50 protein-coding genes and 2 pseudogenes (1 of these 52 running past the window's edge) are annotated in these 57671 nt (G+C 62.3%); 29 read left to right on the top strand and 23 right to left on the bottom strand.

Annotated elements, in window-relative coordinates; genetic code table 11:
- The 5 genes in view from GHK62_RS25555 to GHK62_RS25535 are tightly spaced (at most 41 nt apart) and all read left to right on the top strand, a layout consistent with a single transcriptional unit that may run on beyond the window.
- Positions 1-157: the 3' portion of an amino acid ABC transporter permease gene (locus tag GHK62_RS25555; RefSeq protein WP_153441826.1), read on the top strand. It extends 494 nt beyond the left edge of the window; the window shows 157 of its 651 coding nt (coding positions 495-651); the start codon falls outside the window, past its left edge; the stop codon is at positions 155-157.
- Positions 150-872, top strand: a complete 723-nt coding sequence (locus tag GHK62_RS25550) for an amino acid ABC transporter ATP-binding protein (RefSeq protein WP_153441825.1) — start codon at positions 150-152, stop codon at positions 870-872. The genes GHK62_RS25555 and GHK62_RS25550 overlap by 8 nt, the downstream gene beginning before the upstream one ends.
- A 7-nt stretch (positions 873-879) precedes the next feature.
- Entirely contained in the window at positions 880-2130 is a 1251-nt protein-coding gene (locus GHK62_RS25545; protein WP_153441824.1) for an NAD(P)/FAD-dependent oxidoreductase, read from the top strand.
- Positions 2131-2171: 41 nt separating this feature from the next.
- Positions 2172-3863, top strand: coding sequence for a cis-3-hydroxy-L-proline dehydratase (lhpI, locus tag GHK62_RS25540; protein ID WP_153441823.1), 1692 nt, complete (start codon positions 2172-2174; stop codon positions 3861-3863).
- Between the two features lie 19 nt (positions 3864-3882).
- Positions 3883-4911, top strand: a complete 1029-nt coding sequence (locus GHK62_RS25535) for a trans-3-hydroxy-L-proline dehydratase (RefSeq protein WP_153441822.1) — start codon at positions 3883-3885, stop codon at positions 4909-4911.
- Between the two features lie 21 nt (positions 4912-4932).
- Here the strand turns inward: GHK62_RS25535 and GHK62_RS25530 are convergent, their stop codons facing one another.
- On the bottom strand, positions 4933-7209 hold the full coding sequence (locus GHK62_RS25530) for a CDC48 family AAA ATPase (RefSeq protein ID WP_153441821.1): 2277 nt from the start codon (positions 7207-7209) through the stop codon (positions 4933-4935).
- 306 nt (positions 7210-7515) lie between these two features.
- Here GHK62_RS25530 and GHK62_RS25525 point away from each other — a divergent pair, with 306 nt between their 5' ends.
- From GHK62_RS25525 to GHK62_RS25500, 6 genes are all read left to right on the top strand, one after another.
- Positions 7516-8157 (top strand): response regulator transcription factor, encoded by a 642-nt coding sequence (locus tag GHK62_RS25525; RefSeq protein ID WP_153441820.1) that lies wholly within the window; start codon positions 7516-7518, stop codon positions 8155-8157.
- Positions 8158-8521: 364 nt separating this feature from the next.
- A complete protein-coding gene (locus tag GHK62_RS25520) occupies positions 8522-9712 on the top strand; it encodes an aminotransferase class V-fold PLP-dependent enzyme (RefSeq protein ID WP_153441819.1) in 1191 nt (396 codons plus the stop codon).
- An 18-nt stretch (positions 9713-9730) separates the two neighbouring features.
- Positions 9731-10672 carry an HpcH/HpaI aldolase/citrate lyase family protein gene (locus GHK62_RS25515; protein WP_153441818.1) on the top strand — a complete coding sequence of 314 codons (942 nt, stop codon included), beginning with the start codon at positions 9731-9733 and terminating at the stop codon, positions 10670-10672.
- A gap of 11 nt (positions 10673-10683) precedes the next feature.
- The gene (locus GHK62_RS25510; RefSeq protein WP_153441817.1) at positions 10684-11868 is read left to right on the top strand and encodes a malate--CoA ligase subunit beta; all 1185 of its coding nucleotides are present in this window, start codon (positions 10684-10686) and stop codon (positions 11866-11868) included.
- A gap of 13 nt (positions 11869-11881) precedes the next feature.
- A complete protein-coding gene (sucD, locus tag GHK62_RS25505; RefSeq protein ID WP_153441816.1) occupies positions 11882-12781 on the top strand; it encodes a succinate--CoA ligase subunit alpha in 900 nt (299 codons plus the stop codon).
- Positions 12782-13100: 319 nt separating this feature from the next.
- Entirely contained in the window at positions 13101-14693 is a 1593-nt protein-coding gene (locus GHK62_RS25500) for a BCCT family transporter (protein WP_153441815.1), read from the top strand.
- A gap of 142 nt (positions 14694-14835) precedes the next feature.
- On the opposite strand, the gene GHK62_RS25495 is transcribed toward GHK62_RS25500, so the two are convergent.
- A complete protein-coding gene (locus GHK62_RS25495; protein ID WP_153441814.1) occupies positions 14836-15861 on the bottom strand; it encodes a GlxA family transcriptional regulator in 1026 nt (341 codons plus the stop codon).
- A gap of 148 nt (positions 15862-16009) precedes the next feature.
- Between GHK62_RS25495 and GHK62_RS25490 the strand changes: the two genes are divergently transcribed.
- Together GHK62_RS25490 and GHK62_RS25485 are read left to right on the top strand one after the other, a co-directional pair.
- Positions 16010-17017, top strand: a complete 1008-nt coding sequence (locus GHK62_RS25490) for a GlxA family transcriptional regulator (protein WP_167528358.1) — start codon at positions 16010-16012, stop codon at positions 17015-17017.
- Positions 17018-17237: 220 nt separating this feature from the next.
- Positions 17238-20213, top strand: coding sequence for an NAD(P)-dependent oxidoreductase (locus tag GHK62_RS25485; protein ID WP_153441813.1), 2976 nt, complete (start codon positions 17238-17240; stop codon positions 20211-20213).
- A 93-nt stretch (positions 20214-20306) separates the two neighbouring features.
- Here GHK62_RS25485 and GHK62_RS25480 read toward each other — a convergent pair whose 3' ends face one another.
- The 4 genes from GHK62_RS25480 to GHK62_RS25465 all read right to left on the bottom strand — a co-directional run bounded on the left by GHK62_RS25480 (position 20307) and on the right by GHK62_RS25465 (position 24076).
- Positions 20307-20783 carry a hypothetical protein gene (locus GHK62_RS25480; RefSeq protein ID WP_153441812.1) on the bottom strand — a complete coding sequence of 159 codons (477 nt, stop codon included), beginning with the start codon at positions 20781-20783 and terminating at the stop codon, positions 20307-20309.
- A gap of 343 nt (positions 20784-21126) precedes the next feature.
- Entirely contained in the window at positions 21127-21798 is a 672-nt protein-coding gene (locus GHK62_RS25475; protein ID WP_153441811.1) for a response regulator transcription factor, read from the bottom strand.
- Positions 21759-23504 (bottom strand): sensor histidine kinase, encoded by a 1746-nt coding sequence (locus tag GHK62_RS25470; protein WP_153441810.1) that lies wholly within the window; start codon positions 23502-23504, stop codon positions 21759-21761. The genes GHK62_RS25475 and GHK62_RS25470 overlap by 40 nt, the downstream gene beginning before the upstream one ends.
- Positions 23505-23857: 353 nt before the next feature.
- Entirely contained in the window at positions 23858-24076 is a 219-nt protein-coding gene (locus GHK62_RS25465) for a hypothetical protein (RefSeq protein ID WP_153441809.1), read from the bottom strand.
- A 114-nt stretch (positions 24077-24190) separates the two neighbouring features.
- On the opposite strand from GHK62_RS25465, the gene GHK62_RS25460 reads away from it, so the two are divergent.
- From GHK62_RS25460 to GHK62_RS25450, 3 genes are read left to right on the top strand one after another with little or no spacing between them, the layout of a single operon-like run.
- Positions 24191-24622 (top strand): SxtJ family membrane protein, encoded by a 432-nt coding sequence (locus GHK62_RS25460; protein ID WP_153441808.1) that lies wholly within the window; start codon positions 24191-24193, stop codon positions 24620-24622.
- Between the two features lie 20 nt (positions 24623-24642).
- Positions 24643-24792: a DUF5989 family protein gene (locus tag GHK62_RS25455; protein WP_153441807.1), complete on the top strand. Its 150-nt coding sequence runs from the start codon at positions 24643-24645 to the stop codon at positions 24790-24792.
- A gap of 13 nt (positions 24793-24805) precedes the next feature.
- A complete protein-coding gene (locus GHK62_RS25450) occupies positions 24806-26638 on the top strand; it encodes a carbamoyltransferase family protein (protein ID WP_184108984.1) in 1833 nt (610 codons plus the stop codon).
- A gap of 55 nt (positions 26639-26693) precedes the next feature.
- Here GHK62_RS25450 and GHK62_RS25445 read toward each other — a convergent pair whose 3' ends face one another.
- Positions 26694-27713 carry a LacI family DNA-binding transcriptional regulator gene (locus tag GHK62_RS25445; RefSeq protein WP_184108986.1) on the bottom strand — a complete coding sequence of 340 codons (1020 nt, stop codon included), beginning with the start codon at positions 27711-27713 and terminating at the stop codon, positions 26694-26696.
- Between the two features lie 326 nt (positions 27714-28039).
- Between GHK62_RS25445 and GHK62_RS25440 the strand changes: the two genes are divergently transcribed.
- The 5 genes from GHK62_RS25440 to GHK62_RS25420 all read left to right on the top strand — a co-directional run bounded on the left by GHK62_RS25440 (position 28040) and on the right by GHK62_RS25420 (position 33903).
- Complete coding sequence (locus GHK62_RS25440; protein ID WP_153441805.1) at positions 28040-29086, top strand: ABC transporter substrate-binding protein; 1047 nt, start codon at positions 28040-28042, stop codon at positions 29084-29086.
- Positions 29087-29366: 280 nt separating this feature from the next.
- Complete coding sequence (locus tag GHK62_RS25435; RefSeq protein ID WP_153441804.1) at positions 29367-30188, top strand: ATP-binding cassette domain-containing protein; 822 nt, start codon at positions 29367-29369, stop codon at positions 30186-30188.
- On the top strand, positions 30185-31447 hold the full coding sequence (locus GHK62_RS25430) for a sugar ABC transporter permease (protein ID WP_153441803.1): 1263 nt from the start codon (positions 30185-30187) through the stop codon (positions 31445-31447). The genes GHK62_RS25435 and GHK62_RS25430 overlap by 4 nt, the downstream gene beginning before the upstream one ends.
- A 28-nt stretch (positions 31448-31475) precedes the next feature.
- Complete coding sequence (locus GHK62_RS25425; protein ID WP_153441802.1) at positions 31476-32204, top strand: SDR family oxidoreductase; 729 nt, start codon at positions 31476-31478, stop codon at positions 32202-32204.
- A gap of 67 nt (positions 32205-32271) precedes the next feature.
- Positions 32272-33903 carry an FGGY-family carbohydrate kinase gene (locus GHK62_RS25420; RefSeq protein WP_153441801.1) on the top strand — a complete coding sequence of 544 codons (1632 nt, stop codon included), beginning with the start codon at positions 32272-32274 and terminating at the stop codon, positions 33901-33903.
- Positions 33904-33969: 66 nt separating this feature from the next.
- Here the strand turns inward: GHK62_RS25420 and GHK62_RS25415 are convergent, their stop codons facing one another.
- Both GHK62_RS25415 and GHK62_RS25410 read right to left on the bottom strand, forming a co-directional pair.
- Complete coding sequence (locus GHK62_RS25415; protein ID WP_153441800.1) at positions 33970-34992, bottom strand: LLM class flavin-dependent oxidoreductase; 1023 nt, start codon at positions 34990-34992, stop codon at positions 33970-33972.
- 119 nt (positions 34993-35111) lie between these two features.
- Positions 35112-36170, bottom strand: a complete 1059-nt coding sequence (locus GHK62_RS25410; RefSeq protein ID WP_153441799.1) for an adenylate/guanylate cyclase domain-containing protein — start codon at positions 36168-36170, stop codon at positions 35112-35114.
- 250 nt (positions 36171-36420) lie between these two features.
- Here GHK62_RS25410 and GHK62_RS25405 point away from each other — a divergent pair, with 250 nt between their 5' ends.
- From GHK62_RS25405 to GHK62_RS25395, 3 genes and pseudogenes are all read left to right on the top strand, one after another.
- Complete coding sequence (locus tag GHK62_RS25405) at positions 36421-36870, top strand: SRPBCC family protein (protein ID WP_153441798.1); 450 nt, start codon at positions 36421-36423, stop codon at positions 36868-36870.
- Between the two features lie 241 nt (positions 36871-37111).
- A complete protein-coding gene (gene gshB, locus GHK62_RS25400) occupies positions 37112-38056 on the top strand; it encodes a glutathione synthase (RefSeq protein ID WP_153441797.1) in 945 nt (314 codons plus the stop codon).
- A 343-nt stretch (positions 38057-38399) separates the two neighbouring features.
- Positions 38400-39406: pseudogene (locus GHK62_RS25395) on the top strand (serine hydrolase domain-containing protein).
- Positions 39407-39446: 40 nt separating this feature from the next.
- On the opposite strand, the gene GHK62_RS25390 reads toward GHK62_RS25395, so the two are convergent.
- The 12 genes from GHK62_RS25390 to GHK62_RS25335 form a co-directional block, all read right to left on the bottom strand.
- On the bottom strand, positions 39447-39791 hold the full coding sequence (locus GHK62_RS25390) for a cytochrome C oxidase subunit IV family protein (RefSeq protein WP_153441796.1): 345 nt from the start codon (positions 39789-39791) through the stop codon (positions 39447-39449).
- A gap of 10 nt (positions 39792-39801) precedes the next feature.
- Positions 39802-40524 (bottom strand): heme-copper oxidase subunit III family protein, encoded by a 723-nt coding sequence (locus GHK62_RS25385; RefSeq protein WP_153441795.1) that lies wholly within the window; start codon positions 40522-40524, stop codon positions 39802-39804.
- Positions 40525-40534: 10 nt separating this feature from the next.
- Complete coding sequence (locus tag GHK62_RS25380) at positions 40535-41233, bottom strand: cytochrome c oxidase subunit 3 (RefSeq protein ID WP_153441794.1); 699 nt, start codon at positions 41231-41233, stop codon at positions 40535-40537.
- Positions 41230-43011, bottom strand: a complete 1782-nt coding sequence (gene ctaD / locus GHK62_RS25375) for a cytochrome c oxidase subunit I (RefSeq protein WP_153441793.1) — start codon at positions 43009-43011, stop codon at positions 41230-41232. Before ctaD ends, GHK62_RS25380 begins: the two co-directional genes overlap by 4 nt.
- Before the next feature lie 34 nt (positions 43012-43045).
- Positions 43046-43888 carry a cytochrome c oxidase subunit II gene (locus GHK62_RS25370; protein ID WP_153441792.1) on the bottom strand — a complete coding sequence of 281 codons (843 nt, stop codon included), beginning with the start codon at positions 43886-43888 and terminating at the stop codon, positions 43046-43048.
- 143 nt (positions 43889-44031) lie between these two features.
- The gene (locus GHK62_RS25365; RefSeq protein WP_153441791.1) at positions 44032-44418 is read right to left on the bottom strand and encodes a c-type cytochrome; all 387 of its coding nucleotides are present in this window, start codon (positions 44416-44418) and stop codon (positions 44032-44034) included.
- A 231-nt stretch (positions 44419-44649) separates the two neighbouring features.
- Positions 44650-45717 carry an ABC transporter ATP-binding protein gene (locus tag GHK62_RS25360; RefSeq protein WP_153441790.1) on the bottom strand — a complete coding sequence of 356 codons (1068 nt, stop codon included), beginning with the start codon at positions 45715-45717 and terminating at the stop codon, positions 44650-44652.
- Positions 45718-45723: 6 nt separating this feature from the next.
- The gene (locus tag GHK62_RS25355) at positions 45724-46557 is read right to left on the bottom strand and encodes a carbohydrate ABC transporter permease (protein WP_153441789.1); all 834 of its coding nucleotides are present in this window, start codon (positions 46555-46557) and stop codon (positions 45724-45726) included.
- A 5-nt stretch (positions 46558-46562) separates the two neighbouring features.
- On the bottom strand, positions 46563-47498 hold the full coding sequence (locus GHK62_RS25350) for a carbohydrate ABC transporter permease (protein WP_153441788.1): 936 nt from the start codon (positions 47496-47498) through the stop codon (positions 46563-46565).
- Between the two features lie 105 nt (positions 47499-47603).
- Positions 47604-48866: an ABC transporter substrate-binding protein gene (locus GHK62_RS25345; protein WP_153441787.1), complete on the bottom strand. Its 1263-nt coding sequence runs from the start codon at positions 48864-48866 to the stop codon at positions 47604-47606.
- A 50-nt stretch (positions 48867-48916) separates the two neighbouring features.
- Positions 48917-50083 (bottom strand): PLP-dependent transferase, encoded by a 1167-nt coding sequence (locus GHK62_RS25340; protein ID WP_153441786.1) that lies wholly within the window; start codon positions 50081-50083, stop codon positions 48917-48919.
- Positions 50080-50796 carry a FadR/GntR family transcriptional regulator gene (locus GHK62_RS25335; protein ID WP_153441785.1) on the bottom strand — a complete coding sequence of 239 codons (717 nt, stop codon included), beginning with the start codon at positions 50794-50796 and terminating at the stop codon, positions 50080-50082. The genes GHK62_RS25340 and GHK62_RS25335 overlap by 4 nt, the downstream gene beginning before the upstream one ends.
- Before the next feature lie 188 nt (positions 50797-50984).
- Here GHK62_RS25335 and GHK62_RS25330 point away from each other — a divergent pair, with 188 nt between their 5' ends.
- Entirely contained in the window at positions 50985-51227 is a 243-nt protein-coding gene (locus tag GHK62_RS25330; RefSeq protein WP_153441784.1) for a hypothetical protein, read from the top strand.
- A gap of 72 nt (positions 51228-51299) precedes the next feature.
- Here GHK62_RS25330 and GHK62_RS25325 read toward each other — a convergent pair whose 3' ends face one another.
- Positions 51300-52274, bottom strand: coding sequence for a GlxA family transcriptional regulator (locus GHK62_RS25325; RefSeq protein WP_153441783.1), 975 nt, complete (start codon positions 52272-52274; stop codon positions 51300-51302).
- A 210-nt stretch (positions 52275-52484) separates the two neighbouring features.
- Between GHK62_RS25325 and GHK62_RS25320 the strand changes: the two genes are divergently transcribed.
- A complete protein-coding gene (locus GHK62_RS25320; protein ID WP_153441782.1) occupies positions 52485-53126 on the top strand; it encodes an HD domain-containing protein in 642 nt (213 codons plus the stop codon).
- A gap of 104 nt (positions 53127-53230) precedes the next feature.
- Positions 53231-53879 (top strand): annotated as a pseudogene (locus GHK62_RS25315) (HD domain-containing protein).
- A 128-nt stretch (positions 53880-54007) separates the two neighbouring features.
- On the opposite strand, the gene GHK62_RS25310 reads toward GHK62_RS25315, so the two are convergent.
- On the bottom strand, positions 54008-54700 hold the full coding sequence (locus GHK62_RS25310) for a GntR family transcriptional regulator (RefSeq protein WP_153441781.1): 693 nt from the start codon (positions 54698-54700) through the stop codon (positions 54008-54010).
- Between the two features lie 118 nt (positions 54701-54818).
- Here GHK62_RS25310 and GHK62_RS25305 point away from each other — a divergent pair, with 118 nt between their 5' ends.
- Positions 54819-56186 carry a glutamine synthetase family protein gene (locus GHK62_RS25305; RefSeq protein ID WP_153441780.1) on the top strand — a complete coding sequence of 456 codons (1368 nt, stop codon included), beginning with the start codon at positions 54819-54821 and terminating at the stop codon, positions 56184-56186.
- Positions 56183-57496 (top strand): NAD(P)/FAD-dependent oxidoreductase, encoded by a 1314-nt coding sequence (locus GHK62_RS25300; RefSeq protein ID WP_153441779.1) that lies wholly within the window; start codon positions 56183-56185, stop codon positions 57494-57496. The genes GHK62_RS25305 and GHK62_RS25300 overlap by 4 nt, the downstream gene beginning before the upstream one ends.
- The last annotated feature ends 175 nt before the right edge of the window (positions 57497-57671 follow it).

Genomic DNA, 57671 nt, shown 5'->3' with positions numbered 1-57671 from the left:
CGGTCTGATCGAGCTACTGCGCGCCTCGCAGGTGCTCGTCACCCGCCTGCAGGAACCGCTTCTCATCCTCATGATCTGCGGTGCGATCTACTTCCTCATCAGCTTCCCAATCGCCCGGCTCGGCGGTTATCTTGAAAAACGGTGGTCCAATGATTGAGATCCAAAACGTCCGCAAATCCTTCGGCTCGCTGGAGGTTCTCAAAGGCATCGACCTCACCGTCAAGAAGGGTGAAGTCGTGACGGTCATCGGCGGCTCCGGCTCCGGCAAATCGACGCTGCTCACCTGCATCAACGGCCTCGAGCCGATCGATGCGGGCCGCATCCTGGTCGATGGTACCGAGGTCCACGCCAAGACGACCGACCTCAACAAACTGCGCCGCAAGATTGGCATCGTCTTTCAGCAGTGGAACGCCTTCCCGCACCTGACCGTTCTCGAGAACGTCATGCTGGCGCCGCGCAAGGTGCTCGGCATTTCCAAGGAGAAGGCCGAGGAGATTGCCGTCAAGCAGCTCACCCATGTCGGCCTGGGCGAGAAGCTCTCGGTCTACCCGACCCGCATGTCGGGCGGCCAGCAGCAGCGCATGGCAATCGCCCGTGCGCTCGCCATGTCGCCGGAATACATGCTGTTCGACGAAGTGACCTCGGCGCTCGATCCCCAGCTCGTCGGCGAAGTGCTCGATACGCTGCGCATGCTCGCCTCCGAGGGCATGACGATGATCTGCGTCACGCACGAGATGAAGTTCGCCCGCGAGGTTTCCGACCGGGTGGCCTTCTTCCACAAGGGCGTCATGGCGGAAATCGCGCCGCCGGAAGCGCTCTTCGGTGCGCCGAAGGATCCCGAACTGCAGAAGTTCCTCGCGGCGACGCACTGAGGCGATCATGAAAGATGCTGCTCAGCCTGACGTCATCGTGATCGGCGCCGGCGTTGTCGGCCTTTCCGCTGCAATCGCGGGCCAGACACGGGGGCTTTCCGTCGCCGTGCTCGACCGGGAGGGCCCCGCCGCCGGAGCGTCGGCGGGCAACGCCGGGGCTTTTGCCTTCACCGACATCCTGCCGCTTGCCTCGCCCGGCATCCTCAAGAAGGCGCCGAAGTGGCTGCTCGACCCGCTCGGGCCGCTGACCGTTCCGCCCGCCTACGCCGCACAGATCGCGCCGTGGATGTTCCGCTTCTGGCGCGCCTGCGCGCCGAAGCGGGTGGCGCATTCCACTGCAGCACAAACGGCGATGATGGACTTGTCGAAGGCGGAGCTGGAGCCCTTCCTTGCGGCGACCGGAACCTTGCCGATGCTGCGCAAGGAAGGCAATCTTCAGGTCTATGAGAGCGAGGCTGAACTGAAGGCTTCGCTGCCCGGCTGGAAGGCGCGGGCGGAGCACGGCATCGAGTTCCGTCACCTTGACGCCTCCGCCATGCGCCAGATCCAGCCCGGTCTTGCGCCGCGCTTCACCCACGGCACCTTCACGCCCGGCTGGTACTCGATCGCCGATCCGAAGCTTTATACGCTGGCGCTTGCCGACCATTTCGGCGCCCAGGGCGGGACGATCGAGCGCACTGAGATTGTGGCATTGAGACCGGTCGAGGGCGGGGTCGAGCTGACGGCGGCGGACGGCAAGACGCGGCGCGCCCGCCACGTGGTGCTTGCGGCCGGCGCCTTCTCGCACCGCATCGCCCGTACCCTTGGCGAGCGCATTCCGCTCGAGACCGAGCGCGGCTACAACACCACGCTTCCCTCAAACGCCTTCGACCTGCGCACCCAGATCACCTTCGGCGGCCACGGCTTCGTCGTCACGCGGCTTTCAACCGGCGTCAGGGTCGGTGGTGCCGTGGAACTCGGTGGCTTGAAGCTGCCGCCGAACTATCGTCGCGCGGAAGCCATGCTGAAGAAGGCGCAGACCTTCCTGCCAGGGCTGAAAGGCGAAGGCGGTGTGCAGTGGATGGGCTTCCGTCCGTCGCTGCCAGACAGCCTGCCGGCGATCGGCCGCGCCCGCGCCACGCCGCAGGTGATCTACGCCTTCGGCCACGGTCACCTCGGCCTGACGCAGTCGGCGGGGACGGCCCGGCTTGTCGCCGATCTCTTGACCGGCCAGAGGCCGGCCATCGACATCCAATCCTTCTCGCCTCAACGATTCTGACAGGGCGCCGATCACCCCTTTGCTCATGGATTTGTCGTAAAATGACCCAGCCGATCTCCGCTCGCACCATTCTGGGCGGCACCGCCCGTGGCCCCATCGTCGCCACCGGGGAGGCGCTGAGCTTCTGGGGCGGGGTCGACCCGGCGACTGGCCGCGTAATTGATGTGCACCATCCGCTGCATGGCCGCTGTCTGACCGGCAGCATCCTGCTGATGCCGTCGAGCCGCGGCTCCTGCACCGGCTCCGGCGTGCTGCTCGATCTCGCGCTGACGGGGCGCGCCCCGGCCGCGGTGGTGTTCTGCGAGGCTGAGGACGTCCTGACCCTCGGCGCGCTGATCGCCGCTGAAATGTTTGGCAAGCCGCTGCCGGTATTGCGGGTTTCGCGCGAGGCCTTTGAAGCGCTTTCGCAAGCAAAGACAGCGCAGATCAGCGACACAGCAATCAGGGCCGATGGTCTGACGATCACGGTCGAACCACCGGCCACGGCCGCGCTCGATCTCTCCGAGACTGATCGCGCCATGCTGGATGGCCGCGACGGCGTCGCGGTCCAGCAGGCCATGCGCATCATCTGCGCCATGGCAGCGCAGCAGGGGGCAGAGACGCTCGTGGACGTGGTGCAGGGCCATATCGACGGCTGCATCTATGCGAGCCCCGCGAACCTGACCTTCGCCGAGAAGATGGCGGAGATGGGTGCTGAGGTCCGGGTGCCGACGACCATGAACGCCATTTCGGTCGACCGGGCCAATTGGCAGGTGCAGGGCGTGCCGGCTGCCTTCGGCGACCCGGCGGCGCGACTGGCCGACGCCTATGTCCGCATGGGCTGCCGTCCGACCTTCACCTGTTCGCCCTATCTGCTCGACAGCGCACCGCGCGCCGGCGAATCCATCGCCTGGGCGGAATCCAATGCCGTGATCTTCGCCAACAGCGTGCTCGGCGCACGGACGGCGAAGCATCCCGATTTTCTCGACCTTTGCATCGCGCTCACCGGCCGCGCGCCGCGCTCCGGCGTTTATCTGAACGAACACAGGAAGGCCCGACGCGTGATCGACGTGGAGCTGCCTGAAGACGTAGACGACGCGTTCTGGCCGCTGATCGGTTATCTCGCCGGTCGCGTCGCGCCGGATCGCATACCGCTCCTGCGCGGGCTCGCCTCCGCGCAGCCGACGGGCGACGACCTCAAGGCGCTCTGTGCCGCGTTCGGCACCACCTCCGCTGCACCGATGCTGCATGTGGAGGGCGTCACGCCCGAGGCGGATGGCGCGGCGGCCGAAGACGCCGACTTCGCGACCATCACCCGTGCCGACATGGTGGCCGCCTGGTCGAGCTTGAACGAGGGACCGGACGAGGTGGAACTCGTCGCCATCGGCAGCCCGCATGCCTCGCTCGGCGAATGTCGCGCGCTCGCCGATGCGCTCGGTGGACGCAAGCGGCATGCCGAGGTCGCGGTGATCGTCACGGCTGCGCATCAGGTCATCGCCGAGGCGCGCAGCGAAGGTACGCTCGCCCGGCTCGAGTCAAGCGGTGTGCAGGTCCTTCCGGATCTCTGCTGGTGCTCGATTTCCGAGCCGGTGTTCCCGACCAAGACCCGCGCGCTGATGACCAATTCGGGTAAATACGCCCATTATGGTCCCGGTCTCTCCGGCCGCATTGTGCGCTTCGGCAGCCTCGCCGACTGCGTCAACGCGGCTCTGACCGGGCGCGTCCCGGCACGGCTGCCGGACTGGTTATCCTGAAACCTGAAAGGAGTTCGCGATGCGCAGCACGAAAACCATTCATGTCATCTCAGCCCACGCCGAGGGCGAGGTGGGCGATGTGATCGTCGGCGGCGTCGCGCCTCCGCCGGGTGAGACGATCTGGGAGCAGAGCCGCTGGATCGCCCGCGACCAGACCTTGCGCAACTTCGTCCTCAACGAACCGCGCGGCGGCGTCTTTCGCCACGTCAACCTGCTGGTTCCGCCAAAGCACCCGGAGGCCGATGCCGCCTTCATCATCATGGAACCGGAAGACACGCCGCCCATGTCCGGTTCGAATTCGATCTGCGTCTCCACAGTGCTCCTCGACAGCGGCATCGTCCCGATGCGGGAGCCGGTGACGGAGATGACGCTCGAAGCACCGGGCGGCCTCGTGCGCGTCCGTGCCGAATGCCGCAACGGCAAGGCCGAACGCATCTTCGTGCAGAACCTGCCGAGCTTTGCGGAGCGGCTGGACTCGAAGCTTGAGGTCGAGGGCCTTGGCACGCTCACGGTCGACACCGCCTATGGCGGCGACAGCTTCGTTATCGTCGACGCCGCTGCGATGGGCTTCAGCCTCAAGCCGGACGAGGCCCATGATATAGCGCGCCTCGGCGTGAGGATCACCAATGCCGCCAATGCGCAGCTCGGCTTTCACCACCCCGAAAATCCCGATTGGCGGCATTTCTCCTTCTGCCTCTTCGCGGGCCCCGTGGTGCGTACGGCAGAGGGCCTGCGCGCCGGAGCGGCCGTCGCCATCCAGCCGGGCAAGGTCGATCGCTCGCCCACCGGCACGGCGCTTTCGGCACGCATGGCCGTTTTGCACGCCCGCGGCGAGATGGGCCCCGAGGACAGGCTGACGGCAGTATCGCTGATCGGTTCGACCTTCACAGGCCGTATCGTCGGCACCGCCGAGGTCGGCGGTCGGCCGGCGATCCTGCCGGAAATCTCGGGCCGCGCCTGGATCACAGGCGTTCACCAGCACATGCTCGACCCTTCCGATCCCTGGCCCGAGGGTTACCGGCTGACCGACACCTGGGGCGCTCGCTGAGCCGGTTCGACCGCGGCAGGTTCAGCCGCCTTTTCTGGGCAAGAATCCGATCTGTTGCCGCTGCGGGTCTTCCTGTTTCAGCGTGCGGAGCATCGACTCGTATTCCCGCTCGACTTCGGGCGTCACGGACGGGCGGATTTCATCGAACGCCTTGTTGAAATGCTCAGGCGTGACGTCCTCAGCGTCGAGATTTTCTCTGAGCGCGATAAGGCCCGCGCGCCTTGTGAGGTCTTCAAGGTCGGCACCCGTGAACCGCTCGGTCCTTTGCGCGAGATCGTCGAGGTCGACGTCCTTGGCGAGCGGCATCTTGCGCGTGTGAATGCCGAGAATCTTGCGCCGCCCTTTTTGGTCCGGAACCGGGACATAGACAAGCTCGTCAAAACGGCCCGGTCGAAGCAGGGCGGGGTCGAGGAGGTTCGGCCGATTGGTCGCCGCCATGACGACGACGCCTTGCATGTCTTCCAACCCGTCCATTTCCGCCAGCAGGGTGTTTACCACGCGTTCGGTCACGGCGGGCTCGCCGATGCCGCCACCCCGCGCCGGCGCAAGGGAATCGATCTCGTCAATAAAGATCACCGTCGGCGCGACCTGCCTCGCCCGTTCGAAGAGTTGCGATACCTGCTGCTCCGACTCGCCGTACCATTTCGAAAGCAGGTCTGACGACTTGGTCGCAACGAAATTCGCCTCCGCTTCCCGCGCGACGGCCTTTGCCAGCAAGGTTTTCCCGGTCCCCGGCGGGCCGAACAGAAGGAACCCCTTGGCCGGGCGAATGCCCATTCGCTTGAATGATTGCGGAGATCGCAACGGCAATTCGACGCCTTCGCGAAGGCGCATCTGCGCTTCGTCCAGCCCACCGATGTCATCCCAGCGAACGTCGGGGGCCTGGATCATGATTTCGCGGAGTGCCGAAGGCTGTATCCGCTTCAGGGCGCTCAGGAAGTCGGCCTGGTTGACGCTCAGGTTTTCGAGGACCTCGGTCGGGATGCCCTCTCTGAGATTGATGTCGGGCAAGATTCTGCGAAGCGCATCCATCGCCGCCTCGCGCGCGAGCGCGCCGACATCCGCGCCGACAAATCCGTAGGTGGTTCTTGCGATTTCGTCGAGGTCGACGTCTTCCGCCAGAGGCATGCCGCGCGTGTGGATGGCAAGGACCTCGCGCCGGCCTTTCTGATCCGGCACTCCGATGACGATCTCGCGATCGAAGCGGCCTGGACGTCTCAGCGCTTCGTCAATGGAATCACGGCGATTGGTGGCACCGATGACCACGATGTTCTGCCTGGGCTCGAGACCGTCCATCAAAGTCAAAAGCTGCGCGACGATCCGGCGTTCCACTTCGCCGGTCACTTTCTCCCGTTTCGGCGCGATCGAGTCGATCTCGTCGAGAAAGATGATGGAAGGAGCGTTCTTGGCCGCCTCCTCGAATACCTGCCGCAGCCGTTGTTCGGATTCGCCATATTGGCTCCCCATGATTTCCGGCCCGGCGATATGAAAGAAATGGGCTTCGGTTTCGTTTGCAACCGCCCGCGCCAGAAGTGTCTTGCCGGTTCCCGGAGGGCCGTGAAGCAGCACGCCTTTCGGCGGATCGATGCCAAGACGCTGGAACAGCTCGGGATGGCGAAGCGGCAGCTCCACCATTTCCCGTACCTGATCGACCGCGTTTCCGAGGCCGCCGATGTCATCATAGGTGACGTCGGCCCGTCTGGCCTCCTTAGGCTCTTCGTATTCCGGCCGCAGTTCGACGACGGTATTTTCTCCCATCATGACGATGCCGCGCGGCTGGGTCGACACGACGACCAGACGGATCTCCTGAAGCCCATAGGCCGGAAGCTCGACCAGGCCGCGCATGATGTCATGCTCCGTGCGCACGTTGCGACTAATGCGCTGCTGCACAGATGTCGAGATCACATCCCCGGCAGCCATCGGGCGGCGAAAGAACGTACGCTGAAGCGCTTCGCCGGATCCCTGCAGGCGCAGGTTTTTCTGGGCTGGAGCGAGAACGACCCGCTGGGCGGGTTTCGCCTCCACCTTGTGAACCTCCACATAGTCGCCGCTGGTTGCGCCGGCGTTCACGCGCTGCAGGCCGTCCAATCTGATGATGTTGAGGCCCTCGTCTTCGCCATAGCCGCGGAAAGCGATCGCACCCGTATGACGTTTCCCGACAATCTCGATTATGTCGCCTTCTTCGACTCCGAGCGCCGACATGATCCTCGGCGTAATTCTCGCGAATGGTCCTCCTGAGTCTTCGGGACGGGTGTTGGCGACCTGAAGCTTGACGGTGTTGTCTTGGGATTGTGCCATTGAACTCTCCGGGGTCGGACATGGTCTGAAGGAGGGACGAGTGCAGTGCAGATCAGTTATACGACCAAACATATGGTTGAGGACAGGCATTTCCAGCTCGCCCGTCAGCGTTTCGGCATGGCCTCGAACAAGCTGATTTCACGTTGGGCACTGCAAATTGGTCAAGAGAGCCTGAAGTATACTGAGCGGTCTTCCCGGGGCGAATAAGCCAAGTTTCGTCGCTGGTCGAAAAAACCAAAACAGATGGGAGTGATAGGTTTCGGCCGCTGAAATCGGGGCTGTCAGCGTCAAATGAGGATATGGCGCATGGTGATACTGACACCGCAGGAAGCCGGAGGACGCGTGCTGATTGCAGAACGCAATCCACTTGTCATTGCGGCACTGCGCGGGCTCTTTTCGGAGAACACCAAGTTCTCGATCGTCGGCACCGCCAGCTCCTCTGCGGAATTATGTGAGAAGCTTGGGTCGGTCGAAGCGGATTGCGTGTTGCTTAGCTGGCAACTCATCGACGCGGAGGCGCCAGATGTGCTCGCCGACCTGGAACGGCTCGGTTTCGACCCGAGGATCGTGCTCTTCGCTGAAAGCCACAACCCGGCTGTCGTAAGCGAAACAATCCGGCTGGGCGTGAATGGGCTTTGTTATCAGTTCGAAGATCCGGAAATCCTTTTCGCCACGCTCACGGCCGTGATGAAAGGGCGCATTTGTATCCCTTATACCGTTCTCGCGAAGGTGCCGCATTCACCGTTTTCGCAACTCACGTCCCGTGAGAACGAGCTTTTGTCCATGCTGGCCGACGGCTGGAGCAATACGCAGATCGCAGCGCGGACCGGCATATCCGAAAACACCGTGAAATATCACCTCAAGAATCTCTACGACAAGCTCCAGGTCCGGAACCGGGCGATGGCGGTCGCGATCTACGCCAAGGAACGGCGTCGCATTCAAACATAAGCGCCCAATTTCCATCCCGGTCGTTTGGAGTCGACCTGGAGATCCGTGCGCTGTCAGGTGTCGATACACCCGGCGACGGGTGCCGACATTTCCTATGCGCTGCGCATACTCATGCGTCGTCGGCGAGAGCTTCGCCCGAACTGGTGGCGGGTCAGCCTCGTGTCGAGAGTAGGGCCATCATTCGCCAGGATTGGCTTTCCGGGTAGGGATTACCTACCCACCCTCCGAAACTGCCACCCGCCTGGGCCGACATTGCGCTGCCCGTCCGGCAATCCTTTCTGCCTGAGCGAGTGTTGTGCGGTGACCGCCCGAAAGGCAGCCTAAGCGCGGCAATCAAATCCCGTCCGCAGTCACTGGAGGATCCATGTCAGGCTACAATCATCTCTTCATTCCCGGCCCCACCAACATTCCCGAGCAGGTTCGCCAGGCCATGAACCTGCCGATGGAAGACATGCGCTCTCCGCGATTTCCCGAGCTGACGCTGCCGCTCTTCGCCGACTTGAAAAAGGTCTTCAAGAACCAAAATGGTCGCGTCTTCATCTTTCCTTCGTCGGGCACCGGCGCGTGGGAAGCAGCGATGACCAACGTGCTCTCCCCGGGCGACCGGGTACTGATGAGCCGCTTCGGTCAGTTCTCTCATCTCTGGGTCGACATGGCCGAGCGCCTCGGCTTCGAGGTCGATTGCCTCGACAGGGAATGGGGAACGGGCGTGCCAATCGAGCTCTATGCCGAGCGGCTCGCCGCCGACAAGGCGCACAGGATCAAGGCCGTCTTCGTCACGCATAACGAAACCGCGACCGGCGTGACCTCGGACGTCGCGGCCGTTCGCACGGCGCTCGACGCTTGCGGCCACCCGGCGCTGCTTTTTGTCGATGGCGTCTCCTCGATCGGCTCCATCGATTTTCGCCAGGACGAATGGGGCGTCGACTGCGCCGTTTCCGGCTCGCAGAAGGGCTTCATGCTGCCCGCCGGCCTCGGCTTCCTCTCGGTCAGCCAGAAGGCGCTGGAAGCGGCGAAGACGGCTCGTCACATGCGCTGCTACTTCTCCTTCGAGGACATGATCAAGACCAACGACACCGGCTACTTTCCCTATACGCCGCCGACACAACTCCTGCGGGGCTTGCGCGCCGCGCTCGACGTGATCTTCGAGGAAGGCCTCGAGAATATCTTCGCGCGTCACCACCATCTCGCCAATGGCGTGCGGGCCGCAGTCTCCGCCTGGGGGCTCAGGCTCTGCGCGACGGAGCCGAAGTGGCATTCCGACACGGTATCGGCGATCCGGCTGCCGGAAGGGATCGATGGCGCCGAGGTCATCCGCCACGCCTATCAAACCTACAGTACCTCGCTCGGTAGCGGGCTCAGCAAGGTGGCGGGCAAGGTCTTCCGGATCGGCCATCTGGGATCGCTGAACGAGGTGATGGTGCTCGGTGCGCTCTCGGCCGCCGAACTCACGCTGCTCGATTGCGGCGTGGCGATCGAGCCCGGTTCCGGCGTCGGTGCCGCGATCAAGCAGTTTCGTTCCGCTGCCACGACGGCAACCGCCAAGGCGGCCTGAACAGGAGAGGGAGCATTCATGAGTCATACGATAAACCACCTCCGCCGGCTCCGCCTGCAGCGCAGCGAACTCGCGGTTCCGGGCTCGAATCCGGAGATGATCGAGAAGGCGGCCAATTCGGAGGCCGATTATATTTTCCTCGACATCGAGGATGCCGTGGCGCCGCCGGACAAGGAGCGAGCCCGCGCCAACATCGTCGCCGCGCTCAATCAGATCGACTGGCGCGGCCGCGGCAAGACCATCTCCGTCCGCATCAACGGCCTCGATACGCACTACATGTACCGCGACGTCGTTGACCTCATGGAACAGGCGGGTGACCGGATCGACACGTTGCTTGTGCCGAAGGTCGGCGTGCCGGCCGATCTCTACATGGTCGAAGCCATGGTCAACCAGATCGAGATTGCCAAGGGCTACAAGACCCGCGTCGGTCTCGAAGCGCTGATCGAGACCGCGCTCGGCATGGCCAATGTCGAAGCCATCGCCTCCTTCGGCGGACGCCTCGAAGCGCTGCATTTCGGCGTCGCGGACTATGCCGCGAGCCTCAAGGCGCGCACGGTCAATATCGGCGGGCTCAACCCGGATTACCCCGGCGACCAGTGGCATTTCGGCCTGTCGCGCATGACGGTCGCATGCCGCGCCTATGGCCTGCGGGCGATCGACGGACCCTTCGGCGACTTCTCCGATCCCGAAGGCTACAGGGCTGCTGCGCGTCGTGCCGCCGCTCTTGGGATCGAGGGCAAATGGGCGATCCATCCGAGCCAGATCGCGCTCGCCAACGACATCTTCTCCCCGCCGGAGAAGGAAGTCGATCGCGCTCGCCGCATCATCGACGCGCTGAAGCTTGCCGAGAGCCAGGGCAAGGGTGCGGCATCGCTCGACGGCAAGATGATCGACGCCGCATCCGAGCGCATGGCACGCAACGTGCTCGCCACCCATGAAGCAATCATCGCCAGCCGCTGAGGGAGGCAGACATGGACATTCACGAATATCAGGCCAAGGAACTTCTGTCCCGCTACCAGATCCACATTCCACGCGGCGGGCTGGCCTACAGCCCGGAACAGGCGGCCTATCGCGCGAGCGAGATCGGCGGCGACCGCTGGGTCGTGAAAGCGCAGATCCATTCCGGCGCGCGCGGCAAGGCGGGCGGCATCAAGCTCTGCGCGTCCGACCACGAGATCGTCGCGGCTGCCGACGCCATGCTCGGTGCCAAGCTGGTGACGCACCAGACCGGCCCGCAGGGCAAGCTGGTGAGCCGTCTCTACGTCGAGGAGGCGATGGACATCGAGCGTGAGATCTATCTCGGCTTCGTGCTCGACCGCAAATCCGAGCGTATCATGATCGTCGCGTCGTCTTCGGGCGGTATGGAGATCGAAGAGATCGCCGAGGCCGAACCGGACTCAATCATCCGCGCCACGGTTGATCCCGGCGTCGGCATGCGGGATTTCCAGGCGCGCGAGATCGCATTCGGTCTGGGTATCGACAATGCCCTCGTCGGTCGCGCCACTCAGACGCTCATGGGCTGCTACCGCGCCTTCGTCGACTATGATGCGTCGATGCTGGAGATCAATCCGCTGGTCGTGACCCGCCGGGGCGACCTCGTGGCCCTCGACGCCAAGATGAGCTTCGACGAGAACGCACTCTTTCGCCGGCCTCAAATCGCGGAGATGCGCGACAAGAGCCAGGAGGACCCGCGCGAGACATACGCATCCGATCGCGGCCTCTCCTATGTCGGCCTCGACGGCAATATCGGCTGCATCATCAACGGTGCGGGCCTGGCGATGGCGACCATGGACATGATCAAGATCGCCGGCGGCGAGCCCGCGAACTTCCTCGACATCGGAGGTGGCGCTTCGCCCGAGCGCGTGGCGAAATCGTTCCGTGCAGTGCTCAGGGACAACAACGTCGAGACGATCCTCGTCAACATCTTTGCCGGCATCAACCGCTGCGACTGGGTGGCAGAGGGCGTGATCAAGGCATTGCGCGAGGTCGGCGTGCCGGTGCCGCTCGTTGTCCGCCTCTCCGGTACCAACATGGAAGAGGGCCGGCGCATCCTCGCCGAGTCAGGCGAGAACATCATCATCGCGGAGACGCTGGCGGAAGCCGCCGAAAAGGCGGTCGGCGCATGGCGTTCCTATACTGCCACCAAGGCTGCTTGAGGGAGTCCGATACATGTCCATTCTTCTCGACAGGAACACCCCCGTCATCGTGCAGGGCTTCACCGGCAAGATCGGCAGCTTCCACGCCGAAGACATGAAGCGCTACGGCACCAATGTCGTCGGCGGCGTGACCCCCGGAAAGGGGGGCCATACCCATCTCGGCTTGCCGGTCTTCAATACAGTGAAGGGCGCAGTGCAGGAGACCGGCGCGGAGGCTTCGATCGTGTTCGTGCCGCCGCCCTTTGCTGCCGACTCCATCATGGAGGCGGCGGACGCCGGTATTCGGCTCTGCGTCTGCATCACCGATGGCATTCCCTCCCAGGACATGACCAGGGTCAAACGATATATGAGGCGTTATCGCTTTGAGGATCGCATGACGCTGATCGGCCCGAACTGCGCCGGCATGATCACGCCCGGCGAGGCGCTCATGGGCATCATGCCGGGTTCGATCTACCTGCCGGGCCGCATCGGCATCGTCGGCCGATCCGGCACGCTCGGCTATGAGGCGGCAAGCCAGATGAAGGCGCTGGGCATCGGCGTGTCGACATCGGTCGGCATCGGCGGCGACCCGGTCAACGGATCCTCCTTCAAGGACATGCTGGAACTCTTCGAGAAAGATCCCGACACCGATGCGGTCCTGATGATCGGCGAGATCGGTGGCCCTCAGGAAGCGGAGGCAGCGCTTTGGGCGCGGGACCACATGAAGAAGCCGCTGATCGCCTATATCGCCGGCCTTTCAGCACCGAAGGGCCGCCGCATGGGCCATGCCGGCGCGATCATCTCCGCCTTCGGGGAATCGGCCCAGGAAAAGGTCGAGATCCTCAAGGGTGCGGGCGTCACGATCGTGCCGACGCCATCGTCGTTCGGCGAAACGGTGGCGGACGTATTGGCCGCCATGACCAAGGCTGCGTGATTGCAGAGACCCGGCATGCCGGTGACTCGTCCCTGACCGGGAGAGGTGGAGCGCGCGCTTGCCGTGCGCTTCGGGCAGGGACGCTCACCGGCTGCGGGTCCCCAGATGGATGTCAAAAACGTCGCGGTTCTGCCGCATATCGAGCCGCAATCCACGGGACGGGACCTTATGAATGGCGAATTCGCCATCGGTAGCCTGGAGGTTAACGACCGCATGTTTCGCTGAATCCTAACCGGTTCAGGAAAAACATGCAGCAATTCAAAGTGTTACGGCGCCCTGCGAACCTGACAGAACGTGCGGCGCTGTGGGAGGAGTAAAAATGGAGCGATCACGACCGAGTGGGATCGACCCGGCCGTATTCTGGCCGGCCATGTTCATCATCCTGGGATTTGTCGGCTGGGGGACGGTATTCCCTGAAAGCCTGTCCGCCGTCTCGAAGACGGTTCTCGATGCAATCATCGCCGACTTTGGCTGGAGCTTCGTCTTTTCTTCTGCCGGCTTCGTGGTTTTCGCCCTGTTTCTGGCGATGAGCCGCTTCGGCAAGATCCGGCTTGGACAGGACGACGAGCGCCCGGAATTCCGCACGGCCTCGTGGATCTGCATGATGTTCAGCGTCGGAATGGGCATCGGCCTGATGTTCTGGGGCGTCGCAGAACCAATCTACCATTTTGCAGATCCGCCCCACGGACAGGCCGAGCCAAGGACCCTCGAGGCGGCCCTTGTTGCGATGAAATATTCCTATTTCCATTGGGCGCTGCATCCCTGGGCCATTTACGCTGTCGTCGGCCTGGCGATCGCCTATTTCACCTTCCGCAAGGGAAAATCGAACCTGATTTCCGCTGCCTTCACGCCGATTCTCGGCGAGGCGGCGAGCGGGCCGATCGGCAAGGCGATCGACGTGCTTGCGCTGATTGCAACGCTGTTCGGGACCGCCACCTCGCTCGGTCTCGGCGCACAGCAGATCAACAGCGGCATGAACTTTCTCTGGGGCACGGGCGTTTCCAATGCCATCGCGCTTGCGATCATCGGTGTCATGACGGTGCTGTTCATACTCTCGGCCGTGTCTGGCGTCGGCAAGGGGATCCAGTTCCTCTCCAACATGAACATGATCATCGCGATGCTGCTGCTGGTATTCCTGGTGTGCATCGGGCCAACGATCTTCATGTTCAATACGTTCACTGAATCATTGGGCTTCTATCTGAGCGACCTCGTGTCCATGTCGTTGCGCACGGCCGCCTTCAGCGACGGCAAGTGGCTCGGCAACTGGACGATCTTCTATTGGGCCTGGTGGATATCCTGGGCGCCCTTCGTCGGCGTATTCATCGCGCGGATCTCGCGCGGCCGAACGATCAAGGAGTTCGTGATCGGCGTGATCCTGATCCCGAGCGGCGTGACCTTCATCTGGTTCACGATCATGGGCGGCACGGCATTCCATTCCGAACTCTTCGGCGCCGGCGGGATTGTCGAGGCCGTTACCAAGGAGGGCGCTGCAGTTTCGCTCTTTACCCTTCTGGCGCAGTATCCATTTGCATGGCTGACGTCGTTGACCGCAATTTTCCTGGTTGCGATCTTCTTCATCTCGGGCGCGGATGCAGGCGCGGTCGTAATGGGGATGCTCTCATCGCGCGGCACGCTGGAGCCAAAGCCTGGCGTTGTCGTCCTTTGGGGTGTCCTTGCCGGCGCCTCGGCCGCGGTGCTTCTCGTCATGGGCGGGCTTCAAGGCCTCCAGACCGCATCGATTATCGCTGCCGCACCTTTCCTGCTGGTGATGATCGGGCTCTGCTTTTCGCTATGGCACGCCCTTCTCGATGAGCCCGAGGAGGGAAGGGCGGGGCGCCCCGTGCCGACATCCGCGATGCCTGGCACGGGAGATGTCGAAGCGTCCGAGCTTGTACCTGAAGCAGCGTCGTGAATGAGATCGTCCAGTTGCACCGTCGGTCCGGAGGGGCCGACGGTAGAGAGGCGGACACTGCCCAAAACGGCGAAAGGGCCGTGGGGACTGTCAGGCCCGTCGCAATACTTGCCGTGAGGTGATCTGCGAGGTCAGGGATGCGTCACGCGGCCGACGCACATTCGTCTGGGCGCCCAGCAGGCATTCTCATGATGCGGCCCCGCGCTTCCTGCGGCGAACACCCAAACGTTTCGCGGTAGCACTTGGAGAAATGCGAAGCGGACACGAAGCCGCAGGCGATAGCGACTTCCACGACAGGCATCGTCGACTGTACCAGCAGCAATTGGGCGCGCTCGAGGCGGAGTTTCAAATAATACCGTGCCGGCGAACAGTGCAGCTCGTTGCGAAACAGCCGCTCGACCTGGCGCCGTGAAAGTCCAATTGAAGAGGTAAGCTCTTCCACTTGCATCGGTTCGGTCAGGCTCTTCTCCATCTTCTCGACCAGCTTCAGCACAATGGGATCTCGAACCCCAACGCGTTGGGCGAAGGGAAGGCGCTGCCGCTCCCCCGGGTCCCGCACGCGGTCGACAAGCGCGAGTTCGCATATGCCGCTCACAACGCTCTCGTCGAAATCGCGGCCGATGATGTGGAGCATCATGTCGAAGGAAGCAGCTCCGCCAGCGCAGGTATAGATGTTACCGTCGACCTCGTAGATTCCACTGCTGGCGTTTGCCGCGCCAAAGCGCTCGACAAATCCGGGTTGATTCTCCCAGTGGATCGCACATTTCCTCTCGTCGAGCAGTCCGGCTCTCGCCAGGATATGGGCGCCCGTGCACAGGCCCGCGACAGCGACGCCACGATTGCGACATTCGCGCAGCCACGCATCGGCCGCACGGTCGACGTGGCGCTCCACATGCTTTCCCCCGCAAATGACGGACACCGAGGGACGCAGGCGGCTGGTGAGATGCTGGCGTTCAACCGCGACCGAGTTGTCGGCTTCAAGCGTGAGCCCGCAGCTCGCGCGCACCTTGGCGCCGTCGGACGAGACCACGCGCCAGGAGTAGGCTTCGTAACCGACGACGGCGTTTGCCAGCCGCAAGGCCTCGACCGCGGAGGAGAACGCCAGCATCGTGAATTCCGGCACAAGGTAGAAGGCAAACAGACGCTGTTCAGCGCTCACTATTCTCATCCAAAATCCTCCCCCTCCGACGGCCGAATGGCTTGGGTATCCCCCAGCGTCGCACTGTGGCCAATCCGCGACCTATCCTGAAATATTGACTTGCGTCGGGGATCTGAAAAGAATGATTGCGTCATATCGGCAGTAGAAATGAGACAGTATGGCTGTAAACGACGTTTCACAGCGGAGTGTGCGGCGCGATCAGGATGCGCGCCTGACGGTGGGGTTTGTCCTGGTGCAGCGATTTACGCTCTGTGCCTTCGCCAACTTCGTGGACGTGTTGCGCCTCGCGGCGGATGAAGGCGACCGTAGTCGGCCAATTCAATGCCGATGGAAAGTCGTCGCCCCGGACATGAGGCCGATCACAGCTAGCTGCGGTGTCTCCGTTCAGCCTCACGAGGTTTTCGGCAATCCCAAACTCTTCGACTATATCGTGGTGGTCGGCGGCCTTATCGATGAAATGGACCGGCCCGACGAGCGGGTAGAGCGTTACCTGCGGCAGGCCGCGGCGGCCGGGGTGCCACTGGTCGGCCTCTGCACCGGCACGTTCATCCTCCATCGTGCCGGTTTAATGGAGGGCTATCGAGGCTGTGTGAGCTGGTTTCACCATCAGGATTTTCTCTCGCAGTTCGACGGGTTCAGGCCGATATCCGACCAGATCTTCGTGGTCGACCGCGATCGCCTCACTTGCTCGGGCGGAACGAGCACGGCCCACCTTGCGGCATTCCTGGTCGACAGGCACATCGGCAAGGCTCAATCCACGAAGAGCTTGAATATCATGATGATCAGCGAGGCGGAGGACGGGGGAACGCCGCAGCCCGGCCTGACGCTCAGCTTCCGGACCAAGGATCCAATTGTCAGGAAGGCGCTTTTGCTGATGCAGCAAAGCCTGGACACGCCTCTCTCCGTCTCCGAGATAGCAAGGAACCTGAAAGTCGGTAAGCGGTGTCTTGAACGGCATTTCAGGGAAGCGCTTGGAACTTCACCCCTGACTGCGTTCATCGAGATGAGGCTCTTGCTCGCGCGCCATATGCTTGAAAATACCGACAAGTCGATTGCGATGGTCGCGGCGGAAAGCGGCTTTTGTGATTCATCCCATCTCAGCCGGATGTTTCGCAGGCGGTTTTCCAACACACCGCAAAATTTCCGCGCATCCCTGGGGTCTTAGATGACCAGCGAGACTGAAGGCACGTGCTGATCCGGCGATAGGACGCAGCCGCCGCGGCGTCCGTCGATACGCTGTCAGCGCCAGCGCGGCAATAGTCCCTCGCCACCGGCGAAACCATGACGCATTCCGCGTGCTGTTCGACGCATATGAGGTCTTCTTTCTGACGTGTTCGATCCACTATCAGCGCCACCTCCCGGCCTCGAACACAGATAGGCAGATCATGATGAACATCGCGCAGATGCAGGAACAGCGACTGAAGGCACTTGAACTGACGAAGGGTGGCGCGCCGAAGCTGCCGTCCAATCCGTTCTTCGGCGTCGGCCCGATCACCGATGCGACCACCGACGAAGTGGACAGCCGCCTGCGACGCCTCGCCTTCGATGCCTGGATCGAGAAGACGTATCGCAAGTTCGACGACAGGGGCAACGACATCGGCGGCTTCACCACCGCCGAGATCTCGCGCAGCATGCATCGCGGCTATCCGGCAGACAAGATCCTGACCGACATGATGCGGGCGATCCATCGCTATTTCGGCTTTCCGAAGACGAACCGCATGGCGGTCGGGCTCGGTGGTGGCCACAGCGGCTTCACGGTCTGCGTCCAGCACCTGATGAACGCCAACGACGCCTCCCAACGCATCTATGTCGATACGCCGCGGCCGGAGAGCGATCCGTCGAAGGCCGCGGGCTTCTTCCGCCAGTCCTGGGCCACCCAACTGATCGAGATGCAGCGCTTCGCCGAAAAGGGCTGCGAGAGCCGCATCCACTTCGCCGCCTCCGAAGGCGTGATCCCGTCGGCAGAAGAGCTCTCGGCCCTCGGCGTCTCGATCTTCGTCGGTGTCGGCCACGAGACGACCGGGGCCAATGCCTATACCAGCCGCGAGATCCGCGAACTCTTGAGCTGGATCGACGGTGATCCGGCAAACCGCCATGCGGTGTTCGATGCCACCTCGATGCTCGGCGCCATGCCGTGGGAGCCCGAACTGGTCGCCGCCGTGATGGCGAAGTGCTGCCTTTTCATGCCGTTCCAGAAGGCGATCGGCGGGGTTTCGGGCTATTTTGTCGCCTCCTTCACGCCGTATGCCCTGGCATTGATCGAGAAGAACCAGCAGGACCCGGCCTGGGCGATCCCGCGTCAGCTGAAGATCGCGCCGCCGATCGATCCCAGACAGCCGTTTTCGGCCAAGCGCTCCGTCGATGCCGGCCCGTTCTACGATGCCGGCGAAGACCGCATGCTTGGCGGCGTCATCAACACCTACAGCGCGCTCGCCTTTGCCGAGACCACCTTCGGCCTTTTGCAGTCGGAGGCGCGTGTCGGCTCCGTCGTCGAGCTCAACCGCCGCTCTGCCGCCAACCGCAAGGTCATCGACGAATGGGTCGCATCGCATCCGCTGCTGTCGCTGACGGTCACCGATGCCGAACGGCGCGGCGCGGCGGTGACGCTGCTCAAGGTCGAAGACGACGGTATCACCGATCCCGCCATCCACGCCCGCATCATCGCCCGTTCGAAGCAACTGCTCGGCTATGAGGGAATTACCCATCCGAATGGCGAATACGAGCGCGGCCTCGATGCGGCCCGCTACGTCAATGCCTTCCCGGGCACGCCCGGCGACTACCGCGCCTGGGTCGGCGGGATCCGCGAGCCGGAAGATGTCGTCGCGTTGCTGGAAAACCTGCAATACGCCTATCTGCGCGCCAAGATCGTCGTTCTCGAAGAGGAACTGGCGAAGAACGGCGTCAGTTTCGAGGCCCCGGCCAAAGCCGACGGCGCCGTCCGCAAGGACGATCCTGCGCGCGCCTACACCGTGCTGATCGCCGATCTGGTCGGCCTGCGCTTCGGCGCCGACGGCCAGCCGGACCACAGCGAGATCAAGGCCTATATCGAGGAAAAGGGCGGCGTCTTCCATCTGGGTCCGCTCGGCGACCGCTCGGCGCTCGAGAAGGGCCGCATCCATTTCTTCTACCAGCCGAACCTCAGCACCGAGGCGGAGATCCTGCCCCAGACCGACAAGGGCCAATACGACGCACTGATCGCGGCCGCGACCTTCATTCCGAAGGCCTCGGTCTTCCCGCTCGGCGGCGTGCGCATCGGTGCCGGCACCGGCAACATGGGCTCGGCCTCCTGGGGCGGCGGCAACGGAGAGGGCGGTGAGGCGCCGCTCATGAACACGCCGGGCATCAACAGCCGCGCGACCGCGCAAATGGCGATGAAGGCGGTCCTGAAGGTCTTGCCCGATCTGCCGGTCGACAGGCTGCACCGGATGGTCGCCGAAGGCGACTTCGACACCGGCCGCCAGCTCAAGGATTTTCCGACCGCCAAGCTCGAGGGCCGCAAGATCGCCATTCTCGGCTACGGCAATATCGGCCGTGAAGTCGCCAAGCTCGCCAAGGCCTTCGGCATGAAGGTGGCGATCTATGCCCGCGAGCATCACAAGCACTGGATCGAGGCAGAAGGCTTCGACTACGCCGCAAGTCCGGTCGCAGCAGCGACCGGCGCCGACGTGCTTTCCGTCCATATCGGTCTCGGCCGCCTGGACGCGGCGACCGGCGTCTATTCCAACGCCGGAACCGTCAACGGCAAGGTACTCGGCGCGATGAAGGACGGCGCGGTGCTGGTCAACTACGATCGGGGCGAGGTTGTCGATGCCGCGGCGCTCGACGAGGCACTCTCGTCCGGCAAGATCGCGCATGCGGCCATTGATGCCGACCTTTTCAAGAACGCCGCGACCGGCAAGCTCAGCGGGCCGATGCTGCCCTATCTGCCGCTCGAAGAGCGCCACAAGGGCAAGCTCGAGCTGCTACCGCACGCGGCTGCCGACACCGACCATCCGTCGCGGGTGACCGGTGCGAAGCAGGCGGTCGACCAGATCTTCGACGTCATCCGCTTCAAAACGGTCACCAATCTCAAGGGCGACCTTCCGGAGGGTTACGTTTCAGCAGGAAGCCGCACGCCAGGCGGCATCGGTCGGGTGACCAAGCGGGCGGTCTCCGAGGTCGCCGGCAATGCGGAACTGCTGGAGGAACTGCGGCAGGCCTCGGAAAAGATCGCGGCGATCGTCGGCGCGCTCTCCGCCGTTTCCGATCCGGACCATCGCAGCCGGATCATCGATCGCTACACCGGCCTGCTGGTCGAAAATGCCGGCCGGCAGAAGGCGTTGCTCGACCGGCTCGGCCTCTACGGACCAGCGGAGGAGTGAGGCTTCTGCCGCTTCTCAGCAGCGTCCCCGCGCGTCTGATAAGACGCGCGGGATCTAGACAGAGCGGCCATCGTGAAAATGTTGCTCGGTGCGTCACGCGCGCGCGATTTCGCCGTCGCGTAGTCGCGTTCGACAGGCTCGATAAAGAACGGCTCTCGTTGGTGCCGGTCTCATGGGTGGGAGTCCGCGCGCTTCGCCAGAACTGGTGAGCCGCACCCGCTTCCTCGGCCAAAGTTCGGAAGTCAGGACGGAACGAATATTGCCGGGCGGGGCCCCGTAGCCGACTGCCAAATTGCGGAAAGCTTCCGTCGCGGCATAAACAGTTTCCGCGGAAGTCACGGCCTGGCAGACCCGGGCCTCGTCGGACATGTGCACATAGAGGACGCCGGGGATAGACAAGGGCATGGTACTGACGACCGGGTCCAGAATCACGTCAATTGCCGCCGGCGCCACGTCGTTCAGAACGAAGACCACAAGCCCGTACCGGCTCGCCCGATAAGCAGTAATGATCACAGCCGCTGGCAGCAGGCCGTCGGTCTGCGTAATCTCTATAACATTTTGTACATGCATAGTCGCTCCCCGAAAAAGAAGAACGCTTCACGTTTGGAACGCCTTGGGCATGGATCAAAAAAGCGGCGGCGTCGATTACCTAATCCAAATTTGTATCGTTCCGGGACCCGGATATTAAACCGAGGAACTCTAACCTATTGCCGGTTGTTCGAATATATTCCCATGGATATACACATCGCGTCTTTTTTCATTTTTCATGGGGCAAAATCGCGTTGGTGACACCCGGGCCGAGATGCCGAGAATGCGAAGCCCATTCCAGTTTATTCTCCGCCGCCTGGAGAGCATTCGTCCACGTCGAAGATCAATTCTCCGAAATCAGCGGTTTTGCTCAATGCGCTTCGGATCATTCAATATTGAGCTGCAGTCTCTTTGACAGATTGGCAAGTTCCACGCGCGTCGAAATGCCGAGCTTGCTGTAGATGCTGTGAAGGTGGAGCTTCACTGTGCCGGTTGAAATGCCGAGTTGCGTACCAATTTCCCTGCTGCGCATGCCCATCGCAGCAAGGCGAGACACCTCGATTTCGCGCTGCGTCAACGCTTCAAGAATTCGGGAGCGCTCGGTCTCTTGTTCACGGATTCGATCGAGTGCGTCTTTCAGCGCTGGATCGTGAAAATAAGTGCCTCCGGCCACGACCTTTCTGATGCAATCCAACAGCGCGACAGGCGCTTGTTCCTTCAGCACGATGCCGCTGACGCCTAGCTGCATTGCTTCCTCGAGTTGGCCGTCGCCGATATCCGCGGTGAGGATCACGATAGTCACGCCACGCCGCACGCGCCGCACGAACTCCAGGCCGCTCATCTCGGGCATTCGCAAGTCGAGAACGACGACGTCGACAGAACCGGAATTCAGGACATCAAGCGCCTGCACGGCGTTTTGACATGTCGCCACGACCTGCCACCCCGGCACGGTCTCGATCAAACGCCGTAATCCGTCAAGAACGATCAAATGATCGTCAACGACAATCACGCGGAGATTTATCGCGGCATCGGAAGCATGATCATCACTCTTGTCCATTCCGCAATCCTATCAATTGAAAGTCTTCCACCACGGGCGGCCGTTCGCTCGCGCAAGCTTCTTGGGCCCATTTTCTTGTGTTCAAGCTCGGCATGCTCGACACGGCCGCCGAAGCCAAAGCCGACCCCGTCGTCGTCCACAGTCAGTGTGATTGCTTCCCTGTCCGTCCGCAGTTTGATCCTGACCTTTTGCGCGTGCCCGTGCCGCACAGCGTTGGCTGTCGCCTCCGATGTCATGCGGGCCAATTCGTAAGTCAAACCCATCGGAAGCCTGACCTTGGCCGGATCGAGCGCGACATCAACATCGATCTGCCATTGCAGCATGAGCCGATCGGCCAATACTGCGAATTGATGCTCCAATTGTACTTCCGCAGCGTTTCCATGCTCGCGCCCGGGTTCAAGCGCCCGGATGAAGGTGCGAAGCTCGCGCTGCTCGTCGACAAGCATCGACTGGATTGCGGTCAAGCGCTCCTCCAAGTCGTCCGGCGGTTGCTGTCCCATCGGCCGCAGAGACTGAAGCTGCAAGGCGGTACCTGCCAGTGTTTGAAGAACACCATCATGAAGATCGCGGCCGATGCGAATGCGTTCCTCGACGGCCGCCTCGTCGCTGAGCCGACGAACCAGCATTGCTTGTTCGAAAAGCGCCTTGATGCGATCGGCTATGATTTCGGTGATTGCGACGTCGTCAAGCGTCAGCGCCGGCGGCTCGAGCAGAAAAAGGCGAGCCTGCAGGTCGCCGACCTCGAAATGTACGGAGACGGCGGAAGTCAACGAAAACGTATCGACAAGTGCAGGGGAGAGCGGCGGCCGCTCGCCGGTCCACCAGTCGAATCGACCGTCACCTTTGTGAACCAGAAGGCGGCCCCGTGCGGCGTCGGAAATCAACAGGCTGCGTTGCTGCAGAGTTTTGTCGGTCCAGAATTCAAAAGCGTCTGGAGGCATCTGCGTGACCTTGCAGACCCCGTTTTTCCATAATGCCACATATGTCCACGGCTCTTCGCCGTCGCTCCAGATCAGCAGAGCGCGCTTAACCAACATCACATGTGCGGCATACTCCAGCGCAGCGGCAGCGGGCCACTCACGGCCCTGAGGGAGGGCAGGGGTTCTTTGAACCAATCTCAACAGTTCGGCGCGCACCGCCTCCTGGTGAGCCCCAAGCCAGATGAGCAGTACCGCCGCGACGAAGATGAACAGAAGCCTCGAAACATTCGTCGTCGTATCAGCGTCCGGATCGAACAGATCACGTGTATCGAAGTATCCGAGATACAGCAGGATCAGCAGGCAGACGAGCCCGCTCCAGAACGCACCCCGCCATCTCCAATGCAAGGTCGCAGACAACAGCGTGAAAGGGATGAGCACGAAAAAGGGGCTCGACGCGCCGTCAGTCATCGACATGAACGCGGCGAATGCCAGGATATCGATCACGTGGCGTATGAAAGTCCCGCGTACTGTCGCAATCTCCGTTCGCCAGGCCAGAATGGCAACGATGACGGCGTAGCAGAAATATGCGACGAGCAGTGCGTACATGGGCTCGGGCGGCAACGGCGCCTGCATCGAGTCCAGCCATGCGATGCAGATGCTGCCGGCCGCCAGCATGATCCGGCCGATTGCGATCACCTTGTCCGATCGGGCACGAAAGGTGTTCGTCCAAACCATGCGACCCGGCGGGACATCCCGCTCGTTCGCGTGGCGATCGCGCTGCGACATGCTCGGGATCCGTTCGTCTGAGCGGCCATAGCCGATACGCAGCCGATCTGACAGATTGAACGTCCTGAGGATGGCCGTTGTACACCCCCTTAGAGCCGCTTCGATTGAAGCGCTTATGTTGGCCGAACTGTTCCGCATCAAAGCGGCCACCCAAGAATGAACTAATCCAGATATTTCCTGTCAAAAGAGGTATCTGCCGGCTGCGGCAGCAAAACTAGTCTTTTAAAATCGCCCCGTCTCTTGATGGCGCGAGCATGCATTAGGGCTGGGATAAGCTAAATTGGATGACTGCCAATATACCGCTGGTCATATGGATCCGTCGATCCGGTTTCCTTCTGGTGCGATTGAATTTTTCATTGGTCAGCAACCGGCCATGCAGGCTCAATGATGTTCAGCAATATCAGCGGCAAGAATTCTGTTGCGAATACCAAAAGTCTGGGGCGAACGTAACGCTGGCTGATATGTGAAAATCCAATTCTTTCTATGCTTTCATCGGTTGCAGATGTGCCGCCAAGGAGCATCGAATGATGCCCATCTTGCTGCTCGCAAGCCGCTTCTATATCCAACGGCATATTGACCGGCCCCAACTGCTGTTGCTGTAGTCGGCCATGAATTTAAAGCGATTGTGAGGGGTTATCGCCCTCGAATTCAGTTTGATGCCCGGCGCTTGATTGGGGTGAGTAGCAATGAGCGCGTCGCATGAACCGATCATAGAAAACATTCCGGAGGGACCGTCCAACCGTAGCTTCGGCTATACCGTCGGCGGAATTCTTTCCTGCCTTGCACTTTTAAGGTGGTGGCTGGCGGAGCAGGCCACCCTACTGACCATTGGGCTTGGCTCGGTGGGAATTGCGCTCGTCGTCCTGGCATACCTGGCTCCCGACACTTTGACCACCGCGAACCGGCTCTGGACCAAACTCGGCCTGCTCCTGTTCAAGGTGGTCAATCCGGTCGTGATGCTGCTCATCTACGTAACCACATTCATTCCGATCGGGATTCTGATGCGATTACGGGGCCACGACCCCTTGGCGCCGGCATTCGACCGCAGCGCGAGCACATACTGGAAACCGAGGTCCCCAAACGAGCCGGCGCCGGCGACGATGCGCAACCAATATTAATTTTCGAGAGGAAGGAAGAGATGGAATTCGTCCAGGAGCTTTTCGCCTATATGGGCAACCGAAAGAAGTTCTGGTTGCTTCCGATCCTGATCATGGTGACCGTTTTTGGAACGCTGGTGGTCCTCACGCAGGGCACCGCTGTTGCCCCGTTCATCTATACTCTGTTCTGATGCGGGGTCCCTCGTGCGCGTTCTGGGTATTTCCGCCTTTTATCACGACAGCGCGGCGGCTCTGGTTGAAGATGGCCGCGTTGTCGCGGCCGCGCAGGAGGAACGCTTCACTCGAAAGAAGCACGACCCGAGTTTTCCTGCGCGGGCGATAGAATACTGCCTGGCGGAAGCAGGCTGCGGCATGAACGATATCGATCATGTCGTGTTTTACGATAAGCCGTTCCTGAAATTCGAGCGGCTTCTCGAGACCTACCTTGCGACCAGCCCCAGAGGGTTTCGTTCATTCAAGCTTGCGATGCCGATATGGATCAAGGAGAAGCTGTTTCAAAAGAAGCTCCTTCGCAAGGATCTGGGCAGGCTTGCGGGTGTGAAGGAATGGGCGGGTTCGCTGCTCTTTACCGAGCATCACCTGGCGCACGCTGCGAGCGCGTACTTTCCTGCTCCTTTCCCAAGGGCCGCGGTATTGACCATGGATGGCGTCGGCGAGTGGTGCACGACATCCCTCGGTCATGGCTGCGACAATCACCTTGAAATATTGAAGGAAATCCATTTCCCCCATTCGCTCGGCCTGCTCTATTCCGCCTTCACCTATTACACCGGCTTCAAGGTGAACTCCGGCGAGTACAAGCTCATGGGGCTCGCGCCTTATGGCCGGCCACGCTTCACCCAGACCATCCTCGACCATCTCATCGACCTCAAGGAGGATGGCTCGTTCCGGCTCGATCAGCGCTACTTCGACTATTGCACCGGTCTCACGATGACGTCGCCGGCCTTCCATCGCCTGTTCGGCGGTGAACCGCGCAAGCCGGAATCCCCGCTTACACAGCGCGAAATGGACCTGGCGGCATCGATCCAGAGCGTCACGGAAGAGGTCGTCCTGCGGCTCGCGCGGTTCGCGAAGCGGGAGACCAATGAAAAGAACCTTTGCCTGGCGGGCGGTGTCGCGCTCAACTGCGTTGCCAATGGCAAGCTCCTCAAGGAAGGTCTTTTCGACGACATCTGGATACAGCCGGCCGCCGGCGACGCAGGCGGCGCCCTGGGTGCGGCGCTCGCCGTATGGCATGACTATCTCAGCAAGCCCCGCGCCACAAACGGCGGGGACAGCATGGCCGGGGCCTATCTCGGTCCGAGCTACGGACAGGGTGAGATCGAACAGCGCCTGACTGCCGCCGGCGCGGCCTACAGGGTCCTGTCCGACGACGAAATCACGGCAGACACGGTCGAGGCCCTCGTGGAGGAAAAGGCTGTCGGCTGGATGCAGGGGCGCATGGAGTTCGGTCCCCGCGCGCTCGGAGGGCGCTCGATCCTCGGTGATCCGCGCTCGCCGACGATGCAGAAGACGCTCAATCTGAAGGTCAAATACCGGGAGAGTTTTCGCCCCTTTGCTCCCTCGGTTCGCCGCGAGGACGTGGCGGACTGGTTCGATCTCGATGCCGACAGCCCCTATATGCTGCTCGTCGCCGACGTATTGGAGAGCCGCAGGCTGCATGCCAATCGTCCGCAGGAGCAGTTGTTCGGCATCGACTTGCTGAATGTGCCGAGATCAGAGATCCCTGCTGTCACCCACGTCGACTACTCGGCGCGCATCCAGACGGTGCATCGCGAAACCAACCCTCGCTACTGGGATCTGCTGACAGCCTTCAAGGCTCGCACCGGGTGCCCAGTCCTCGTCAACACCAGCTTCAACGTGCGCGGAGAGCCGATCGTCTGCACGCCGGAAGATGCGTTCCGATGCTTCATGGGCACGGAGATCGAACGGCTCGTCGTCGGGAACTGCATGCTGAAGAAGGAAGACCAGCCCGAGCGTCTGCGCAAGGACTACAAGGAACAGTTCGAGCTCGACTAGCGGGATCGAAACTGCAGGTCCTTCCAAAGGATTGGGGCGTCGAAAACTCCCGTGTTTACCCCGTCTGCTCGACGATCGGCGGAACCTGAATCACCTTCAGCTCCGATGCGCCGGAGTCGATGATCTCGAAGACCGCGTCGAGCATTTTCGGAACGTCCTGGCGAACCATTTCGATGTGGTCGCCGAGCATGGCCACGAAGGGATCCCAGTCGAAGCAGCCAAGGTGCGGCATCCGGTCGGCATAGTGGCCGGAGCGACGGATCCAGCGCATCACGCCTTCAAGTGAAATGGTGGAATTAACGAACATGCCGCGCGGCAGTGTTCCGACCTTTTCCGCGATCGCCTTCATGGCGTTCTCGGCCTTTTCAGGCGCGTAGCCGCAGGTGAGCACCAGCGCCTCGTCAACCGCCACGCCCGCTTCGGCATGGGCGACGCGAAATCCTCTTACGCGTTCCGATGTGTTGTGGTCGGTGCCGCGCCCGCCGACGAAGAGCAGCGGCGCCTTTTCACCGAACTCTCGCTCGCAGTTCTGAAGTACACGCCGCGTCAGTTCGAGCGCGCCGGCGAAATTGTCCGAGATGACCGACGGAACACGCGAACCCGGCAGGTCAAGGTTTACGGCGCGCACGCCGGCGGCCGAACAGATGTCGGCGATGCGATCCGGATCGGTCGCGCCGGTCGCGATCAGGCAGTCCACCTGATAGGAGAGCATGGCGCGCGCGGCTTCGATTTCCAGTGCGGGATCGCGCCGCGTGCAGGTGATGATTGGGAAAAGACCTCTCTCGCGGGCCATGGCCTCGAACTGTTCGACGATCGAGCCGAAGTAGCGGTTGTCGTACTTCGGGACGATCATGCCGATTATTTTCGATCGCTCGCGCCTGAGCACGCTCGCCTGCATGTTTAGCGCATACCCCTGTTCCTCGGCGAGCCGGGTGATCTTCTCGGCCAGTTGGCTGCTGATACGGCGCTTCTTCCAGTTCCCGTTCAGCACTGCACTCACCGCGCTCGCCGAGGTCCCGGCCAATTCGGCCAGGTCGTAGATCGTCGTCCTTTTCGTCGGAATGCTACGCTTCACGAATTTTGATCTCCCATTTTCGGAGGCCACCTTGACATCAAAGGCGTTAAGTGGCAATTGTGCTTCATCGATTGAGCAAGCGAGCGCAATCGATGAAGCCGCCAGTTTCAATAAAAGCTGGGCAGGGAGGAGTCAGACAGAAAATCAAAAAATCAAACGCCGCGGTGTTCGCTGCGGCGAGCGACCGGCTGCGCCCTGACGGGCCCACAAAAGCCGTCCGAATTTTATCGCCGGACGACTTCGCGATATCTTGGGCGCGATATCTTGGGGGTGTCGCCCTTCAAAAGCTTCAGGACGCCGGCGAAAATCAACCTTGGAGGAAACTTATGAAGACGATCTATTACTTGCTTGCCTCGACCGGCCTTGCCGTGTCGCTCAGCAGCGCCGCCGTTGCGCAGGAATCGGCCACTGTTGCCTTCCTGATGCCGGACCAGGCTTCGACCCGCTACGAGGAGCATGACTATCCAGGCTTCAAGGCGGAGATGGAGAAGCTCTGCCCCGACTGCACCGTCATCTACCAGAACGCCAATGCGGACGTGGCGCTTCAGCAGCAGCAGTTCAACTCCGCGATCGCTCAGGGCGCCAAGGTTGTCGTGCTCGATCCGGTCGATTCCGCCGCGGCTGCCGCGCTCGTCGAAATCGCCCATTCCCAGGATGTCAAGGTGATCGCCTACGACCGTCCAATCCCGGACAAGCCGGCGGACTATTACGTTTCGTTCGACAATGAAGGCATCGGCCGCTCGATCGCGCAGTCGCTCGTCGACCACCTGAAGGCATCCGGCGTTCCGGAAGGTTCCGGCGTGCTGCAGATCAACGGTTCGCCGACCGACGCGGCCGCCGGCCTCATTCGCGACGGCATCGATTCCGCCCTCGACGCATCCGGCTACAAGACGCTCGCCGAGTACGATACGCCGGATTGGGCGCCGCCGAAGGCGCAGGAATGGACCGCCGGTCAGATCACCCGCTTCGGCGACCAGATCAAGGGCATCGTCGCCGCTAACGACGGAACCGGCGGTGGTGCGATCGCCGCTCTCAAGGCGGCAGGCGTCAAGCCGGTCCCCCCGGTCACTGGCAACGATGCGACGATTGCGGCCCTGCAACTGGTCATTTCCGGCGATCAGTACAACACGATCTCGAAGCCTTCAGAGATCGTAGCGGCGGCTGCCGCCAATGTCGCCGTGAAGCTGATCAAGGGCGAAACCCCGGAAGCGACCCACAAGCTGTATGAAACGCCCTCGCAGCTCTTCACTCCAGCGGTGGTCACGGCCGAAAACATCAAGGCCGAGATCTTCGACAAGAAGATCAACACGCCGGAAGAGATCTGCACTGGCGAATATGTTGAAGGTTGCCGCAAACTCGGCATCATGAACTGAGACTCTGACTGCTGTCGTGTTCGGTCGCGACGCGCGGCCGAACACATCTCCGAGATCACGATGATTTTGGTCGACCCAAGATCATGGCCGTGATGGATTCTAGCAACTTGGAGCGGGATGCGTGGCGGATCGCTCGTCGTTTCCTTGATCCCGCCCCACTGCATGTTTCCTTAGATCGCGTTCGATTTAAGGGTGGATACATGCAGCAATTCAGAGAGTTACAGCGTCATTTGCGCCTCTGACAAAACGCGCGGCGCTGTAGTCGAAAGGTCGAAAGGCGATGACACGCGATATCAAGAGTGCTCCCGTGAAAGGTGAGCCTGTGCTGCGTCTTCGCGGCATATCCAAGAATTTTGGCGCCGTATCCGCACTCACCGACATTGAACTTGACGTCAACGCCGGCGAAGTCGTCGCGCTGGTGGGAGACAACGGCGCCGGCAAGTCGACGCTCGTCAAGATCCTCGCCGGCGTGCATCAACCGTCCGCGGGCACGATCGAGTTCTGCGGCGAAGGCGTGACGCTCGACAATCCTGCAAAGGCGCTTGGCCTCGGGATAGCGACCGTCTTCCAGGACCTGGCGCTGTGCGAAAATCTCGATGTCGTCGCAAACCTGTTTCTCGGCCACGAACTGGCCCCCTGGCAACTCGACGAAGTCGCGATGGAAGTGCGCGCCTGGACGCTTCTGCGGGAGCTGGCCGCGCGTATCCCGTCCGTCCGCCAGCCGATCGCGTCGCTCTCCGGCGGTCAGCGCCAGACGGTGGCGATCGCGCGCTCGCTGCTCCTGGATCCAAAGCTCATCATGCTCGATGAGCCGACGGCGGCACTCGGCGTCGCCCAGACCGCCGAAGTCCTCAACCTGATCGAACGCGTCCGTGACCGCGGGCTCGGCGTGATCATCATCAGCCACAACATGGAAGACGTGCGCGCGGTGGCGGATCGCATCGTCGTGCTGCGGCTTGGACGCAACAACGGCGTCTTCCTGCCGGATGCGTCCAACCATGACCTCGTCACCGCGATCACCGGTGCCACGGAGAACGCCGTTTCGCGCCGGCTCGACCGCAAGACCGGCCTCGTCAATGAGCAGAGCGGAGGACCCGCATGAGCCAGAATCCTTCGAACGCCGCCGTCCAGACCCAGCCGAGGCTCGACCGCAGCGATGAACGTGTGCGCCATGACGAGGGGATCCTCGACATGGTGTGGGGGTTCATTGATCGCGTGCGGTCCGGCGATCTCGGCATGCTGCCGGTCGCGGTAGGCCTCATTGTGATCTCGGTCATCTTTTCGGCCCTCAATCCGGTCTTTCTTGCCCCCAACAACCTCGTGAACCTGCTCTTCGATTGCGCCACCGTAGGCGTGATTTCGCTCGGCATCATTTGCGTGCTGGTGTTGGGCGAAATCGATCTTTCGGTCGGCTCCATGAGCGGACTGGCCTCGGCGATGGTCGGGGTGTTGTGGGTGAACTCCGGCTGGCCGATCGCCGCGGCGATATTCGCGGCGCTTCTGGTCGGTGTCGTGGTCGGACTGATCTACGCAACCCTCTACAACCGGCTCGGGATGCCGAGCTTCATTGCGACGCTCGCTGGTCTTCTCGCGCTGCTCGGCATGCAGCTCTATATCCTGGGGCCGACCGGTTCGATCAACCTGCCATACGCTTCCCCGCTCGTCCGCTTCGGACAAATATTGATCATGCCGGACTGGCTTTCCCACGCGCTGGCGCTGGTGCCGGGTCTCGTGATGATCGGCAAGGGCATGCGCACGATGCGCCAACGGCAGGCGGCGAACCTCTCCTCCCAGCCGCTCGGCGCGCTCATCATCAAGGCGGTCGTACTCACGGTCGCGCTTGAAGTGGCAGTCTTCTACCTCAATCTCGGCCGCGGGGTACCGTGGATGTTCGGCCTGTTCGTCGCCCTTGCGGTGATCCTGAACTACGCGCTGACGCGTACGAAGTGGGGCCGGTCGATGTTCGCGGTCGGTGGGAACCGGGAGGCCGCGCGGCGGTCGGGCATCAACGTGCGCCGCATCTACATGAGCGCCTTCGTGCTCTGCTCCACACTTGCCACGCTCGGCGGCATCCTGTCGGCATCGCGCCTTGCCTCCTCGAGCCAGCAGGCCGGCACGGGCGACGTCAATCTCAACGCGATCGCGGCTGCGGTCATCGGCGGCACCAGCCTCTTCGGCGGGCGTGGCAGCGCCTATTCGGCTCTGCTTGGCATCATCGTCATCCAGGCAATCTCGAATGGTCTGACGCTGCTCAATCTGAGCTCGTCGCTCCGCTACATGATCACCGGCGGCGTTCTGGCAATCGCTGTCATCGTCGACTCGTTGGCCCGTCGTTCCCGTGTCAGCCACGGACGCGCGTGATCCAATCTATTGGAATGGAGTTTCAAAAATGGCTGACCTCATGAAAGGCAAAGTCGCCGCCATCACAGGCGCGGCATCGGGCATCGGTCTGGAATGCGCCCGCACGTTGCTTGCGGAAGGGGCGAAGGTCGTTCTCGTCGATCGTGCGCAGGACAAACTGGAACAGCTCTGCGCCGAACTCGGTGAAAACGCCCTGCCGCTGGTCGTCGATCTTCTCAAGCCCGCCGAAGTCTCCGGCATGCTGCCGCGAATCCTCGATATCGCCGGGAAGCTCGACGTCTTCCACGCGAATGCCGGCGCCTATATCGGTGGTCCGGTGGCTGAGGGGGATCCGGACGCTTGGGACCGGATGCTTAATCTCAACATCAATGCGGCGTTCCGCTCCGTGCATGCGGTGCTGCCCTACATGATCCAACAGAAATCGGGCGATATTCTCTTCACGAGCTCGATTGCGGGCGTCGTCCCCGTCGTCTGGGAGCCGATCTACACGGCATCGAAATTTGCCGTGCAGGCGTTCGTGCACAGCACGCGGCGACAGGTGGCGCCGCATGGCGTGCGCGTCGGGGCGGTGTTGCCCGGGCCGGTGGTAACTGCGCTGCTCGACGACTGGCCGAAGGCGAAGATGGAAGAAGCGCTTGCCAACGGCAGCCTCATGCAGCCGAAGGAAGTGGCGGATGCGGTGCTCTTCATGCTGACGCGTCCGCGCAACGTGACGATCCGCGATCTGGTGATCCTGCCCAACAGCGTTGATCTCTGATTACCTTCGACGGCGCGAGGCCCAGCCCTCCCGCCGATCCACGTTCCTGATTTGCAGGCGGTAGACCATGACCAACACTTCTCACGCACGCCCTGCGGGCGGCGAACGATATCTCATCGGCGTTGATGTCGGCACCGGAAGCGCCAGAGCCGGCCTTTTCGACCTCGCCGGCCGGCTGCTGGCATCGGGCAAGCGCGATATCACGCTCTTTCGTGAGGCCGGTTCCATCGTCGAGCAGTCGAGCACGGAAATCTGGTCCGCGGTCTGCGCGGCAGTGCGCGAGGCGGTCTCCGCAGCAGGCGTTGATCCTGCAAAAGTCGCGAGCATAGGCTTCGACGCGACCTGCTCGCTTGTCGTCCTTGGCGAGGACGGGCGGTCGCTTCCGGTGGGACCGTCGGAGGATCCTCAGCGAGATATCATCGTCTGGATGGACCACCGCGCCGTCGACCAGGCGGAGCGCATCAATGCCAAGGGCCACGATGTGCTGCGCTATGTCGGCGGACGCATATCGCCGGAGATGGAGACGCCGAAGCTCCTCTGGCTGCGCGAAAATCGTCCGCAGGTCTTCGACGCCGCCTGGCAATTCTTCGACCTTGCGGACTTCCTGACCTGGCGGGCAACGGGCGATCTTGCCCGTTCCACCTGCACCGTGACCTGCAAATGGACTTATCTCGCACACGAGAAGCGCTGGGATCCGGACTATTTCCGCGCGATCGGACTCGGTCAGCTCGCGGATGAAGACTTCGTGCGCATAGGCCAGCGTGTCGTGGAGCCGGGTACGCCGGTTGGAAACGGGCTGACGGAGAGGGCCGCCGAGGAACTTGGCCTTGCACCGGGCACGCCGATCGGAGCCGGCATGATCGATGCCCACGCCGGCGGCATCGGCACGGTCGGGGTTGACGGCCCTCCGGAGAGCAATCTCGCCTATGTCTTCGGAACCTCCTCCTGCACGATGACTTCCACAGCAGAGCCGGTTTTCGTGCCGGGCGTGTGGGGACCTTATTACTCGGCGATGGTACCCGGCATGTGGCTGAACGAGGGCGGGCAGTCCGCGGCGGGCGCTGCGATCGAGCAGCTTCTGTCCTTCCACCCCGCGGCCGGCGAGGCCCTGGAACTCGCAGGACGCCGCGGCCTCTCGCTGCCGGTCCTGCTGGCGGAACTCGCCGCGCAGAAGGTCCAGACGCTCTCTGAGTCGATCGAGCTGGCAGGCGGAATCCACGTCGTTCCGGAATTCCTCGGTAACCGCGCGCCGTTTGCCGACCCGCATGCCCGCGCGGTCGTCGCGGGGCTCGGGATGGAGAAAGATCTGGACAGTCTCGTGTCGCTCTACGTGGCCGGACTATGCGGCATCGGCTACGGCCTGCGGCAGATCATCGATACGCAGGCGTCATCCGGTGCTCTGATCGACAAGATCGTCATCAGCGGCGGCGCCGGTCAGCTTGATCTCGTCCGCCAGTTGCTTGCGGACGCGACGGGAAAGCCCGTTCTGGCGACGCGCTCGGAGGAACCTGTGCTTCTCGGCGCTGCCATCCTCGGAAGCGTGGCGGCTGGCGAATTCGCGGACGTTCGCTCGGCGATGGCAAGGCTTTCCGGCACGGATCGCACCTACGCGCCCGCCGGTGGTGAAACCGCAGCGCGTCATGCGCTGAGATACGAGGCCTTCAAGAAGCTTCAGTCGTTGGCGCGGGAGATCCGTTAGGCTCGTCTCAAGCCCGCTGCGGGTGAAACGAACGGAGGTCGTAGCTTCAGCTTCCGGGGTGGCGCCTTAGCGCCACCCAAGAGCGGGAGCGACATGCGTCAGGATCGCCTCGATGACATGCGCGTTGTACTCGACGCCAAGCTGGTTGGGGACGGTCAGGAGCAGCGTGTCGGCCTCCGCGATCGCCTCGTCCTTCGCCAGCTGCGCAATGAGGACGTCCGGCTCGGCGGCGTAGCTGCGACCGAAAATTGCCCGGGTCTTCTCGTCGATAAAGCCGATCTTGTCTTCATCCTGGCCGCCTCGTCCGAAGTAGGCGCGGTCGCGGTCGTCCACCAGGGCGAAGATGCTGCGGCTGACCGACACCCGTGGCTCGCGCTCGTGGCCTGCCGCCTCCCATGCCTCGCGGAATGCGCGGATCTGATCGGCCTGCTGCACGTGGAAGGGAAGTCCCGTCTCGTCGTCCTTGAGCGTGGAACTCTGCAGATTCATGCCCAGCTTCGCAGCCCAAACCGCAGTGGCGTTGGAGCTGGCGCCCCACCAGATCCGCTCCCGCAGCCCCTCGGCGTGCGGCTCGATACGCAGCAAGCCGGGAGGATTGGGAAACATCGGTCGCGGGTTGGGCTGAGCAAAGCCTTCGCCGCGCAGCACATCGAGCAGGACCTCCGCATGGCGCCGCGCCATGTCGGCGTCGGTACTGCCCTCGGCTGGCTGGTAGCCGAAGTAGCGCCATCCATCGATCACCTGCTCGGGCGATCCGCGGCTGATGCCGAGCTGCAGGCGCCCGCCGGCGATGATGTCGGCCGCGCCCGCGTCCTCGGCCATGTACATCGGGTTCTCGTACCGCATGTCGATGACCGCTGTGCCGATCTCGATGCGGCTGGTCTTCGCGCCGACGGCCGATAGCAGGGGGAAGGGCGAGCCGAGTTGGCGCGCAAAGTGATGCACGCGGAAATACGCCCCGTCCGCGCCGAGTTCCTCTGCAGCGACGGCGAGGTCGATGGACTGCAGCAGCGCGTCGGACGCCGATTGCGTTTGCGAGTGCGGCGAGGGCGACCAATGCCCGAACGAGAGAAAGCCGATCTTCTTCATGATGGTGTAGCCTGTGACGTTGCAGCCTGTGCTTCATGGCACAAATCCGGCCGGGGATATAGGCATACCATGCGTTGTCGCACTGAGCGGCGATCCGGGCACGTGCACTACCCGACCGCTCAAGCATCCGGCAGGGTGAATACGGAACAGGGCGCCGCGATGCCGCGCAGCGCGTGTTCGCCGAGCGGCACCAGCGGCGTTGTGATCTCGGCGGCGACCGTGCCCGAGATCAGCACAGACCGGCCAAGCGGCCGGCATAGCCCTTCCAGCCGGCTGACCAGGTTTACCGCTGGGCCGATGGCGGTGAAGTCCAGCCGGTCGGCCGCGCCGATATTGCCCCACAATATCTCGCCGACATGCAGCGCCACGCCGAAGGGCAGCGGCGGCAGCCCTTGCGCCTCGCGCGTGGTATCGAGATGGGCCATGCCGGCGCGGGCGGCGACGACCGCGCGCAATGCCGCTCCGCAGGCCTCTGCCGGCGTCCGGGAAACCGGGAAGATCGCCAGCAGGCCATCGCCCATGAACTTCAGCACTTCGCCCCCGAACGCATGTATTGCTCCGGCGACGCGGTCGAACCAGGCGTCGAGGGTAGCGATCATCGCCCCTGGCTCGGTCGCCTCGGACAGGGCGGTGAAGTTGCGGAGGTCAGTACAGAGCAGCACGGCACGGATGGTCTCTCCGGTGCCCCGGCTGAGCGCGCCCGCCTGCACGCGGGCGGCGCTGCGCCGGCCGAGATAGGCCTCGAGCAGCGTTGCAAGTGCCGCCCGCTCGGCCAAGGCGGCCAGGGGCGCGGCGGCAAAGCGTGCGGCCTGACGCAGTTGGGACGTCTCAGCAGGATCGAACGTCCGGCTGCCGGCCCAGCCCAGCAGCAGTCTCTCCGGCGTCGGGCCAACCGTGTCCTCCTCCACCGGCCCCAGCCCGGCAAGCCAGTCGCGGCCCGCCTGGTTGGATGGGCTGCCGGCAAAAGCCAGGGCTTCGATCACCGTCCCGGTCTCCGCCCGCCACAGCCAGGTGCGGCGGGCGACGATCGGGTGCGGTACTGCCAGCGTCAGGGCACCGCCGGTCAACGGAAGACCGTCGGCCAGCAGGCGGCGGCCGAGCTCGGCCAGAAAGCGATCCGGGCCGGGCGACGCGCCGGCCTCGTCGACCAGCCAGGCAAGGGGAGCGGGCAGATCCATGTAGCGATCATAGCGTCATGCTCGCTCACCTGTCATCCGCCCGCATAGCCGTTGCTTGCATCGGGGCCGATCCGGTGAAAAAACATCCAGCAAATTCAATGCGCTGTTGCGACTGCTGTGTGCCTGAAGAAACACGTAACACCATAAGCGGTGGCGTGGCCGGCCGGGTCAGGCTATCATCGGGGCCTGACCCGACGTTTCTCCGTTTGATCGCAGTCGGGCAGCACATCGCAATCACTGGGGGAGACCGATGCCAGAGGCCCTCGTCGTTCGCCGCGAAACACATATTTCAGCGCCGCCCGCCGCGGTGTTCGCCCTGCTGACCGATCCTGAGAAGATCCTGCGCTGGATGGGGACGGAGGCGGATGTCGAGCCGGAGCCCGGCGGGCTCTACCTCGTCAACGTCACCGGGGCGCGTTTCGCCCGCGGCGCCTTCCGCGAGGTCGTGCCGGTCCATCGCCTGGTATACAGCTTCGGCTGGGACGATAGCGACATCGTGCCGCCGGCGTCGAGTCTTGTCGAGATAGACCTCATCGAACAGCCGGACGGAACGCTGCTCAGGCTCACCCACAGCGGCCTGCCCAATGCCGAGCAGTGCGCAGGCCATGAGGAGGGCTGGACCCATTACCTCGATCGGCTGGCCGAGGTTGCGGCCGGGCGCGATCCGGGACCGGACCCCTGGCACGGCCGTACCGGCTGACAAACCGAATGCACTTCCAAAGCCGACCGAAACGCCCGCCTACAGGCCCGGTAGGCAGCAGCAAGCGCCACGGGCGTTCGCGACCGTTGCACGTAGGTCGAAGTCGTGCTTCAAGATGGCCACGTCACCGACATGCGCAATGGCGTTGGCAATGCCAGCCTGGATGCATGTCTCCTCAATGAGGCCGGCGAGCCCGCCAGCTGGCCCATCCACGTTTTGGCGGCGGTCCGAGAGACACTCCATGGCACTCAAAGTTGCGGTCCAGATGGACCATATTTCCTCAATCAACATCGCAGGCGATAGTGCCTTTGCCTTGATGCTGGAGGCGCAGGCGCGCGGACACGAGCTTTATCACTATACGCCCGACCGCCTGGCGATGATTGGCGACAGCGTCTTTTGTGCGATGGAACCGGTCGAAGTGCGTGACGAGAAAGGCAACCATTTCGTGCTCGGCGAGAAACAACGTGCGAACCTGGCCGATGTCGACGTGGTGCTCATGCGTCAGGATCCGCCATTCGACCTGTCCTACATCGCGGCGACGCATATCCTGGAAAAGATCCATCCCAAGACGCTCGTGGTCAATGATCCGGCTGAGGTGCGCAACGCGCCGGAGAAGCTCTTCGTCACCGAGTTCTCGGATCTTATGCCGCCGACGCTTATTACGCGCGACAAGGCGGAAATTGACCTGTTCCGCGCGGAATATGGCGACATCGTCATGAAGCCGCTGTTCGGCCATGGCGGCGCAGCGGTGGTGCGGCTGACCAAGGACGATCTCAACTACGGTTCGCTTTACGATATCTTTGCCACGACCTTCCGCGAGCCTTGGGTTATTCAGCAGTTCCTGCCGAACGTGAAGCATGGCGACAAGCGCATTCTTCTCGTTGACGGCGAGTTCGCGGGCGCGGTCAACCGTGTGCCTGCCGCGGGTGACCTGCGCTCCAATATGGTGCGCGGCGGGGCGCCGACCGTCGCGGACCTGACGAAGAAGGAGCGGGAAATTTGCGAGCGATTGGGTCCGTCTCTGCGTGAGAAGGGGCTCATTCTGGTCGGCATCGACGTCATCGATGACAAGCTCACCGAAATAAACGTCACGGCTCCGACCGGTATTCGCGCCGTGAGGAAGCTTGGTGGACCGGACGTGGCAGCGAAGGTGTGGGACGTGCTGGAGGCAAAGCGGGCGGGGTGATGGTCTTCCCGCCACAGTTCACGTGCAAGGGTGTCACAGTGTCCGGGCAAAACGCGCGGCGCTGTAGCGGGGCTTCACAATAAACTGGTTTCACATCGACGTGAGTTCCGACGCCGGCGTAATGATTTCGTCGAGCATCCACGTTAGACCATTGAAACATGAGATGGTCTAACTGATTTGAAATGACGCAATTCCGGACGGAGAACCGTTACTTTCCTCGAATTGCTCTAAAGCGCGTCACGTTCGATCGGACTTATGCGACGCGCTTTAGGTCATTGCTTTTAGGCATGTCGTTGTCCAAAACCGCTGCACAGTTTTAGGCGACATGCATTAGGTGATGCGGATGGTCAAGTTGATTGCCGCTCTTCTGTCGTTCTTCGCGTTCCTGCCGTTTGCGATCGCGCAGGAGGTCCCTTCCGTGCCTTCGCTGCTCGAGGGTCTTGGGGGCCGCCAGGACCTGACTTCGCTCAAGGCTGTCATCATTGCCCGCAACGGTGAGGTGGTCGCGGAACGCGGCTATCGCGGCCACACGCCCGAGGATTCGACCAACATCAAGTCGGCGTCGAAGTCCATCGTTTCGGCGCTTGTCGGCATTGCGATCGATAAGGGCCTGCTCGAAGGCCCGGACCAGAAAATCGCGCCCATCCTGAAAAGCGACCTGCCGGCTTCGCCAGACCCTCGGATCAACGATATCACGATCGGCCACCTGCTTTCGATGCAGGCGGGACTGGGCCGGATGTCGGGACCCAACTACGGGCGCTGGGTTTCGAGCAGCAATTGGGTCCGTTTCGCACTCGCCCAGCCTTTCGACGACGAGCCTGGAGGGCAGATGCTCTATTCCACGGCCTCTACCCATCTGCTTTCGGCAATTCTCACAAAGGTCAGCGGCAAGTCGACCCTGGCACTCGCGCGCGAGTGGCTCGGTCCGGTCGACGGTTTAGGATCGGCGCCTGGGAACGCGATCCGCAGGGCATTTATCTCGGCGGCAACCAGATGGCGATGAGTGCCCGCTCGCTGCTTGCCTTCGGGGAGCTCTACCGCAATGGCGGCAGGACCGCCGAAGGCCGTCAGATCATTCCCGAAGATTGGATCGAGCTTTCATGGCAGGCGCGTACCAATTCGCGCTTCTCGGGCGACGCCTATGGCTATGGCTGGTTCGCTCGGCAGATCGGCGGCGAGGATGTCCATTTTGCCTGGGGCTATGGCGGCCAGATGCTCTATATCGTGCCGTCGCTGCAACTGACCGTCGTGATGACCTCGGAGGAAAGCGGTCCTTCGGCGCGCAACGGCTATCGCGACGCGCTGCATGGTGTCATGGCCGAAATCGTAAAGACGGTGCGAGCATCCTGAGCGTGGCATGCCCACGGTCGCGAACGCCGTGCGCGCGCCATCACGTTCCGGGCGCGGCGCCGAAGAACAGGAGCCGCGTCAAGAGCACGTAGGTCGATTCCGACACCATCATCCCGACGAAAACCAGGACGAGCAGGGGAGGCAGCAAAATCGCGTAGATCAGTGCGAGGCGCTCCCAGGCCATGTGCATGAATACCGCGACGATGAGGCCGGCCTTGAGCACCATGAAAATCAGGATCAGCGACCAGCGCAGATAACCCTGAAGGCCGACATAGTCGACCAGATAGGAAAAGGTGCTGAGGACGAAGAGCAGGCCCCAGACCAGAAGGTAGAGCTTGATCGGGTGGTGCTGCTGCTGCGCGGCATGCGCCTCTACCGGAGCCATGATGCCCTCCTCACCAAAGATAGAAGAATGCAAAGATGAAGACCCAGACCAGATCGACGAAGTGCCAGTAGAGCCCGGTGATCTCGACGATCTCGTAGTGTCCCTTGCGGCTTGTGAAAAAGCCGCGCCGCTCCGTGTCGAAGTCGCCGCGCCAGACCTTGCGGGCGATGATCAGCAGGAAAATCACGCCGATCGTGACGTGGGTGCCGTGAAAGCCGGTGATCATGAAGAAGGTCGAGCCGAACTGTGCGGCTCCCCAGGGATTGCCCCAAGGCCGCACTCCCTCTGCAATGAGTTTCGACCATTCGAAGGCCTGCATGCCGACGAAGGTGGCGCCGAACAGCGCGGTGATGAGCATCAGCGCGGCGGTCTTGCGGCGGTCGCGGCGATAGCCGTAGTTGACGGCCATCGCCATGGTGCCGCTGCTGGAGATCAGGACGAAGGTCATGATGGCGATCAGGATCAGCGGCACCTCGACGCCGCCGATCTCGAGTGCAAAGACCTCGCTCGGGTTCGGCCAGGGCACGGTGGTCGCCATGCGCGCCGACATGTAGGCGATGAGGAAGCAGCCGAAGATGAAGGTGTCGCTGAGGAGAAAGATCCACATCATGGCCTTTCCCCAGGAGACATTCTTGAATGCCCGCTGGTCCGAAGCCCAGTCGGCCGCCAAGCCAGCGAGACCGGATGGGCGGGGGAGCGTTTCCAAGGAGGACGGTTTGAGTGGAGCGGACATGTCAGCGTTCCTATGTCAGCAATTGACGGCAGAGATCGACAACGTCATTGGCCCAACCGGAAAAGAGGGCGAAGAGGACCAGCCAGACGGCCAGCATGAAATGCCAGTAGGTGGCGCAGAGCCCGATGGAGAGGCGTCTCCGGCGGTCGATCGGCGCATCCCACGTGCGCAGGATGACGCGTCCGAGGACCGCGAGCCCGCCGATGATATGCAGGCCGTGCATGCCGGTGAGCATGTAGAAAAAGCTGTTGGCGGGGCTGCTGGTCAGAAAATACCCGGCGGAAGCAAGCGCGCGCCAGGCGAAAAGCTGTCCGACGAGGAAGGCGAGGCCGGCGGCGAGCGCAACGAGCAGGCTGGTCCGGGCCGCTTCCTCGTTCCGCCGCTCGGCTTCGAGCTTTGCCCAGTGCAGGGTGATGCTGCTCAAGGCAAGAATGCCGGTGTTGGCCCAGAGAAAGCGCGGCAGCGGCAGCGGCGACCAGTCGGAAGAAGCCATGCGCATGAAATAGGCGCTGATGAAAAGCGTGAAGAGCGCGCCGACCACGGCGAGAAAGACAGCGAGGCCGATTTTGGCGGGCGGAACCGGCTCGCCACTCCGATGGTCGTGCGTATGCCCCACTTCCAGCCATGGTTTGGAGGCCAATCGCTGTTGTGCCAGCCACCACGCGATGATGGCGGCGATGACCGCCAGGAAGACCAGCACGACCGTCATGAGGCGGCCTCGTGGCTCACGCGTCCCGGCCCAGGCTGGTTCTGGGGGATGAAATCCTCCGGCGCGCCGGGGACGCTGTAGTCGTAGGCCCAGCGATAGACGACCGGCAGTTCCTTGCCCCAGTTGCCATGCGGAGGTGGTGTTTCAGGCGTTTGCCATTCGAGGGTTGTCGCGCGCCAGGGATTGCCACCGGCCTCCCTCCCGTGGCGCAGGCTCCAGACGAGATTGAAGAGAAAGACAATCTGGGCTGCGCCCACGATGAACGCCGCGATGGTGATGAAGGCGTTGAGGCTGTGCACCGATTCCGGCACGAATGCCGTTTCGCCGATTTCGTAATAGCGGCGCGGAACGCCGACGAGGCCGACATAGTGCATCGGGAAAAAGATCGCGTAGGAGCCGAGGAACGTGATCCAGAAATGCACCTGGCCGAGCGCCTCGTTAAGCATGCGCCCGGTGATCTTGGGATACCAGTGATAGATCGCCCCGAAGATGACCAGAATCGGCGCGACGCCCATGACCATGTGGAAATGCGCGACGACGAACATGGTGTCGGAAAGCGGCACGTCCACGACGACATTGCCGAGGAACAGCCCGGTCAGTCCGCCGTTGACGAAGGTGACGATGAAGGCAAGCGCGAAGAGCATCGGCAAGGTCAGGTGGATGTTGCCCCGCCAAAGCGTCAGCACCCAGTTGTAGACCTTGATTGCCGTCGGCACGGCGATGATCAGCGTTGTAGTGGCAAAGAAGAAGCCGAAATAGGGGTTCATGCCGCTGACATACATGTGATGCGCCCAGACGACCATGGACAGCGCGCCGATGATGACGATCGCCCAAACCATCATGCGATAGCCGAAGATGTTCTTGCGCGCATGGGTGCTGATGAGGTCGGAAACGATGCCAAAGGCCGGCAGGGCGACGATGTAGACCTCCGGATGGCCGAAGAACCAGAAGAGATGCTGGAACAGGATCGGACTGCCTCCGCCATATTGCAGTTGCTCGCCCATCTCGGCGATCGCCGGCATGAAGAAGCTGGTGCCGAGCAGCCGGTCAAAAAGCATCATGACGCAGGCGACGAACAGTGCCGGGAAGGCGAGCAGGGCCATGACCGTGGCGGTGACGATGCCCCAGACCGTCAGCGGCATGCGCATCAGCGTCATGCCACGGGCGCGGCCTTGCAGCACAGTGACGACGTAGTTGAGGCCGCCCATCGTGAAGCCGATGATGAAGATGATCAGAGAAGAGAGCATCAGGATGATGCCCCAATCCTTTCCGCCGGGCGTATTGGTCAGAATCGCCTGGGGCGGATAAAGGGTCCAGCCGGCCCCGGTCGGCCCGCCGGGAGCGAAGAAGCTGGCGACCAGCACCAGCACCGCGAGCAGGTAGATCCAATAGCTCAGCATGTTCGCGTAGGGGAAGACCATGTCGCGGGCGCCGACCATCAGCGGGATCAGGTAGTTGCCGAAGCCGCCGAGGAAGAGCGCTGTCAGCAGATAGATCACCATGATCATCCCGTGCATGGTGATGAACTGGTAGTAGCGATCGGCATCGATCCACGCGAAGGCACCGGGGAAGCCGAGTTGCAGACGCATCAGCCAGGAGAGCACAAGCGCGACCATGCCGATGGCGATCGCCGTCGTTGCGTATTGGATGGCGATGACTTTCGCGTCCTGGCTGAAAACGTATCGGGTCCACCAGCTGTGCGGATGATAAAGTTCAACATCCTCGACTTCGGCGGGCGGGATGGCCTCGCCAATACCGGACCGGACGTCGACCATCATGTTCCTCCCAGTTCCTGTGTTTACCCTGGCGCCGCTATTGCGCCGACGAGGCGTCGGCCGTGACCGCCCTCGGGCTATCGTCGGACGACGCCGTCAATTGCGAAAAGGTCTGTTGCTCGGCGAGCCACGTCTGGTAATCGGCCTCCGTATCGACCACCACCGTGCCGCGCATCTGCGGATGGCCGACGCCGCAGAGTTCGGCACAGAGAATCTCGAACGTGCCTGTCCGCGTCGGCGTGAACCAGAAATACGTCACCATGCCGGGCACCATATCCATCTTGGCGCGGAACTCGGGCACGTAGAAATCATGCAGGACATCGACCGAACGCAGGAGAACCTTGACGGGTTTTCCGACCGGCACGTGCAACTCGCCACCTTCGATGATCAAGTCGTCGAGGGTCGCTGCGTCATTGCGGTTAAGGCCGAGCGTGTTCTCGGGCGCGACGTCACGGGTTTCCGACGTTCCGAGCTTTCCGTCCTTGCCCGGCAGCCGGAAACTCCACAGCCATTGCTGGCCGACGACTTCGACTTCCGTTGCCGCCGCCGGAACAGTGATGAACTGGTTCCAGACGAAAAGACCCGGTGCCAGCATGGCGATGACGCCAACCGTCGTGCTTACGGCGAGCCAGCTTTCTAGGCGCTTGTTTTCGGGTTCATAGGCGGCCTGGTTTCCGGGCCGATAGCGGAACCGGAAAACGCAATAAGCCGTGAACAGGACAACCGCGACGAAGACGAAGCCGGTGATCCAGAAAGTTATGATGAGAGTATTGTCTATGTAATTCCAGTTGGAGGCGATTGGTGTCCACCACCAGGGACTCAACAAATGGAACAACACTGATCCGGCGGCCAACAAAACCAGAATCACCACCACGGCCATTTCTTGTCCCTCCTACCGCAATCGGCTGTGGGCATGAATACGCAATCCGTAGAGTTCCGATCGCGATTATTGCACGAACGGAAAATAGTCGCAAATCGCCCGAAAGGGTTGTCGTCCGGGTCCCCTTCGCGCTTTGGTATTGCTTATTGCGAATATTGTTTGAGGTAGGCGAGCAGATTGGAAATGTCAGTGTCGTCCTTCAGACCGGGAAAGGCCATTTTGGTTCCTTTCACCTTTGCCTTCGGATCGTGGAGGTATTCGCGCAGCGTCGCCTCGTCCCACTTGAGGCCTCCCTTGCCCGCCTCGACCATAGCCGGCGAGTAGCGGAAATTGGGATGTGTGCCGGCCGTCCTGCCAAGGACGTGATTGAGCGATGGACCAACCTTGTTGGTGTCCTTGTCGACGACGTGACAGGTCTGGCATTTCTTGAAGACGGTTGCGCCAGCCTCGGCGTCGCCCTCTTGGGCGAGGGCCGTCAGGGGACAGAGCACGAGTGCCGAAAAGGAAAGGACAACAACAGGAATTCGCATGACACTTCCTCAATTTCGCCGGGCGCGGGGGCAAGGAAGACGCTCGTCAAATCGTTGTATTGGCGGTGTTTGCTTCTCTCGCTGGTGGCGCGCCGAAGGCGGGTTGATAACTGCGACAAGAACAAAACTAAGGCCCACTTGGCAGAAGTCAATTGCCATGTCGGGGCGTGTCCAGCGCTGCCCAGCGCCTAGCCTTTGTGCAGTCCTGCCGCTTTCTGCGGCGCAGCCGGATCAGATGCGATTGCCCTCTGTGTCGAAGAAATGCAGGTAGTGCGTGGGAAAGCGGACAGGGACGGTGCCGGAGGCTGTCAGGAAGGACCGGTCGTTGGTGAAGGCCTTGAAGCTCGTCCGGCCGAGCGACAAATGCAGGATGATGCCGAATCCGGTCGGCTCGACGAGATCCACGGTCGCGAGCAGGCTGTCCGGCCCGTGACCCGCAAGGACGACGTGTTCCGGACGGATGCCGAGTGTCGCCGGAGCATTATCCGGGATCGACGGCGACGCGTCGAGCGGAATGCTGACACCTCCTTCCGTCTCGAAATTCGACCTGTCGCCGGCACGATAGGTGCCCTTGAAGAAATTCATGCCGGGAGAGCCGATGAAACCCGCCACGAAGAGGTTGGCGGGACGGTCGTAGAGCTCGAGCGGGCTTCCCACCTGCTGGACGACGCCGCCGTTCATCGCGACGATGCGGTCCGCCAGCGTCATCGCTTCGATCTGGTCGTGCGTCACGTAGATCGACGTGGCGCCGAGATCCTTGTGCAGTTTCTTGATTTCGGCGCGCATCTGCTCGCGAAGGCGCGCATCGAGGTTGGAAAGCGGTTCGTCGAAGAGAAAGGCCTTCGGCTGGCGGACGATCGCCCGCCCCATGGCGACGCGCTGGCGCTGGCCGCCGGAGAGCGCGCGCGGGCGGCGCTCCAGCAGTGGCTCAAGGCCAAGCTTAGCGGCGGCACCGGAAACGACGGTGGTGATCCTGTCCCTGGCGGTCTTGCGCAGCCGAAGGCTGTAGCTCATGTTCTTCTCGACCGACATGTGCGGATAAAGCGCATAGGACTGGAACACCATGGCGATGTCGCGGTCCTTCGGCGCGAGCTCGTTGACGCGCTTGCCGGCGATGCGGATTTCGCCGGCAGTCACGCTTTCGAGCCCCGCAATCATACGCAGAAGGGTGGACTTGCCGCAGCCCGACGGCCCGACGAGCACGACGAACTCGCCGTCGCGGATCTTGAGGTCCACGTCGTGCAGCACCGGATGGATGCCGTAGGACTTCTGGATGTTGGCGATATCGATGGAAGCCATGGGTAATCAGCCTTTGACCGCGCCGGCCGTGAGGCCCTGGACGAGATAGCGTTGAATGAGCAGGAAGAAGAGGCAGGCCGGGATCAACGCGAGCACGCCGGCCGCCATCATCTGCCCGAAATCGACCGAGAACTTCGACACGAAGGACAAGAGGCCGACAGGGAAGGTCGCCTGTTCGTTGCCGGAGATCAGCATCAGCGAGAACAGCAGTTCGCTCCAGGCTGCGGTGAAGACGAAGCCGAGCGTCGCGGCGATGCCGGGCAGCGTCAGCGGCAGGATGATCTGGCGGAAGGCGACGAACTGCGTGGCGCCGTCGATCATCGCCGCTTCTTCCAGATCCTTCGGAATGCCGTCGAAGAAGGACTGCATCAGGAAGGTGGCGAAGGGGACGTTGAACGCGGTGTAGACGATGACGAGGCCGGTGAGGCTGTTGGTGAGCCCCATCGGCGAGAGGATCTTGAAGATCGGCGCGACCAGCATCACCAGCGGGAACATCTGGGTAAGCAGCATCAGGGTCACCAGCCAGTACTTGCCGCGGAAGCGGAAGCGCGAGAGCGCGTAGCCCGAGAGTGAGGAAAGGATCGTCACGATCACCGCGGTCGAGCCCGAGACGATCAGGCTGTTGCGGAAGAAGACCGGGAAGGCGCTGTGCCTGAGCACGAAGTCGAAATGCTCGAAACTCGCCCGCGACGGCCAGAGCCGGACACCCTCGGTGTAGAGCAGATCGTTCGGCGTGACCGCAACCTTGAGCAGCCAGAACAGAGGGAAGAGCGCAAAGGCGATATATGCGAGGATCGCCAGGCGATGCGCAATGGTGAGGAAGGCAGATTTGGGGCGCATCGGTCTCAATCCTTGCTCAAGAGCCACTGTCTGAGGATGACGATCAGCAGCGAATAGGCGAGGAGCAGCGCCAGGAGCACGAGCGCGATCGCCGAGGCATAGCCGAAATCGAGCCGCTTGAACGCCTGGGTGAAGATGTAGCTCGCGACGATCTGCGTCCGGTCGGCCGGACCGCCATTGGTCATGACGATGATGAGGTCGGCGAAATTCGAGATCCAGACGGTGCGCAGGAGAATGGTGATCGCGATCGTCGGGGCGAGGAACGGAAGGGTGATCGAAAGGAAGCGCTGGACCGGTCCCGCCCCGTCGATGCTGGCGGCCTCGTAAAGATCGCGCGGGATCGCCTGCAGCGCGGCAAGCAAGGTGATCGCGAAGAAGGGGATGCCCCACCAGATATTGGCGACGATCGGCCCCCACATAGCGAGCTGCGGATCGGACAGGATATTGGCCGGCTGGCTCATGAGGCCGAGCCCGTAGAGCCAATGCGGCAATGGACCGACGACCGGATTGAACAGCCAGGCCCAGTTGAGACCGGCGAGGAAACTCGGCACGGCCCAGGGCAGGAAGACGAGCGCCTGGGCAATCGCACGGCCGCTGAAAGGCTTGTCGAGCAGGAGCGCTAGGATGAGGCCGAAGGTGAACTGCAGCAATACGGAAGCGCCGGTCCACCAGAGCGTGTTCCTGAGCGCGCGGAAAAACGCCTGGTCCTCAGACAGTGCCCTGAAGTGATCGAGACCGACAAAGGCGCCGGAGAACGGGTTGAGCAGCTGGATATCACGGAAGGCATAGGACACGCCGAGGACCAGCGGCACGAGCATGACCGCGACGATCAGGATCAGTGCCGGCGCGCTATAAAGATAGGGCGCGGAGGCGTCGGCGATACGCTTCATCAGCGGCGGACGAATTGCGTGCAGGCCGTCATGGCGTGCGGCATAGGCCATCGGTCAGATATTCCCCTTCATGGCCGCCTATTCCGGGCATGCCTTGTTTCTTGTCATTTTTGTTGGGCGGCGGCAGGATGAAACCCGCCGCCGCGTATCTGCGTCTTACTTCTTGTTCGCCAGGTATTTCTGCTGCGCCTTGGTCAGGTAGTCCGCCCACTGATTGGCGAGCTCTTCCGGCGTGATGTCGCCGAGCAGCGCTTCCTGGGTCGTCTTGATCGCCAGCGAATCCTTGAAGAAGGCGAACTCTTCGAGGTAGGTCGGCATGACCGTCAGCACGACATCCTTGTCGGCGAGTTCATCGAACCAGCCCTTGAACTGCGGGCTCGCGTAGAAGGGGTCCTTCTCGGCCGACTTGTGAACCGGCAGCGCGCCGGTACGCTTGTTCCACTCGATGTTACCTTCCGGGCCCTCGAGCGTTTCGATCAGCTTCCAGGACAGATCCTTGTTCTGGCTTGCGGAAAGCATCGACCAGCCGGCAAAGCCGATCGTGGTGAACGCCTTGCCGCTTGGGCCCTTCGGCATTGTGGTGACGCCGAAATCATCCGGCTTCATGCGCTGGGCAATCGCGATCAGAGCATCCGGGTCCTGGTCGAGGAAGGCGCAGGTGCCGCTGTAGAAGCCGGCGACGATTTCGTTGAAACCCCAGTTGACGCTGTCCTTCGGCGCAAGGCCCTTCTTGTAGAGGTCGATGACCCAGGTCAGGCCCTTCACCCAGCCCTCGCTGTTCATCGTCGAGGTGCCGTCTTCGTTGAAGAACTTGTTGTCGCCGGCCATGGTCGCGCCGAACATCACCCAGCCGTTGAGGCCGCCCGGGCCGCCGCGCAGGCAGTAGCCGGATTTGCCGGGCAGCTCGGAGACTGCCTCGGATGCCTTTACGAAGTCGTCCATCGTCTTCGGCGGTTCGGCGACGCCCGCCTCGGAAAGCAGCTTCTTGTTGTAGAACATCGCCCGGAGATAGAAGCCGTAGGGCAGCATGTAGGCGGTGTCGTTGACGTCGCGGCCGAGTTCGAGCGCCCGTTCCGTGAGACCGGAAGTATGCTCCCACTTTTCGAGATAGGGTTCGAGGCTTTCGAGCATGCCGTTATTGGCGTAAAGCGAGAGCCAGGTGTCAGGCATTTCCATGACATCCGGCACTTCGCCGGCCGAGACCATGGTCGCGAATTTCTGGAAGGCTTCACCCCAGGGCAGCGAAATGATCTCGACGGTGGTGCCGGGGTTTGCGGCCTCGAACTTGGCGACGATCGACTTTAGCGTCTCGGTGCGCTCGGGGCTGGTGATGACCTCGACGAGCTTCAGCTTCGTGTCTGCAAGCGCGCTGCCGGCCATCAGAGTGGCGAGCAGGGTTGCGGTGATCAGTTTCCTCATTTTCAGTTCCCCTTTTCTTAGGTGTTCGGGTGCTGCTGTGTCGTCAGCCTTCATGAAGCGGCGGCGATCGCCGCTTCGAGATCGCTCCAGAGGGCCTCCGTTCCCTCCAGGCCGACATGGAGCCGTACCGACCGCGGAGAAATGCCGAAGGCGGCCGCGGAATTGGGCTGGGCTTTCTGCGCCAGAACGACTTCGCCCGGCACGATAAGGCTTTCGTGGCCGCCCCAGGAAACGCCGAGCTTGAAGAGTTCGAGGTGATCGGCGAAACGGCGCACATCGACGCCCTCGCGGAAGATGAACGAGAACAGGCCGGACGTGCCGGAAAGACCCGGCGGCAGGTGATTGCCGAGGCCGGGATGGCAAACCGTTTCGACCAGCGGGTGGCTCTGCAGGCGCTGAGCGACGGCGAGAGCCGAGCGTTCGTGCGCCTTCATCCGGATCGGCAGCGTGCGCAGCCCGCGGATCAGGAGCCAGGCATCGAACGGTGAAAGCTTGCCGCCGAGGTAGGGATAGGCTTCGGAGCGGATGCGGCCGATCAAATCCTTCGAGCCGGCAACGACGCCGGCGACGACATCGCTGTGGCCGCCGAGATATTTCGAAGCCGAGTGGATGACGAGATCGACGCCGAGCGAAATCGGCTGCTGGAAAACCGGGCTTGCCCAGCTGTTGTCGATGGCGGTGACAATGCCCTCGGCTTTGGCGAGCGCCGCAAGGGCGGCAATGTCGTGGGTGTCCATCACCCAGCTCGTAGGGCTTTCCATGTAGAAGAGTTTGGCGCCGGGCAGCGCCTTTGCCACCGCCTCCTCGTCGCGTCCGTCGACATAGGTCACTTCGACGCGCATGCGCTTCAGGTGCGTGCCGAACAGGCGGAAGGCGTCGGGATAGACATGCTTGACCGCGACGATGCGATCGCCCGGCTCGACGAAGGAAAGAACGGTCGACGAGATCGCCGACATGCCGCTCGCGAATCCGAGGGCGTCCTCGGCCCCCTCGAGCTTCGCCAGCATCTCCTCGAACATCCTGACGGTCGGGTTGAGGCCCCGGGTGTAGATCGGCCGAACCCGCTCGCCCCGGTAGGAGGCGACCATTTCGTCATAGTCCTTGAAGGTGAAAAGCGACGTCTGGACGATCGGCGGCACGACGGCGTCGAAGGCATTGCCTTCGTCATGTGCGACGATGAGGGACGCTGCGTCGAACGGATCGAAGCCGTTGTTCATTTAGACATTTCCTTGATGTCTTCCTCGACGATGGCGAGGATTTTCAGTGTTTCCAGGCGCGCTGCGTCGGAGTCCTGCGCCGCGATCGCGTTGAAGAGCATACGGTGGAACGGAAAGGAGCGCCGCGCAAAATCCGGCCGGTCGAAGGGCTTCTCCCAGAAGCGCTCGAAGGCCTCGCGCATCTGCTCGAGAAGCTGGCGGAAGAGCGGGTTGTGGGTGGCGTCGTAGATCGCGAGATGGAAGGCCAGGTCTTCCGGACCGGACGTGCCCTTGGCGAGATGCACGCGCTCCATCTCGTCAAGCTTTGTCTCGATGTTGATGAGATCCGCATCCGTGCGGCGGCGCGCGGCTACCATGCCGGCCTCGACTTCGATGCCGCGCCGGACTTCGAGCGTCTGCAGCAGTGCGTCGCGCAGGTGCTCTGTGTCGAGCGCCAGCGGCATGTGAATCGTCGCGCCGGAAATGGCGCGCAGCAGGTAGGTGCCGCTGCCTTTTCGCGCCTCGACGACGCCGAGTGCCTGGAAATGGCTGAGAACCTCACGGACCGTGGAGCGCCCGACGGCGAGCGCCGCCATCAACTCACGCTCGGCCGGTAGCCGATCGCCCGGCTTCAGGCCCGAGCGTTGAATGTAGTCGGCAAGCGCGGAGATCACCTGCTGCACCCGGTCGACGGGGGGCAGGGGCAGGAGCATCGCTTTGTCCTGCTGCGGCATGCGGGCTCTCCGAGACCAGAATTGGTCTGACATCCGAGCAATATGCGGCTCATGTCAGGCGCGGTCAAGCCGCAATGTGCGTGCCGCGCGGCATGCCAACAGATCGGGGCGGAACGGCGTGGCGCCTTGGCGCACACGGGCTTGACGGCTCGTCTGAACCGGCGCGATATGGTTCGAGGAGCTGTCAGATGAGATATTTTGCCTGCATTGGCCTTGCCGTAGCCGCGATCGCTTCCGGTCCGCTGGTGCACGAGGCGAATGCGCAGATGCGGACAGGGAAGGGCGAATATTACACCGGCGTCCAGCGCAAACCCTGGCCGGGTTACCTCTTCTTCTGGATCACCGGCCGCGATCGCGCGGCTGCCCTTGCTGCGGCGGAAAGCAATGCCGCCGGCGACAGGCAGCCGCCGCGGAAGAGCAGGAAGTATTGATGCATATCGTCCAGACGTGTGCCGCGGTGTTGGACAGCGGCTACGTGCACCGTCTGAAAAGACCGGCGGCGCTCAGGTGGCTTCTGAGCGTCGGAAGCTCGAACGATACTGAGCCGGGGTCACGCCGAGGCGCTCACTGAAGACAATCCGCATCCTGTCGGTGCTCCCGAAACCGCAGTCATACGCTATGGTCTTCAATTGGCGGTCGCTCCCTTCGAGGAGATTGCGGGCTGCGTCGATGCGGGCGCGCTCGACGAACTCATGAGGCGTCATCCCGGTTGCCTGCACAAAATGCCGGGCGAAGTTGCGTGCGCTCATTCCGACCTGGGCGGCAAGAGAGGCGAGCGTGTGGCGGTCCCGGATATTCGCCATCACATGGTCCTGGATTCTTGCCGCCGGCGAGGCCGGATCATTCGGCGCGGTGAGATAGGGACTGAACTGGGATTGTCCCCCCTGACGTTGAGCAACGACGACCAGTCGCTTGGCAACGAGCAGGGCAATCTCCGCTCCGTGCCGTTCCCCGACCAGCGCCAGCGCCAGGTCGATTCCTGCCGTCACACCGGCCGATGTGACAAGGCGGCCGTCGCGCATATAGATGGCATCGGGATCAACCTGTGCGGCAGGAAACGTGGCCGCGAGCTTCCCGGCATTTTGCCAATGCGTGGTAACGCGCCGCCCATCGAGCAATCCGGCATGCCCCAAGGCAAAGGCTCCGGTACAGATCGACCCGTAGGTGCTGGCGCGAGATGGAGCCAATGCCAACCATCCGATCAGGCGTTGATCGGGCTCTCCATGGACCAGGGCCGGGCCGCCGGCGACGAGCAGGATCTCAAAACCACCCGACGCGTCCTCGAATGCCAGATCGGCCATCATCAACATGTTGTTCGACGCCCGCAGCGGATTGCGATCAGCCGCAACCACAACCGTCTCATAGCGATTTTCCGGCGCGATATAGGCGTTAGCCTCGGCGAACACGTCGATCGGGCCGGCGACGTCGAGAGCCTGGACGCCTTCGTGAATAACGATTGCAACCTTTGTAACGACCATGTTTGCGCGATCGTGCTGGCGAGATTCGGCGTGTGCTTGTCCTGATCCGCCGAGTGCGTCGAGTTGCGGCCTCGACCCTCGGGCGGTTACAACCGGTGAGGATCGGCTGAGGCCAAAATACTTATGGCTCGATCCGAATAATTGCAACGAGAGCTCATCTTGCGTGTCGGTTCACGCCACGGCGGAGCTCTGTCTTGAGAGGTGTAAGCGATGACGGAGATTGTTGCCGGTGTCCGTGTTCCCGACAGCGCGATTGCTCGTGCTGCCACCCAACTCGTCCGCGACACAGAGGACGACCTTCTCTACAACCATAGTCGCCGGGTGTTCTTTTGGGCCGCGCTAACCGGCGAGCGTCGGGGCCTCGACTACGACGCCGAGCTGCTCTACCTCGGCGCCATGTTTCACGACATGGGGCTGACGGAACGCTACTCCAGCCCGAATTTGCGCTTCGAGGTCGACGGCGCGAATGCGGCTCGGGATTTCATGAAGAGCTACGGCGTTGCCGAACGCGATATCGAGGACGTCTGGACCGCCATCGCGCTTCACACCACCCCCGGCATACCCGAGCACATGCGTCCGACGATCGCGCTAGTCACCGCCGGTGTCGAAATGGATGTCCTTGGGATCAACTATCATGCTTTCTCGCACGAACATCGGCATGAAGTTTGCGCCTGCCATCCACGTGAGGCGAATTTCAAAGAGAACATCATCGACCACTTCGCTGAAGGCATCAAAAAGAAGCCGGAGACGACCTTTGGAAACGTCAAGGCTGACGTGCTGGCACTGAAGGACCCGAATTTCAAGCGTATCAACTTCTGCTCGATCATTCTCGGCTCCGCATGGCCGGCTTGATTGCGCGTTGATCGCCTTCTTCTTCCTGTCTGCCGGGCGCATTCCCTATGACATCGAAGCGCCCGGCATCTGAATGATCAAGCTGCACCGAAGGGCGCATCGTCATGAGCAAGATTTCTGGAGTGGAAATCCCCGACAGCAGGCTGGCGCGCGAGGCTACGGAATTCGTGCGCGATACCGAGAGCGAACTCTTGTTCCTCCACTCGACCCGCGTCTTCTTCTGGGGCGCCTTGGCCGGGAAAAGAAGGACCTCTGGTTCGATCCCGAACTGCTCTACGTGGCCGCGATGTTTCACGACATCGGGTTGACGACCGCATATCGTGAAAGTCAGCTTCGCTTCGAAGTGGACGGCGCCACCGCCGCTCGTGACTTCCTGCAGGCACACGGCATTTCCGAATCCGATGTCTGGAATGCAATTGCACTTCACACGACTCCCGGGATCCCCGAGCACATGCACCCGGAGATATTTCTCGTCCAATCCGGGGCTGGAATGGATGTCGTCGGGCGCGGCTTTGACGGTTTCAGCGAAAGCGAGCGACAATCCGTGGTATCCGCCTATCCTCGAGGCGCCGACTTCAAAAACGGGATCATCGATGCCTTCTACGAGGGCATGAAGCACCGACCGCAAAGCACCTTCGGCACGTTCAAGATGACGTCCTCGCATTCAAGGATCCTTCGTTCCGGCGCACCAATTTCTGTTGCCTGATCTTGCACTCCCATTGGGAGTCACTAGAGCGCCGTGCGTTCAAATGAACGCCCAAAGGACGCTCTAGCACTTTGATTCCAGAGCATCTTATTCGCTTTCAGTGATTCTACTTGAAAGCGGGATGCTCTAGAGGGGGACCCGTGTGACGTCAGGTGATCCGCCTGACTACAATTCCCTAGGCGGCAAGCGCGAGCAGCTTGGCGATCGCCTGCTGGTCAAAGCCGCCGATCCCCTCGCGGATATCGGCGGCAATGGCCTCGGCGACGGCGTCCTCGTCGCGGCGCCTCAACGCATCGATTGCCTCGCGATGACGATCGACGACGTAGAGTTCGGCGACATGTTCCATGGCGATGCCGAGAATGGGTCCGAGCTGCAGCCACACGCTTTCGATCAGCGGCATGGCGATCTGGTCGGGATTGGCCATGTAGATCTGCCGGTGGAATTGCTGGTTGGCGATCAGCGCCGCCGCCTTCTGGCCAGCGAGGATCGCGGCCTCGATGGCGTCGTCGGTCGCGACGATACGGTCAATCTGCCGGTCTGAAAGGTGGGCGACAGCCCTGCGCGCGGCGTGGCTTTCAAGCACGATCCGTAGCGAAATCAGCTCCTCGAACCGTGCCGGCGTGATACGCGGCACGACGATGCGCCGGTTTTCGAGGAAGTGCAGGGCGCCGATCGAGGTCAGCTGTCGCAGCGCTTCGCGCACCGGCGTCGGGCTGCTCTCCAACGCTTCGGCCAGTCCACGGATCGTAACCGATGTTCCCGGACGGAAAGCGCCGACCATGATTGCCTGCCTGAGGCGCGCAAAGGCGTAATCGTGCGTGGTCATGCCTTCCGGCCGTTCCAACGCCGGCAAAACAAGGGCTTTCAAGATTGCGATTCCTCCTGCCACGTCGGTTCGCGCGGCTGATAGCACCGGTCAAGCTTGACTTCAAATCGTGAACTATGTCAATTTTCTAAAAATGTGATCACAAAACAAGAATTGAGATATGTCTCTAGAGGCGGAAGATCCAAGCGCATTCAAGCTCTGGCTGGAACAGAACGGCCCGATCGAAAGCATCCAGGCGGTCATCTGTGACCTGAACGGCATCATGCGCGGCAAGCGTGTCCCGGTCGAACAGGCCTCCAAGGTCCTCGGCGGCGGCATCCGCATGCCGCTCTCCATCGTTGGCGTCGATGTCTGGGGAGAGGACATCATCGGCAGCGAACAGGTTTTCGCGACCGGCGACCGCGACGGCATATGCGGTGTCACCGGGCGAGGGGCGTTGCCGGTCAACTGGACGTCCCGGCCGAGCGCCCTGGTGCCGCTCTGGCTCTTCGTCGAGGACGGCAAGCCGTTTCTCGCCGACCCGCGTCAGGCACTTGCGGCAATCGTCAGGGAATACCGCGAACTCGGCTTGCGTCCCGTCGTCGCCACCGAGATGGAATTCTACCTGATCGACCCGGAGCCCGACAGCGCGGTGCCGCCGATCTCGCCCTATACCGGCAAGCGGCTCGATTCCGATGCGATCCTGTCGATCGACGAGCTTGATGATTTCGGCGAGTTCTTCTCCGACGTTTACAAGGAATGCGCGCGGCAGAACGTGCCGGCGGATGCGGCGATCGCCGAGAACGGTATCGGCCAGTTCGAGATCAACCTGCTGCACACCGACGATCCGCTGAAGGCGGCGGACGACGCGATCTTCTTCAAGCGTATCGTCAAGGGCGTCGCCCGCAAGCACGGGCTCGCCGCAACCTTCATGGCCAAGCCCTACGGCACGCGATCCGGCAATGGCATGCACATCCATTTCAGCTTGCTCGACGAGGAGGGCAACAATGTCTTCGACGACGGCAGCGACGAAGGGTCGTCCGTGCTGAAGCATGCGGTCGCCGGCCTGTTGCGGGGAATGGCGGAGACAACGCTGCTCTTCGCGCCGCACTTCAACTCCTACAGGCGGCTCAGGCCCGACACGCATGCACCGACCTCGATTTCCTGGGGATACGAGAACCGCACCTCGGCCATCCGCATTCCGGGCGGCAATCCGGCAGCGCGGCGCATCGAACATCGGGTCGCCGGTGCCGACGCCAATCCCTACCTCGTCATCGCCGCGATCCTCGGTGCCGCACTCGTCGGCATCCGCAACAAGTGGAAGCCAGCGGCCCCTGTTGAGGGGCGAGCCTATGACGCGGAGAAACTGCCCAAAATTCCTGCCGAGTGGGGGCAGGCGGTCGATGCCTTCGAGGCCGGACCGATTGCCGCCGAGATCTTCGATCCCGTGCTTCGCTCCATGCTGATCGCCTGCAAGCGCCAGGAGATCGCCGGCTTTGCCGAGCAGGTTACGGACTATGAGTTCAGCGCCTATCTGGAAATCGTATGATGGCAAGCGCAAAGAAATCCTACGCTGGCGACGGCAGTTACCCGACGAGCTATTACGCCGCCTCCCGCAACATCATCCGTACCCCGGTCAGGCTTCAGGGCCGCACCGATACCGACATCTGCGTCGTCGGCGCCGGCTATTCGGGCCTGTCGACGGCAATCCATCTCGCCGAAAAAGGCTACAAGGTCGCTGTGATCGAAGGCGCGCAGGTGGGGTGGGGCGCTTCGGGCCGCAATGGCGGCCAGGTGGTCAACGGCCTCAACGCCAGCCTGTCGACGATCCAGCGCCGCTACGGCGAGGACGCGGCCCGTTTCATCGGCGGCCTGGTGCAGGAGGGTGGGCGGATCATCCGCCGGCTCGTCAGCCAGTACCAGATCGACTGCGACCTGAAGCCCGGCAACATCTATGCCGCCTATACCGCCGCGCATATGAAGGAACTGGAGGCCAAGCAAGCGCTCTGGCGCAAATACGGAATGGACGACCATCAGCTTCTCGACCGCGAGGCGCTCAGAAAGCTCGTCAATTCCGATGCCTATTGCGGCGGCATGCTCGACACGACGGGCGGCCACATGCACCCGCTCAACCTCGTCCTCGGCGAGGCCCGTGCCTTCGAGGACCTGGGCGGCACGATCTACGAGATGTCGCCAGTTGTCCGCGTCGACCACGAGGCAGCACGGCCGACGGTCTACACGCAAGAAGGGGAGGTCAACGCCCGCATCGTCGTACTCTGCGGCAACGCCTATCTCGGCGATGCCGTGCCGAAGCTCGTCTCGCGGGTCATGCCCGTCTCGACCCAAATGATCACAACGGCGCCGCTCGGTGAGGAGCTCGCCCATTCGCTGATCCCGAGTGACATGTGCGTCGAGGACGTGCGCTATATTCTCGACTATTTCAGGCTGTCGGCCGACAAGCGCATGATTTTCGGCGGCGGCACCGTCTATGGCGGCACGGATCCGGCGGATGTCGTAGCCAAGCTCAAACCCAATCTCGAAAAGGTTTTTCCGCGGCTCAAAGGCGTGAAGATCGACTACGCCTGGAGCGGCAATTTCGCGCTTTCCTTTACGCGCGTGCCGCAGATGGGGCGCATCGGCGCCAATACCTATTTCGCCCATGGCTATAGCGGCCATGGCGTCACCGGTTCCCACCTTTTCGGCCGCACGCTCGCCGAGGCGATCGATGGCGACACCGCGCGTTTCGACGTCTTCGAGAAGCTGCCGTGGTATCCGTTCCCGGGCGGGCGGATGTTCCGCGCGCAATATTCGACGATCGGTTCCTGGTGGTATTCCTTCAAGGATGTTGTTGGCTGGTGAATGGCCGAAGTTGCGACGGACGCGCGCTTCAAATCGATTCCTTCCCGGCCGGTGATGCGGTAGAATTTTTCGGCCGGACCGCCTGACCGGCGCATCCAGATTGGGGGCGATGTCCGGCGTGCCGCCACAGCGCCGCGCGTCTTATCAGACGCGCAAAGGACGCTGTAGCACTTTG

The sequence above is a fragment of the Sinorhizobium terangae genome (genome assembly GCF_009601505.1).
GTDB classification, from domain to species: Bacteria; Pseudomonadota; Alphaproteobacteria; order Rhizobiales; family Rhizobiaceae; genus Sinorhizobium; species Sinorhizobium terangae.
Note: the sequence above shows the minus strand (reverse complement) of the source record. Positions and strands in the feature narration are given on the sequence as shown.

Bases quoted from the DNA above. Each gene is read 5' to 3' on its own strand.
- GHK62_RS25495 (WP_153441814.1), bottom strand. From the start codon at position 15,861: ATGAGAATAGTGAGCGCTGAACAGCGTCTGTTTGCCTTCTACCTTGTG.
- GHK62_RS25515 (WP_153441818.1), top strand. From the start codon at position 9,731: ATGAGTCATACGATAAACCACCTCCGCCGGCTCCGCCTGCAGCGCAGC.
- GHK62_RS25460 (WP_153441808.1), top strand. From the start codon at position 24,191: ATGAGCGCGTCGCATGAACCGATCATAGAAAACATTCCGGAGGGACCG.
- GHK62_RS25320 (WP_153441782.1), top strand. From the start codon at position 52,485: ATGACGGAGATTGTTGCCGGTGTCCGTGTTCCCGACAGCGCGATTGCT.
- GHK62_RS25325 (WP_153441783.1), bottom strand. From the start codon at position 52,274: ATGGTCGTTACAAAGGTTGCAATCGTTATTCACGAAGGCGTCCAGGCT.
- GHK62_RS25435 (WP_153441804.1), top strand. From the start codon at position 29,367: ATGACACGCGATATCAAGAGTGCTCCCGTGAAAGGTGAGCCTGTGCTG.
- gshB (WP_153441797.1), top strand. From the start codon at position 37,112: ATGGCACTCAAAGTTGCGGTCCAGATGGACCATATTTCCTCAATCAAC.
- GHK62_RS25455 (WP_153441807.1), top strand. From the start codon at position 24,643: ATGGAATTCGTCCAGGAGCTTTTCGCCTATATGGGCAACCGAAAGAAG.
- GHK62_RS25355 (WP_153441789.1), bottom strand. From the start codon at position 46,557: ATGCGCCCCAAATCTGCCTTCCTCACCATTGCGCATCGCCTGGCGATC.
- GHK62_RS25335 (WP_153441785.1), bottom strand. From the start codon at position 50,796: ATGCCGCAGCAGGACAAAGCGATGCTCCTGCCCCTGCCCCCCGTCGAC.
- GHK62_RS25470 (WP_153441810.1), bottom strand. From the start codon at position 23,504: ATGTCGCAGCGCGATCGCCACGCGAACGAGCGGGATGTCCCGCCGGGT.
- GHK62_RS25465 (WP_153441809.1), bottom strand. From the start codon at position 24,076: ATGCCGTTGGATATAGAAGCGGCTTGCGAGCAGCAAGATGGGCATCAT.
- GHK62_RS25330 (WP_153441784.1), top strand. From the start codon at position 50,985: ATGAGATATTTTGCCTGCATTGGCCTTGCCGTAGCCGCGATCGCTTCC.
- GHK62_RS25380 (WP_153441794.1), bottom strand. From the start codon at position 41,233: ATGACGGTCGTGCTGGTCTTCCTGGCGGTCATCGCCGCCATCATCGCG.
- GHK62_RS25415 (WP_153441800.1), bottom strand. From the start codon at position 34,992: ATGAAGAAGATCGGCTTTCTCTCGTTCGGGCATTGGTCGCCCTCGCCG.
- GHK62_RS25490 (WP_167528358.1), top strand. From the start codon at position 16,010: ATGGCTGTAAACGACGTTTCACAGCGGAGTGTGCGGCGCGATCAGGAT.
- ctaD (WP_153441793.1), bottom strand. From the start codon at position 43,011: ATGATGGTCGACGTCCGGTCCGGTATTGGCGAGGCCATCCCGCCCGCC.
- GHK62_RS25385 (WP_153441795.1), bottom strand. From the start codon at position 40,524: ATGTCCGCTCCACTCAAACCGTCCTCCTTGGAAACGCTCCCCCGCCCA.
- lhpI (WP_153441823.1), top strand. From the start codon at position 2,172: ATGACCCAGCCGATCTCCGCTCGCACCATTCTGGGCGGCACCGCCCGT.
- GHK62_RS25520 (WP_153441819.1), top strand. From the start codon at position 8,522: ATGTCAGGCTACAATCATCTCTTCATTCCCGGCCCCACCAACATTCCC.
- GHK62_RS25500 (WP_153441815.1), top strand. From the start codon at position 13,101: ATGGAGCGATCACGACCGAGTGGGATCGACCCGGCCGTATTCTGGCCG.
- GHK62_RS25405 (WP_153441798.1), top strand. From the start codon at position 36,421: ATGCCAGAGGCCCTCGTCGTTCGCCGCGAAACACATATTTCAGCGCCG.
- GHK62_RS25350 (WP_153441788.1), bottom strand. From the start codon at position 47,498: ATGGCCTATGCCGCACGCCATGACGGCCTGCACGCAATTCGTCCGCCG.
- GHK62_RS25340 (WP_153441786.1), bottom strand. From the start codon at position 50,083: ATGAACAACGGCTTCGATCCGTTCGACGCAGCGTCCCTCATCGTCGCA.
- GHK62_RS25545 (WP_153441824.1), top strand. From the start codon at position 880: ATGAAAGATGCTGCTCAGCCTGACGTCATCGTGATCGGCGCCGGCGTT.
- GHK62_RS25305 (WP_153441780.1), top strand. From the start codon at position 54,819: ATGTCTCTAGAGGCGGAAGATCCAAGCGCATTCAAGCTCTGGCTGGAA.
- GHK62_RS25365 (WP_153441791.1), bottom strand. From the start codon at position 44,418: ATGCGAATTCCTGTTGTTGTCCTTTCCTTTTCGGCACTCGTGCTCTGT.
- GHK62_RS25370 (WP_153441792.1), bottom strand. From the start codon at position 43,888: ATGGCCGTGGTGGTGATTCTGGTTTTGTTGGCCGCCGGATCAGTGTTG.
- GHK62_RS25510 (WP_153441817.1), top strand. From the start codon at position 10,684: ATGGACATTCACGAATATCAGGCCAAGGAACTTCTGTCCCGCTACCAG.
- GHK62_RS25475 (WP_153441811.1), bottom strand. From the start codon at position 21,798: ATGGACAAGAGTGATGATCATGCTTCCGATGCCGCGATAAATCTCCGC.
- GHK62_RS25430 (WP_153441803.1), top strand. From the start codon at position 30,185: ATGAGCCAGAATCCTTCGAACGCCGCCGTCCAGACCCAGCCGAGGCTC.
- GHK62_RS25440 (WP_153441805.1), top strand. From the start codon at position 28,040: ATGAAGACGATCTATTACTTGCTTGCCTCGACCGGCCTTGCCGTGTCG.
- GHK62_RS25410 (WP_153441799.1), bottom strand. From the start codon at position 36,170: ATGGATCTGCCCGCTCCCCTTGCCTGGCTGGTCGACGAGGCCGGCGCG.
- GHK62_RS25300 (WP_153441779.1), top strand. From the start codon at position 56,183: ATGATGGCAAGCGCAAAGAAATCCTACGCTGGCGACGGCAGTTACCCG.
- GHK62_RS25345 (WP_153441787.1), bottom strand. From the start codon at position 48,866: ATGAGGAAACTGATCACCGCAACCCTGCTCGCCACTCTGATGGCCGGC.
- GHK62_RS25480 (WP_153441812.1), bottom strand. From the start codon at position 20,783: ATGCATGTACAAAATGTTATAGAGATTACGCAGACCGACGGCCTGCTG.
- GHK62_RS25525 (WP_153441820.1), top strand. From the start codon at position 7,516: ATGGTGATACTGACACCGCAGGAAGCCGGAGGACGCGTGCTGATTGCA.
- GHK62_RS25485 (WP_153441813.1), top strand. From the start codon at position 17,238: ATGATGAACATCGCGCAGATGCAGGAACAGCGACTGAAGGCACTTGAA.
- GHK62_RS25360 (WP_153441790.1), bottom strand. From the start codon at position 45,717: ATGGCTTCCATCGATATCGCCAACATCCAGAAGTCCTACGGCATCCAT.
- sucD (WP_153441816.1), top strand. From the start codon at position 11,882: ATGTCCATTCTTCTCGACAGGAACACCCCCGTCATCGTGCAGGGCTTC.
- GHK62_RS25535 (WP_153441822.1), top strand. From the start codon at position 3,883: ATGCGCAGCACGAAAACCATTCATGTCATCTCAGCCCACGCCGAGGGC.
- GHK62_RS25550 (WP_153441825.1), top strand. From the start codon at position 150: ATGATTGAGATCCAAAACGTCCGCAAATCCTTCGGCTCGCTGGAGGTT.
- GHK62_RS25420 (WP_153441801.1), top strand. From the start codon at position 32,272: ATGACCAACACTTCTCACGCACGCCCTGCGGGCGGCGAACGATATCTC.
- GHK62_RS25530 (WP_153441821.1), bottom strand. From the start codon at position 7,209: ATGGCACAATCCCAAGACAACACCGTCAAGCTTCAGGTCGCCAACACC.
- GHK62_RS25425 (WP_153441802.1), top strand. From the start codon at position 31,476: ATGGCTGACCTCATGAAAGGCAAAGTCGCCGCCATCACAGGCGCGGCA.
- GHK62_RS25390 (WP_153441796.1), bottom strand. From the start codon at position 39,791: ATGGCTCCGGTAGAGGCGCATGCCGCGCAGCAGCAGCACCACCCGATC.